Source organism: uncultured Bradyrhizobium sp. (genome assembly GCF_936928535.1).
Taxonomy (GTDB): Bacteria; Pseudomonadota; Alphaproteobacteria; order Rhizobiales; family Xanthobacteraceae; genus Bradyrhizobium.
On record NZ_CAKZHY010000170.1, the window covers coordinates 56453 to 112196 of the forward strand.

Genomic DNA, 55744 nt, shown 5'->3' on the forward strand with positions numbered 1-55744 from the left:
GTCCGGTTGGCCCAGCCCGAGATGACCGGCTGCAGCGTGGTGGCGCAGGCATCCACGGTAAGGCGGTGCATCACCGGGATGAACACGGTTTCCTGCCACAGCATGTCATTGCACTTGATGTAGAGCGCAGCGCGCTTGACCGGGTCGATCTCGGTCTCCGCAGCCTCGATCGCGGCGTCATAGTCCTTGTTGACCCAGCGCACGAAGTTCTGCCCCTGCCATTTGTTGTCTTTGCTGGCGATCTGGCTCGAGGTGTAGCGCTTCATGTGCAGCGCAGGATCCGGCTGCGTCATGGGGATCTGGAACTCCTCGATGTCGGTGTAGAACTTCGAATAGGTGTCGGGATTGGCGACGTCGGAGGAGAAGAACACCGAGGCGACGACCGATTTCAGCTCGACGTCGATGCCGGCCTTTTGGCAGGCCTGCTTGACGATTGCCTGAGTCTTCTGGCGCGGACCGTTGATCGAGGTCTGGTAGACGAACTTCAGCTTCTTGCCGTCCTTCTCGCGGATGCCGTCGGCACCGGCCTTCCATCCGGCCTTCTCGAGCAGCGCGATCGCCTTGTCGACGCTGAACTCCCATTTGGTGTTCTTGGACACGAAGTCGTCGGGACCATTGAGATAGTTCGCGGTGGTGCGACCGGCGCGGCCGTAAATAGCCTTCTTCACGGACTCACGGTCGACCAGCAACGCGAGCGCCTGACGCACCGCGGGATCCGACAGGGTCGGATGCTTGGTCTTCATCGAGGACCGTTCACCGTCAACCTCGGTGTTCGGATCGGTGAAGTTGATCGCAATGAACTCGATGTCGCCGCCCACGGCATAGGTGGTCTTGCCCTTGCCACCCTTCTCGAGACGCAGCAGTACTTCGTCCTCGACCTGCATGTTCCAAGCGAAATCGAATTCGCCGGTCTGGATCACCGCTCGCGCCGCGGAGACGGCATCGCCGCCCCCCCTTCATCTCGATGGTGTCGAAATGCGGTCGGTTGGGCATGTGGTAGTCGGGATTGAGCTCGCCGCGGATCAGGTCGCCCGGCTTGAACTCGACGAATTTGTAGGGGCCGGTGCCGACCGGGGCCAGATTGGCCGGCGCTTCGCGGGACTTCGATCCCTTGTAGTCCGCGAACAGATGCTTCGGCATGACGCATCCATATGCGCCGACGAACGCATTGGCCCAGAACGGTGTCGGATTCTTGAACAGAATACGGATGGTCAAGTCATCCACCTTTTCGACCGTCATGTCGGCATAGGTGCTGATGGAGACGGCCGCCGTGGCGGGGTCGCTGACATAGGCCCAGGTAAAGACGAAATCGTCGGCCGTCAGGGGCTTACCGTCGTGCCATTTGACACCGGGCTTGATCTTCCAGGTCACCGACTTGCCGTCAGCGGCAAGGCCGCCATTCTTGGTCGACGGGATCTCGGCGGCGAGAATTGGATTGAGGTGGCCCTCGACATCCCAGCTGGCGAGCGGCTCATAGAACAGACGCGAGCCGTCCTGATCCTTGGTGCCGGTGGCGAAATGCGGATTGAGCAGGGTCGGTCCCTGCCACCACAACAGCTTGAGCGGGCCGCCACCGCCGCGCTTGGTCGGCGGATACGGCGACGGGCTCTGGGCCATGGCGACGCCGCCGATGGCGAGGATCTGGTTGGCCAGGGGGGCGGTGAGACCGACAGCGGCCATGCGCTTGATGAAGGCGCGGCGATCCATCCGTCCGTCCTTCACCTTACCGATCATCGAACGCAGTTCTTTGTCCAGCATGGTTGTCCCCCGTCTGGTTCCCATATGAATGCGGGCGGCCGCGGAACGGCCGCCGGGTTTTGACTCGCGGTAGATGGCACACCGAATAGACCGCACGTCAACTGCGGCCGTGTGTGTGCAAACGATGTTTTGGCTGTCAGTTGGGCAAAACTTCATTCCGCAGCCCAACGGTTCGGCATTCCCGCGTCAAAATCCGCTGGAAACCAAGTTGCACTGCGAAAAATTTGTTCGCCAGATCAGACGAAGTATCGAGATGGAATTCTACGCCACGGACATATTGAGTGGCGGCGCGACGTGGTCCGGCAGCGGACAGACATAAGGCGTCTTGGTCGTCCGCTTCGTCAGATCGGCCTTCGCAGCCTTGATCAATTCCGGATCGGTCAATGCCTTGATGCCGAGCCCGGCCATGGCCTTGGCCGCCTGGACCATCGCCTTGTGGGCATGCGGGCTCTTGCCCTGCGCCACCACCTGCCAGGTGTGGAAGGGCGTGCCGATTGCAACCGTTGGTGCGTGAACCTGCACGGTCGGAACCACCCAGCTCACATCGCCCACGTCAGTCGAGCCGACCAGCGGGTTGCGCTTGGCATCGAGCGGCACCAGGAAATCGGCCAGCGGCCGATCCGTCGGCTCCATTCCGATCGCGTAGTAGACCGACGCGATGTCCTTGTCGGTCAGTGTCGCGCGGATCTGGCTGGCAAAGCCCTTGTCGCCGTCGTCGAAATGCGGCGGTCCGAGCTCTTCCATGACCCGGTGCAGCGCCTGCTCCAGCGGCGTGTTCGGCAGGATATTGGAGACTGCGGAGATGATCTTCATCTCGACCTTGGTCTCGGTCATCAAGGCCGCACCCTCCGCGATCTTGCTGACGCGCCCGACCAGTTCGTTCATGCCGGGAAGATCCCGGGCGCGAATGGAATAGCGGACGCGGGCGTGAGCCTGCACCACGTTCGGCGCAATGCCGCCGGTGTCCAGCAGTGCATAATGGACGCGCGCATCGCTCGGCATGTGCTCGCGCATGTAGTTCACGCCGACATTCATCAACTCGACCGCGTCTAGCGCGGAGCGGCCGAGATGGGGCGACGCTGCCGCATGCGAAGTGCGGCCGGTGAAGATGAAGTCGGCACGGGTGTTGGCGAGCGACGGCGTCACCGCGACTTCCCAGAAACTGTGCGGATGCCAGGTAATGGCGATATCGGCGTCCTCGAACGCGCCCGAGCGCACCATGAAGGCCTTGGCCGCGCCGCCTTCCTCCGCCGGGCAGCCGTAATAGCGCACGCGGCCGGGTACCTTGTTCTCGGCCAGCCAGTCCTTGACCGCGGTCGCGGCGAGCAGCGCAGCCGAGCCAAGCAGATTGTGACCGCAACCATGACCGTGACCGCCGGTCTCGACCGGACGGTGCTCGGCGACACCCGCCTCCTGGCTGAGGCCCGGTAGCGCATCGTATTCACCCATGAAGGCGATGACCGGCCCGCCCTCGCCCCATTCGCCCACCACCGCCGTCGGAATGCCCGCCACCTTCTCGGTGATGCGGAAACCCTGGTGGCGCAGCTCGGCGAGATGCTCGGCGGAGGAGCGCGCTTCGGTGTAGCAGACTTCGGGCATGCCCCAGACCTTGTCGCTGAGGTCGATGAAACGTCCCTTGATCGTGTCGATGCCACGCCAGATGTCGCTGCGGTTATCCATTGCCTTGGTCCGTGATTTCTTGGTCCAACGAAGCGGCAATGGTTAGCAGCTTCATTGGACCCCGCCTAGCATCTCGCGGGACACCAGCCATGCGACCGGTGCCGGATGGGCCGCCACCGAGCGACTTTGGACGAACAATTTCCGTCATCTTCGGCAATTCACGTCACGACATCTGGAATAGTTGCGGTCAAGTCTTTCAAGATGGCCTCCTCCGGCCTAAATTATGCTTGCTTCGCGCGTTGTTCCGCGGCCACGGCGGAACGATGCTCTCAGCCAGGAGAACTCCATGACCGTTCTGACCGAGTGGAGAGTGCCGCCCTCCAATCAGCCGCGTGCGAGCGACTACGGCTTCAATCTGGACCGTGCGCTCGCTTCCGTCGTCGGCGTCCACGCCATCATCCCGCCGGACGCCTTCAGCGCGGAAACGCTCGGCACCGAGCGCGCCGGCAACGGCGTCGTGATCGATGATGGGCTGGTGCTCACGATCGGCTATCTCATCACCGAGGCGGAATCTGTCTGGCTTCATCGCGGCGACGGACACGTCGTGGAAGGACATGTGCTCGGATTCGATGCCGTCACCGGCTTCGGCCTGGTGCAGGCGCTAGGCCGGCTCGACATCGAGCCGCTGCCGCTCGGCTCGTCCGCGGATGTCAGGATTGGTGACCGCGTCGTGGTCGGCGGCGCCGGAGGTCGGACACGCTCGGTCGCGAGCCAGATCGTCGCCAAGCAGGAATTTGCCGGTTACTGGGAGTATCTGCTCGACGAGGCCTTGTTCACCTATCCCGCTCATCCGAATTGGGGCGGCACGGGACTAATCAACGAGCGCGGCGAATTGATCGGCATCGGCTCGCTCCAGCTCGATCGCGAACGCGACGGCAAGGCCGAGCACGTCAACATGGTCGTGCCGATCGACCTATTGAAGCCGATCCTCGATGACCTCCGCAAATTTGGCCGCGTCAACAAGCCAGCGCGGCCATGGCTCGGGCTCTACTCGACAGAGATCGATAACCGCGTCGTGGTGATCGGGATTTCCGCCAATGGCCCCGCTGCTCGCGCCGAGCTCAAGACCGGCGACGTCATCCTCGCCGTTGACGGCGAGAAGGTCACGAGCCAGACGAGCTTCTACAAGAAGATGTGGTCGCTCGGCGCTGCCGGCGTCGACGTGCCTCTCACCGTGCATCATCAGGGCAGCGCGCATCATGAGGGCGTCACTTTCGACGTCACGGTGACGTCGACCGATCGCTTCAAGCTTCTGAAGGCGCCGAAGCTGCACTAAAAAATTGAACTAACTCCACCCAAAGGAAGCGGCAATGACCGAGGCCGTCGTTGACGACATCGTGGCCGTGCTGCCGCCATTGCTCAATGCACTGGAGGCGCTTGGCTACTTCGCCCGGCACTTGCATCCGCCGGCCTTCGGCTCGGTGATGAACGCGATCGGCACGCCTGACGATGCGTTGCAAAGCGCGCACGCCGCGATTGGGGAATGGCCGCAGCAGTTCGCGGGACTTCGCGAGCGGCTCGATCTTTCCTACAACGAGACGCTCGCCGCGTTTGCCGGCATCCGCGACGTCGAGCGTGGCAATGGCGATCTCGTCGCTGTCTTCCGCGCGCTGCGCCATCTCCCCCGCGCGCTTGAGGCGCTCTATCCCTTGTCGGTGCCATTCCCGCCAGTGAGCAATTTCTTCCTCAACACCTCCAATCGCGAGAATGAGGAGCTGCTATCACGACTTGAGGTCGGGCCGAGTGAGCACACCGGCATCTTCCACGATCACAACGAGCCCGGCAGCCGCGGCGGCTTCTCGATCTACGTGCCCGAATATTACACGCCCGATCGCGCCTGGCCGCTGGTGATGGCGCTGCATGGCGGCAGCGGCAATGGCCGCGGTTTTCTGTGGAGCTGGCTGCGCGATGCACGCAGCCAGGGTGCGATCCTGGTGGCGCCGACCGCGACCGGACAGACCTGGGCGCTGATGGGCGATGACACCGACACGCCCAACCTGATGCGCATCCTCGAAACCGTGCGCGGCCGCTGGACCATCGACGCCTCGCGCATGCTGCTATCAGGCATGAGCGACGGCGGCACCTTCTGCTATGTCAGTGGACTCGATGGCGCCTCGCCCTTCACCCATCTCGCGCCGGTGTCGGCAACCTTCCATCCGCTGATGGCGGAGATGGCCGACGCCACGCGGCTTCAGGGCCTGCCGATCTTCATCACCCATGGCAAGCTCGACTGGATGTTTCCGGTGCAGACCGCGCGGCAAACGCAAGCGGCACTCGGGGCCGCTGGTGCCGATGTCTGCTATCGCGAGATCGACGATCTCAGTCATACCTATCCGCGCGAGATCAACGCGGAGCTGCTGCAATGGCTGAACGGGGCGTGAACGAGGTGTCCTTACCCGCGCCCTACTCACGCGGAACCATTCACTCCGGGCCGACGTTATCCGCCCGACACACCGGAGGGTTCGCCATGCAGACTTTTCTCGGAATGATCCTGGGCGCGCTTCTGCTTGCTTGCGGCGTCTATGTCTATGATTCCATGCAGACGTCGTCCGTCGCCAATGGCGAGGTCGCGACCACCAATCGCACCATCGTGAACTGGGATGTCGCGAAGGCCGATTGGGACCTGCTGCGCGATCGCGCGCACAAGGACTGGGTCCGGATCTCGTCGAAGTAATTCGATCGACTGGACATGAACAAGGCGCCGTCGCGGGTCCGCGGCGGCGCCTTTGTACTGGCCTCGATCGGCGCAGCGATACGTCAGTTCATCTTGGCCTTGCGGGCGTCGGCGATGACCTGCTCGAATTGGTTCATGCTGAGCACGCCGGGGACGCGGTACTTGCCGACGATGAAGGACGGGGTGCCGTTGAAGCCGAAGGCTTCGGCCTGCTCGTTGTTGCGCTTGAGGATGGCGTCGATGTCTTTGCCATGCGCAGTGAGGTCGCCCTTGAGACGATCCATGTCGACGCCGACGGAGGCGAGCAGCTCGTTGATGCGCGATTCGGTCAGGCGCGAGCTGACGCCCATCATGGCGTCATGGGCCTTGTGATATTTGTCCTGGTATTTCGCGGCGAGCGCGATGCGGGCCGCCGTGACCGAGACCGGCCCGAGGATCGGCCAATCCTTCAAGACGAGCCTGACCTTGCCGTCGTCCTGGATGACCTGGCGCAACTCCGGCTCGAGCTTGCGGCAATAGGGGCAATTGTAGTCGGACCATTCAATGATACTGACGTTGCCATCGGGATTGCCGGCAACGGGTACGTCGGGATCGCGCAGCACCTTGGCTTCGGTCAGCACCTCGTCGTCACCAGTAGCCGCGCGTGCCAACGTGAGCCCACCAACCGCGAAGGCGCCCGCGCCCATCAAGGTCAGCGCCGTACGGCGCGTCGGCATGAGTCGCTTGTTTTCAGATCCAGCCATATCTCGTCCCGTTTCGGTCCCATCTCCGCAAATACGCGTCGAGACCTGCACTTGTTACGGCTTATATAGAGTGTCGCGAGGACGATGTCATCGCGCCAGCAGCGTAACCACCAGGGGGACCAGGAACGAGGTCACCAAAGCGTTCAAGCTCATGGCAATGCCGGAGAACACGCCGGCGATCTCGTCGACCTGGAACGCACGGGCCGTCCCGATGCCATGCGCGGCAAGCCCGGCGGCAAAACCGCGGGCGCGGAAGTCAGTCACGCCGGTGTGGTTCATCAGCGGTGTGACGATAATGGCGCCCATGATTCCGGTGAGGATCACAGCAACTGCCGTGAGCGATGGGTCCGCATGCAAGGATTCGGCGATACCCATGGCGACGCCCGCCGTGACCGACTTCGGCGCCAGCGACAGCACCACATCGCGCGGCAGGCCGGCGAGCTGCGCCAGCAGCACGACCGACACCACGGCCGCCACCGAGCCCACCACCAGCGCCACCAGCATGGGCACGATCGATGAAACTACGCGCCTACGGTTCTCGTAGAGCGGCACCGCGAGGGCGACGGTGGCGGGCCCGAGCAGGAAGTGCACGAACTGCGCACCAGCGAAATAGGTGGTGTAGGAGGTGCCTGTCACGAGCAGGAACGCCCCGATGATCCACATCGCATGCAGGACGGGATTGGCGAGTGGATGGCGCCGCGTCGCCAGCGACACGGCATCCGTGGACGCATAGACGAGCAGCGTCACCGTCAGCCAGAGCAGCGGTGATTGCGACAAGTAGACCCATAGCGAGAACGGATTGTCCTTCATTGGACATCCTCTTGTCGCAACAAAACGGCTGACCAGGCGGAAGGTCAGCACGGTCACCAGCAAAGTCATGACAACCGAGGCCGCAAGGATCAGAACGATGGCAACGCCATGAGAGGCGAGCAGATCGAGCTTCTGCACAACGCCGACGCCGGCAGGCACGAACAGCAGCGACAGATGCGCTAGCAGCCCCTTGCTCGCCGTCTCCACGCCGTCATTCCGGAGCGGCCCATGCGCCAGCAGTGCAAACCGGTCGCGGGCGAGCAGCAGGATCAGAAGCAGGAGCAGGCCGAGCACAGGCCCCGGCAGCGGCAGGCCGAGGCCGCGGACCACGGCCTCGCCGATCAATTGGCAGAGCAGGATGAGGCTGAGACTTGCGAGCATGGCGCATCAAGGGATGCGCCGCGGGGCTTGTCAATTGCCGCTAGGCGCGGGACGCGCGCGGTTCGTGCGAAGCGGTCGCGCGGGGCAGCATCGCCATCAGTGTGCCGGTCATGGTCGCGATCTGCGTGGTCTTGCCCTCGCATTCGGCAAAAGCTCTGGCTTCGCAGAAGGTGAGCGTGCGGCCGGGCTTGACCACCTCGGCCTTGAAGACAAAGCGTTCGCCGCGGGCAGGCGCAAGCAGCGTGGTCTTGAACTCGACCGTGAGGATATCGGCCTCGCAAGGCATCAGCGTGAAGGCGGCGACGCCGCAGGCATTGTCTAGCCCCGCGGTGATGATGCCGGCATGGACAAAGCCGTTCTGCTGCGTGAAGGCGGCCGAAATGCAGCATGGCAAGCTCGACCTCGCCCGGCGCGATGCGGACGATCACGATGCCGAGCGTGTGCATTGCCGGCTGCCGCTCGAACATCGCGATGGCCGCCGCACGATAGCCCGGGTTTTTCGGCTCGAACCCAGCCACGGCTCAGGCCTCGACCGGTTCGACAAGATAGCGCAGAGCGGTCTCGCGGATGGTCTCCGCGAACGGGGCGGATTTGCGGAGGCTGCGGTCCATATGCACCGCCGTGATCTCGCAGAACGCGGCGATCTGGTCCGTCTCGGCATTCGTCATGTCGTGCCGGAAACGGATCGACTTGTCGCGCAGCTCGAGCAGGTGACTGCGGACCTGGATGATGTCGCCGGCGAGCAGCTCGCGCTTGTAGGTGATGTTCTGCTGCACCGCGGCCATGCCGCGACCGGAGATGCGCAGATAGCTCGGCGTCAGCCCGAGCCGGGCGAACAGATTCCAATTGGCCTCGTCGAATTTGCCGACATACCACATGATGTTCATGTGGCCGACATGATCGCACTGCCAGGGACAGACCGTGCCGCGATAGGTCGCCTCCTGCTGCATCGTCAGTCCCGCCCTCGCTCATGTTTTCATTTTGATACGGTAGCGTATCAAGCGCGGAACGCGTTAGCAATACGGCACCGTATCAAGAACCGGTGAGGACTTCCTTCATGAACGACGGCAAAGGCGACGTCTGGGTCGAGGCAGGGTTCAAGGAGCTTGCCCGTGCAGGTGTCGAGGGTGTCAGGGTCGAGTTGCTCGCCAAGAATCTGGGCGTCACCAAAGGCGGCTTCTACCGCCGCTTCGCCGACCGCGCCGCGCTGCTCGAGGCCATGCTGGTGCACTGGCGCGAGGGCCGCTCGGCCTCGATCGCACAGCAGACCAGCCTCGACGGCGAAGCGCCCCGCGAACGGCTGAAGGCGGTGATCCAGCTCTATTCCGAGCGGCTTAATCCGGAAGGCATGGCGATCGAGCTCGCGATCAGGCAATGGGCGCGTTCAGACGAGAGCGCTGCGGCGGCGGTCGCAGGTGTCGACGCGGCGCGGCTCAGGCACGTGGCCGAACTCTATCGCGCGACCGGCCTCGCGGCCGAGGAGGCCGAGGCACAGGCCTTCCTGTTCTACTGCTTTATCTTCGGCCAGAGCCTGTTGTTCGTCGAGCGCGGCCCACGCAAGCGGTCGCAGCTCGTAGCGAAATCGGCCGAGAAGCTGCTGGACTAAAGCGATCCGAAAAAGGGTGCAGCGGCTTTCCGAAACGATCATGCTCAAACAATAGAAGAGGCCGGAGCCCTGGCTCCGGCCTCGACGTCATCTTGAAGCCTCAGGCTGCGCCTTTCAGCTTCTTGTTGCATTCGCTGTAATAGCCGCCGCCCTTTTCGATCCACTTCATGCCGCCATTGCCGTTGGTGGTCTTGTTGGCATTGTACTGGTCGACACAGGTGTGGAGGCGGGCCTTGCCGGCGGTCTCCTTGGCATATTTCGGATCAACCGCGTTCGGGAAGATCGCGGGGCCGGCCGGCATGGTCGGGGCCGGAGCAGCAGCGGGGGCAGCCTCCTTCTTGGCTTGCTTCGGCTCGGCAGCGGGCGGAAGCGCAGCCGGGGCGGCCGCAGCAGGCGCAGCGGCGGGTGTTGCGTCGGCGCCGCACTGGGCCTTGCGGAAGTCATTCCACTTCATGGTGCCGAGCGAACCGTCCTTCTTGGCGGCCTGATATTTCGCGCTGCACTCCTGCGAGGTCAGCGCCTGGGCTGGCGCGCTCACCACCAGCGCGGCAACGCCCGACACCGCAATTGCACACAACAATTTGGCTTGAATGGTCATCCTTGGTCTCCCTCAGGGAAGCAAACGAGGATTGCTATCCTAGCGTGCCGGCGACTTCGGACAAGGAAGCGATGCTGCTCGGGGCTAAAATATAGTGATCGCGCCGTTCAGGTTTATTCATGTGGCGTTCAGCAACGCGGGTCGACGTTCGCGGCCTCCGCAACTCTCGCAAGAAGAGCCACATCATGACCCTTGCCTCCCGCCTCGCCGTCGTCGCGATCGCATCCCTGTTCGCCACCGGCACCGCCTTCGCCCAGACCGCGGCGCCGGCCGCCAAGACCGATGCCGCCGCCACCACAGACAAGAAGGCGCCGAAGGAGCACTCGGCCGAGTCGCTGGAATGCTCCAAGCAGGCGGACGCCAAGGGCCTGCATGGCAAGGAGCGCAAGAAATTCCGCTCCGAGTGCATCAAGACCGCAAAGGCCGGCGGCGCCGCCATGCCAGCGCCGGCCGCCGACAAGAAGTAAATCCGTCACAATCCTCTCCTCGCGCTTGGCGAGAGGCGTACGCATTGCGGCATGACGTACCCGCAATTGTGCCCCTCTCGCCGATTTGCGATAAGGCGGCGTGAAGCAAATCACCGCCTCCCTTCCATTCGAATGGCCGAGCCGTGCCAAGGTTTTGAGCACCGCGGAAACGCTCATCATCGGTGCCGCCGGTGGCGTGGTCTTCCTGGTCGCGGCACTTCCGGGCGGCTTGATCTCCGGCTCGATGATCGCGGTCGGGATCGCCGCGATCGCCGGACGCCAGCTTGCGGTGCCGGCGCTCCTGACCCAGACCGTGCTGGTGCTGCTCGGCATTTCGCTGGGCTCGGTGGTCTCGCGCCATCTGATCCAGCAGGTCAGTGCCTATCCGCTGACCATCGGGCTTCTGGCGCTTGCCACCTTCTGCTCGACCTTCGGCTCCAGCTATTACCTCCAGCGCGTTCATGGCTGGGACCGCACCTCGGCCTTCCTCGCCGGCAGCCCCGGCGCGCTCTCGCAAATCACCATCCTGGCGGTTGAGCGCGGCGCCGATTTGCCTGGAATCGCGGTGGTGCAGACCATGCGCGTGATCATCCTGACCGCGGCGCTGCCGATGGTGCTGGCGATCGCAGGCATGGCGCCCTCCGTCTCGCCGTCTCTGACGACCGCGATCGCCTCGCCACTCGGTCTTGTGGGACTGGTTGCCGCTTCGCTGGCGGCGTCGTTCGTGCTGCGGCTCATCAAGTTTCCGGCGAGCTGGATGTTCGGCGCGATGATCGCCTCCAGCGTGCTGCACGGCGCGGGCTGGGTCGACGGCGGCCTGCCGAACTGGGTGCGCGGCGTGTCGCTGGTCGGCATCGGCGCGCTGATCGGCAGCCGTTTTGCGCGGATGCGCATCAAGACGCTGGCTGGCCATATCAATGCCGCGCTCGGCTCATTCGCCGTCGCCATTGCCGTCTCCGCCATCTTCGTCGGCATCGTCGCACTCACCACGCAGGTCAAGTTCTCGGACGTCGTCGTTGCCTTCGCGCCCGGCGCGATGGATGCGATGCTGGCGCTGGCGCTGACGCTGCACATCGATCCGATCTTCGTCGGGGCTCATCATCTGTCGCGCTTCGTGTTCGTCACGATCGCGACGCCTGGTATCGTGCACCTGTTCGGCCGCACCCAGGACGATGTCGACGACTAGCCGCCCTCTGCGGCGGCTTGTCCCTTCAGCGCGGCAAGCTGCGCCTCGAGCTCCGCAATCCGCTGATCCCTGGCGGCTAGCGCCGCCGCCACATCGGGAGCGTCGAACTTTTGCGGAATGTGCTGCGGGCAGTTGGTGTCCCAGGCCTCGATCTTGAAGAGAATCACCTGCTCGGGCCGGGCGCGATAGCCCTTGGGCATCAACTCATCCGTCAGCGCATCGTCATCCTCGACAACGCGCGCCTCACCCCAGATCTTCACCCGGCGGCGATGGGCGTAGTCCATCACGAAGATGTAAGCCTTGGCGTTCTCGGACAGGTTTCCCTGGGTGATGTATTGCCGGTTGCCGGCGTAGTCCGCGAAGGCGAGCGTTTGCTTGTCCAACACCTTCAAGAAGCCCTTCGGGCCGCCGCGATGCTGAATGTAGGGCTGGCCATCGGCCGAAGCCGTCGCGAAGTAGAAGCTGTTGGCGTCACCCAGAAAAGCCGCGAGGTTCTCGTCGACCTCGGTGCGCCATCCCCGTTGCTCGGCATGGGCATAACCTTCGCGAGATCCCTTTCGGGTCTGGATTGATTTCACTGCCGGCGAGAAGGCGACGTCGCTGGCGTAGGTGCGAATTGCAGTCATCGGAATGTCTCCTGAAATCCCGGCGCATCGTTGCGTCTTTCTCCACTCGAAAATGGACCTTTCGACGATCAAAACAATCACCCTGCTTGACACTACATAATTGCGATATATGCAATAATGCCATGGACCGCCTTGAGGCAATGAATGTTTTCGTCACGGTCGCCGACCTGCGCGGCTTTGCGCCGGCGGCGCGCAAGCTGCGGCTGTCGCCCTCGGCGGTAACGCGGCTGATCGCAGCGCTGGAGGACCATCTCGGCGCGCGCCTGCTGCAACGGACCACGCGGCAGGTGAGATTGACCGACGTCGGCACGCGCTATCTGGAACGCGCGCGGCGGATTCTCGCCGACGTCGAGGAGGCCGACGGCTCGGCGCGGGAGGAGCGCAACCGGCCGAGCGGGCGGCTGGTGGTATCGGCCCCGGTCGGTTTCGGCCGGCTCCATGTCGGGCCTGTGATGACCGACTATCTCACGCGCCACCCCGAGGTCGTGGCCGAGCTCAGGCTATCGGACAATCTCGTCAACCTCGTCGAGGACGCCGTCGATGCCGCGGTGCGGATCGGTCATCTCGCCGATTCCTCGCTGGTCGCGCGCCAGGTCGGCGAGATGCGGCGGATCACGGTGGCAACGCCCGGCTATCTCAAGCGCCACGGCGAGCCGAGGACGCCGCAGGCGCTGGCCGAGCACCAGACCATTCTGTTCGGCCCCGCAACGGCGTGGCGCTTCACGCAAGATGGCCGCGACATCGAGGTGACGCCGACCCCGCGATTCACCAGCAACAGTGCCGACGCCGCTCTGCAATATGCGGAGGCGGGCGGCGGTATCACGCGCGTGCTGGCCTATCAGGCCGCCGAAGGTCTGAAGCGGGGACGGCTGAAGATCCTGCTGGCGAAATACGAGCAGCCAGCGCTCCCCATCCACATCGTCTACCCGACCTCGCGCCTGCTGTCGGCCAAGGTGCGCGCGTTCATCGATCTCGTGGTGGAGACGACGGACTGGAAGTTTGGCTAGGCTTTAGCCCTTCTTGGGCACCACCCGGAACGTGCCGCTGGCCCGTGCGATCACGACGCCGTCGGCCTTGATCAGGCTCTGTGCGAAGCAGATCGTCTTGCCGGTCTTGATCACCTCGCTCTCGATCGAACACCATTGGCCGATCTCGGCCGAGCCGACGAAATCGATCGACAGCGAGACCGTCACGAAGGAGGTGGTCCAGTTCGTCGCCTGCGCACAGCTATAGCCCATGGCGTTGTCGGAGAGCGCGGTGATCAGCCCGCCATGGATCAAGCCACGGCCGTTGGTGTGCGGTCTTGCCAGCCTGAGGCCGATAATGACGGCCTTGTCGGTCTTCTTCGCGTAGAGCGGCTCCCAGGGTTCGGTGAGCGGGCTCTTGCGGGAGAGCGGTTCGAAGCCATCGGGGATGTCGATTGAGGTCATTGATGTCTCGCGTCGCTGGTTTGTCGCCATTGAACGCGATGGACGTGACGAACGCATCAATTACAAAGTTTTAAACGGGATTTGCGCGCGTGTTTGAAATGAACGGCGCCGTCATTGCGAGGAGCTCTTGCGACGAAGCAATCCAGACTGCCTCCGCGGAAGGCTTCCTGGATTGCTTCGCTGCGCCCGCAATGACCTGCGGAGAGAGTACGACACCGTCTTGGCCGCCCCTAAAACGGCAAGCCCACATAGTTCTCCGACAGCGAAGTCATCGCCGCCTGCGATTGCGTGACGTAGTCGAGCTCGGCGATTTGGATGCGCGCGCCGATGCTGCCATTGTCGGGGAATTTGTGCAGCATCGAGGTCATCCACCAGGAGAAGCGCACGGCCTTCCAGACGCGTGCAAGCGCCTTGGCCGAATACCCATCGATGCCGGCGCTTGATTTCTCCTCGTAGAACTCGCGGAGCGCGCTCGACAGGTAATGCGCATCGCTGGCGGCGAGGTTCAGCCCCTTGGCCCCGGTCGGCGGTACGATGTGGGCGGCATCGCCGCACAGGAACAGCTTGCCGAAGCGCATCGGCTCGGCGACGAAGCTGCGCAAGGGCGCGATGCTCTTCTCGATCGAGGGGCCGGTGATGAGGCTGTCGGCGGCCTCCTGGTCGAGCCGGCGCTTCAATTCGTCCCAGAAGCGATCGTCCGGCCACTGATCGACATGGTCGTCGAGCGAGCACTGCACGTAATGCCGGCTGCGCTGCATCGAGCGCATGGTGCAGAGCGCAAAACCCCGGGCGTGGTTGGAATAGATCAGTTCGTGGCTGACCGGCGGCGTCTCGGACAAGATGCCGAGCCAGCCGAATGGATAGACCCGCTCGAACTCCTCGATCGCCGAAGCCGGCACGCTGGCGCGGCTAACGCCGTGGAAGCCGTCGCAGCCGGCGATAAAGTCGCAATCGAGCGTGTGGGTGACGCCGTCCTTGACCCAGGTTACACGCGTGTGACTACCGTCAAAATCATGCGGCTGCACATCCTTGGCCTCGTAGACGGTGGTGAGGCCGGCGGCCTTGCGCGCATTCATGAGGTCGAGCGTGACCTCGGTCTGGCCGTAGATCATGACGGTCTTGCCAGTCGCGGCCTTCATGTCGATGCGGTGACGACGACCGGCGAAGGCGAGTTCGATGCCTTCATGCACGAGACCTTCGGCGTGCGCCCGCACACCGGCGCCGACCTGGTCCAGCAGTGCGACAGTTCCTTCCTCCAGGAGGCCCGCGCGGATGCGACCGAGCACGTAATCCGGGCTCTGGCGCTCGAGAATGAAATTATCGATGCCGTATTGGTGCAGAAGTTGCCCAAGCAACAATCCCGCCGGCCCCGCCCCGATGATTGCGACTTTTGTCCGCAATACTTGCTCCTCCCGATCCTGTAGGCTTTTCGTCGCGGCTCGCTTGTCGCGTTGCTCCGCACAGGATAATTATAACATATAACGGTTTGGCAAAAGGGGAGGCTGGTCGCCGGGCAGCGACAAATCCATGCAACATCGCTGACGTAGATGACGCAGCACTTCCGGCTTGAACGCGCCGGACAATTAGATAACATGTTAACTAACGAGACCGGGCCATCGAAGCCCGCCGTCACAAAGAGGGAGAGACACGTGATGAGGAAGGCCTGTCTGGCTTTGCTGCTGGCAGCAAGCGTGACGCCTGCATTCGCGCAGGACAAAACCGTCGATTTGAAGGTCTCGCACTGGGTGCCGGCGTCGCACCCGCTGCAAAAGTCTCTTGAAGACTGGGTGGCCGCAGTCAACAAGGATTCCGGCGGCACCATTACCGGCAAGGTGTTTCCCGCCCAGCAGCTCGGCAAGGCGTTCGACCATTACGACATGGCGCGCGACGGCATTGCCGACGTCACCTATGTCAACCCCGGTTACCAGCCCGGCCGCTTCCCGATCATCGGCGCCGGCGAATTGCCGTTCCTGATCTCGGACGCAAAGGGTGGTTCGGAGGGTCTGGACGCCTGGTACCGCAAATATGCCGAGAAGGAGATGAAGGACGTCAAGTACTGCCTCGCCTTCGTCCACTCGCCTTCGTCCTTCCACTCGCGCACCAAGAAGATCGTGATGCCGGAGGACGTGAAGGGCATGAAGATCCGCCCCGCGCACGCCACCATGGCGAACTTCGTTACCGCGCTTGGCGGCACCAACGTGCAGTCCTCCGCCCCTGAAGTGCGCGACATCATCGAGCGCGGCGTCGCCGACGGCGTCACCTTCCCCTGGGGCTCCCTGGTGCTGTTCGGCATCGACAAAGTGACCAAGTTCCACATGGACGCGCCGCTCTACACCACGACCTTCGTGTTCGTGATGAACAAGGACAAGTACAATGCGATGTCCGACAAGCAGAAGGCCGCGGTCGACAAGAACTGCTCGACCGAGATGGCGGGCGTGGTCGGCGAACACTGGGGCAAGTTCGAAGATGCCGGCATCGACAAGGTGAAGGCGGAAGAAGGTCACGAGGTCTACAAGCTGACCCCTGACCAGACCGCCGCCTGGAAGAAGGCCGCCGAGCCGCTGGTCAAGACCTGGAGTGATGGCGCCAAGAAGGCCGGCATCGATCCCGACGCCGCAATGGCGGAATTGAAGGCGTCGCTGAAGAAGTACAACGCATTGGCGGAGTAATACCGCGACCTCCTCTTCTCCCTCGCCCCGTTCTTACGGGGGCGCGACGAGCTTCGCTCGCGCTGAGAGGGTTGGGGTGAGGGGCTGTCTCCGCAAAGAAAGTGACAGACGGACTCGCGGAGAGTCCCCCTCACCCGGAACCCGCGCTTACGCGCGCATTCCGGCCTCTCCCCGCACGCGGGGAGAGGCGAAGTGCGCGGCGAGATCCGGATCAAGACCATGACAGCACATGACGAGATAATCCCACCTAGACGCTCCTGGATGGACCGCGTCATCGACACGATCGAATGGATCGCCGCCGCCTTCGTCGGCATCGTCGCGCTCGACATCTTTCTGTCCGTGCTGCTGCGCAACACGCTGAACTATTCGATCCCTGATTCCTTCGACATCGGTCGCATGCTGCTCGGCATCCTGATCTTCTGGGGCATCGCGGCAACCTCTTATCGCGGCACGCACATCACGGTCGATCTGGTCTGGGGCAATGTCGGACCGCGCTACCAGCGCTGGATCGACGTGTTCGCGACGCTGGTGCTGCTGTTCGTGGTCACGGTGCAGACCTGGACGCTGTTCGACAAGGTGCGCGGCACCTACAACGACAACGTCCAGACGTTCGACATGCACATGCCAACCTGGCCATTCTTCGCAATCGCCTGGATCGGCGACGTCTCGGCCGTTCTGCTGATCGCGATCCGCACCTACCGATTGATCTTTCATCCCGAAGACATGCACGATCCCAAGCTGAAGGCGACGGAATAATCATGAGCACCGATGCCGTCGCCGTTATCGGCTTCATTTCCCTGTTTGCCCTGATGCTGCTGCGCGTGCCCGTCGGCATGGCGATGGGCCTCGTCGGCGTCTCCGGCTTCTCCTATCTGGTCGGCGCGACGCCTGCGTTGAAGCTGGTCGGCCAGACTTCGATGCGCACGGTCACCGACTACACGTTCGGCGTCATCCCGATGTTCCTGCTGATGGGCTCCTTTGTCAGCAATTCCGGCATGAGCCGGGAGCTGTTCCGCGCCGCCAACGGTTTTGTCGGACATTTGCGCGGCGGGCTTGGCATCGCGACCGTCGGCGCCTGCGGCGGCTTTGCCGCGATCTGCGGCTCTTCCGTCGCGACCGCTGCGACCTTCTCCGCCGTCGCCTATCCCGAGATGCGCCGCTTCGGCTATCCGCAGTCGTTTGCCACAGGCGTGATCGCGGCCGGCGGCACCCTCGGCGCGATGCTGCCGCCCTCCACCGTGCTCGCCGTCTACGGCATCATCACCGAGCAGGACATCGGCAAGCTCTTCATCGCCGGCATCATCCCGGGCCTACTGGCGATGTCCATGTACATGATCACGATCTTCCTGATCGGCTATTTCCGCCCCAACTTCCTGCCCAAGGGCAAGGTGCTGCCCTGGCGGGAGCGTTTCGCCGGGCTGAAAGACATCTGGGCGCCGGTCCTGCTGTTCGTGTTCGTGATCGGCGGCCTCTACGGCCTGCCGTTCCTGCCGCGTTTCACCCCGACCGAGGCCGGCGGCGTCGGCGCCACCGGGGCTTTCATCATCGGCGTCGTCACGGGGCGGCTCGATCGGGAGAAGATCCTGGCCTCGCTGCTCCAGGCGACACGAACCGCGGCCGCCGTGTTCACCGTGCTGATCGGCGCGCTGATCTTCGGCTACTTCCTCACGGTGACGCAGACGCCGCAGAAGGTGACCGAATTTCTCACTGGCCTTGGCCTCGGCCCCTACGGTGTGCTGGCGCTGATCATGGTGATGTATCTCGTGCTCGGCTGCCTGATGGACGCCATGGCGATGATCATCCTGACCGTGCCGATCATCTTCCCTGTCATCACGCATCTCGGCTTCGACCCGATCTGGTTCGGCGTCATCATCGTGATGACGGTCGAACTCGGCCTGATCCATCCGCCCGTCGGCATGAACGTCTTTGTCATCAAGAGCGTGGTGAAGGACGTCTCGTTCTCCACCATCTTCAAGGGCGTGATCCCGTTCGTTGCGACAGATCTCGTGCGCCTGGTGATCCTGATCGCCTTCCCGCTGCTGGCGACATGGCTGCCGACGCGAATGATGGCGCACTAGGGAGGCGGAGCGATGACGACACCGACGCTTGAAACGAAGTACAGCTTCACCATCACCGCCCGCATCGGCGATGTCGTCACCGCCGGCGAGACCGGCATCGGCGTCCGCCGCATCATCCCGATCATCGGCGGCGAGGTAACGGGCGCGATATCAGGCAAGGTGCTGCCCTTCGGCGCGGACTTCCAAACCATCCGCCCCAACGAGCTGATCGACCTCGAGGCCAAATACGCCTTCGAGACCGACGACGGCGCCGTCGTCTATGTCGAGAACAAGGGCATGCGCTTCGGGCCGGTCGAGCTCTTGCAAAAGCTCAAGCGCGGCGAGCCCGTCGATCCCAAGCTGATCTATTTCCGCACCGTGCCGAGATTCGAGACGGGTCACGAGAAGTATCGCTGGCTGATGGAGCACATTTTTGTCGGCTCAGCCGCGCGGCATGCGGATCGCGTGGTGATCGACGTGCATCAGGTTGGCTAGCCTCATCCATTGACCGGCAACCAAATGTGTATAAATACACACGATGGATTGCCGGGATATCATCTCGGCCCTTCAAAAGGACGGCTGGGTCCAGGTGGCTCAGAAGGGCAGCCATTTGCAGTTCAAGCCCCCCTCGAAGACGGGTTGCGTCACGGTCCCTCATCCCAAACGGGACATTCCCCTCGGCACGTTGAAGAGCATTGAGAAACAGTCCGGCCTGAAGTTGAGGTAAGATGCGTCACTATATCGGTCTGATCCATAAGGACGTTGACAGCGATTTTGGCGTGTCGTTTCCCGACCTCCCGGGAGTCGTGACGGCGGGAGCAACTCTGGACGAAGCGCGTGACATGGCCGAGGAAGCCCTGGCGCTGCATCTCGAGGGCATGTCCGAAGACGGAGAAGCGATCCCCGAGCCTTCATCACTCGAGGACATCATGTCGAATCCCGAAAATCGCTCGGGCGTTGCCATTCTGGTGTCGGTCAAGGAGGCCCAGCCAAAGATCGTGCGCGTCAATGTCACCCTGCCCGGCGACGTCCTGGAGCAGATCGACAAATATGCAGAAGCGCATGGCTACACGCGCTCAGGCCTGCTTGCGCAGGCCGCGAAGAAATTGATGACCGACGCCCGCTGAGGCGCTTCCGCATATGACGCGGTAGCAGTCCGATTGCCCTGCCACGCCACGGAGTCCTCTTCGGCCGCCAAGGCTGACCATATTGACTCCCGCCAAATTCGTTATACAACATAACTATTCTGATAAGGACGCAAATGACACAGGGAAACGCCGAGACCGCTGCCGCGGGCGCCTCCGGGTTGCTGCAAATCGAGAGGGTGGACCGGGTTCTGACCGTGGGTCTGAACCGGCCGGCCAAGCGCAATGCGCTCAATGACGGCATCATCCTCGAAATCGGCGAATGTTTTGCGTCCCTGCCCGAGGATATCGGCGCAGTGGTCATTCACGGCATCGGCGACCATTTTTCCAGCGGCCTCGACCTCTCCGAACTCCAGGACCACGACGCCACCGGCGGCCTCTTGCATTCGCAGATGTGGCACCGGGTATTCGATCGCATTCAATATAGCCGCGTCCCCGTCATCGCCGCGCTGAAGGGCGCCGTGATCGGCGGCGGGCTGGAGCTTGCCTGCGCGGCGCATATCCGCGTCGCCGAGCCCTCGACCTATTTTGCCCTGCCTGAAGGGCAGCGCGGCATCTTCGTCGGCGGGGGTGGCTCGGTGCGGCTGCCGCGCCTGATCGGCGTCGCCAGGATGATGGACATGATGCTGACCGGTCGCGTCTATAGCGCGACCGAGGGCGCGTCCTACGGCTTTGCGCAATATGTCACCGAGGCCGGCAACGGGCTTCCCAAGGCGCTGGAGCTTGCGACCAAGATCGCGTCCAACGCGCCGCTGACGAATTTCGCCGTGCTCCAGGCGCTGCCGATGATCGCGGAAGCCAATCCGCAGACGGGTCTTCTGATGGAATCGCTGATGGCCACCGTTGCGCAGAGCGACAAGGAAGCAAAACGCAGGATCCGCGAGTTCCTCGAGCACAAGACCGCCAAGGTAAAGCCGAAGTCATGAGCGCACAGCCGTCCTCGCCCAGCGCAGAGCGCAGCGTGAGCAATTCTCCGCTGCGGCCGATCTCGTTCGGCGATCCCGTCGTCGACGTCGAACGGCGCGCCGATGGCACGATCTATCTGCGGCCGAAGCAACCGCTCGGAAATTATCCCGTCCGCATCACCGATCGTCTGCATCACTGGGCGACGACGACGCCGGACCGCATCTTCATGGCCGAGCGCGAAGGCGGCCGCGGCTGGCGCAAGATCACCTATGCCGAGCTACTCACCGCGAGCCGGCATATCGCCTCAGGCCTGATCCAGCGCGGCCTGTCGGCGGAGCGGCCGGTCGTCATTCTCTCCGGCAATTCGATCGACCACGCATTGCTCGCCTTCGGAGCCTTCTATGCTGGCATTCCGTTCTGCCCGGTGTCGCCGGCCTATTCCCTGGTGTCGAAGGATTACGGCAAGCTCGCATACTTGATGAAGCTGCTGACGCCAGGCCTCGTTTTCGCAGAGGATGCCGACAAGTTTGCGGACGCGCTCGCTGCCAATGTCTCGCTCGGCACCGAGATCGCGGCGTCCTACGGCCAAGTGCCGGGCCGCGACGTCACCCTGCTCGCCGACCTGATGGCAACGCCTGTTCGCGGCGACCTCGACGAGCTGCATGAGAAGATCGGGCCCGACACGATCGCAAAATTCCTGCTGACGTCGGGCTCAACGGGCAATCCCAAGGCTGTCATCAACACCCAGCGCATGATCTGCGCCAACCAGGTCATGCTGCGCGAGACGCTTGCCTTCCTCAAGGATGAGCCGCCTGTCATCATCGACTGGTTGCCCTGGAATCATACTTTTGGGGGCAACCACAATATCGGGCTGACGCTGTACAACGGCGGCTCGATGTATCTCGACGCCGGCAAGCCGATCCCCGGCGGCATCGAGGAAACCGTGCGAAATCTCCAGGAGATTTCGCCGACGGTCTATTTCAACGTGCCCAAGGGCTACGAATCGCTGCTGCCTTATCTGCGCGACGATCAGGGCCTGCGTGCAAAATTCTTCGACCGGCTGCATGCGATGTTCTTCTCCGGCGCGGCGCTGTCGCCGTTCGTCTGGGACAGTCTCGATGAGCTCGCGGTGAAGGAAAAAGGCTACCGCGTGCCGATGCTCACGGGCCTTGGCGCGACCGAGACTGCGCCGTTCTTCATGTCGGTCAATCCGCGCACCAGCCGCTCCGGCCATGTCGGCCTCCCCGTCTCTGGCAACGAGGCGAAGCTGGTGCCGAACAACGGCAAGCTCGAGGTCCGTGCCAAGGGGCCGAACGTGATGCCCGGCTACTGGCGCCAAGCCGACATCAGCGCAAAGTCCTTCGATGAAGAAGGCTTCTACAAGATGGGCGATGCGCTCAAGCCCGCCGACCCCGACGATCTCAACGCCGGCTTCGATTTCGACGGCCGCGTCAGCGAGGACTTCAAGCTCGCGAGCGGCACCTGGGTCAGCGTCGGCCCGCTGCGTGCGCGCCTCACCGCCGCCTGCGCGCCGCTGGTGCGCGACGTTGTCATCGCCGGCATCAACCGCGACGAGGTCTCCGCACTCGTCGTCCTCGATCTCGACGGCTGCCGCCTGGTCAATCCGACGCTACCGGCCGACAATCTCACCGTTACCGCACGCGACCGCCTGGTGCGGGAGGCTTTTCGCGAGCGCCTGACGCGCTTCCTCAGCCAGGCCACCGGCTCCTCGACGCGCGTCACGCGCGCGATCCTGATGGACACACCGCTCTCGATCGACAAGGGCGAGGTTACCGACAAGGGCTCGATCAACCAGCGCGCGGTGCTGGAGCATCGCGGCGCCCTGATCGAGGAGCTCTATGCTGCCAATCCATCGGACCGTGTGATATCGGTCGCTTAAGAAACCATCGCACCAGGAGAACGCCATGTTGTTGAAGGATCAGGCAGCCATCGTCACCGGCGGCGCATCGGGGCTTGGCGCGGCGACCGCGCGGAAACTGGCGGCGCAGGGTGCCAAGGTCGCGGTGTGCGATCTCAACGCCAAGCTCGCAGAAACCGTTGCCGCCGAGATCAAGGGCGTCGCCGTGACCTGCGACGTCTCCGACGCCGCGTCCGCCGAAGCTGCGATCGCACAGGCGACCAAGGCCCATGGGCCGGCCCGCGTGCTGGTCAATTGCGCCGGCATCGGCGTTGCGAAGCGCGTCGTCGGCCGCGACGGCCCGATGGCGCTCGCCGATTTCGACAAGGTGATCAAGGTCAACCTGATCGGCACTTTCAACATGCTGCGCCTGGCAGCGACCGAAATGTCCAAGCTCGAGCCGCAGGCATCAGGCGAGCGCGGCGTCATCATCAATACGGCGTCCGTGGCTGCCTATGACGGCCAGATCGGGCAATCGGCCTACTCGGCCTCCAAGGGCGGCATCGTCGGCATGACCTTGCCGATCGCACGCGAGCTGGCGCAGTTCGGCGTCCGCGTGCTGACCATCGCGCCCGGCCTGTTCCTGACGCCTCTACTGGCCAATCTGCCGCAGGAAGCGCAGGACTCGCTCGCCGCCGCGATTCCGTTCCCGCGCCGGCTCGGCAACGCCGACGAGTTCGCCGCGCTCGCGCTGCACATGGTCGAGAACTCCTACCTGAACGGCGAAGTGGTGCGCCTCGACGGCTCGCTGCGCATGGCGCCGAAATAGGGCGCGCAACGCATGTTCGTGAACCGGCGCGACGTCCAGATCCAGTGGGGCGACTGCGACCCCGCCAATATCGTCTACTATCCGCGTTATTTCGCGATGTTCGACGATTCGACGTCGACCCTGTTCGAGGTCGCCGGTTTCTCCAAGCAGGACCTGGTCCGCAAATACGGCTTGGTGGGCATCCCCATGGTCGACACGCGGTCCAAGTTCTACATCCCCTCGACCTATGGCGACTGGATCACCATCGAAACGAAGATCGAGAGCATCAAGCGCTCGAGCTTCGAGGTGAAGCACAACGTCTACAAGGGCGAGGCGCTCGCCATCGAAGGTTTTGAGACCCGCGTTCTGGTCGGCCGCGACCCCGTTAACCCCGACAAACTGAAATCGGCACCGTTTCCGCCGGAAATGGTAGCAAAATTCACTGGGAGTTAGAGTCTGGAGCTAAATCGCCGCATCGCCAAAAGACGGGGCTGAATTCATCCCCGATTTCTGCTTTCAAACAAAAACGCCAAGGGAGGAATTGATGAAACGCTTTTACCTGACCGCCGCCATCGCGGCGGCGACGCTGGCACTGCCGGCCTTGCCTGCACTCGCCCAGACCGCCGAAATCACCATCGGCATCACCACCACCACGACCGGCCCCGGCGCCGCGCTCGGAATCCCCGAGCGCAACGCACTGGAATTCGTGCCGAAGGAAATCGGCGGCGTGCCGCTGAAAGTGATCGTGCTCGACGACGGCGGCGATCCCACCACCGCGACCACCAACGCACGTCGTTTTGTGACGGAATCCAAGGCCGACATCATCATGGGCTCGGCGCTGACGCCGCCGACGATCGCAGTCTCCAACGTCGCCAATGAAGCGGGCATTCCGCATTTCGGCCTCGCGCCGTTCCCGATCACGCCGGAGCGCATGAAGTGGTCCGTGGCGATGCCGCAGCCGATTCCGATCATGGGCAAGGTGCTCTATGAGCACATGAAGGCGCATAACGTGAAGACGGTCGGCTATATCGGCTACTCCGACTCCTACGGCGACCTCTGGTTCAACGACTTCAAGGCCCAGGGCGTGCCGATGGGTCTCGCTCTTGCGGACGAAGAGCGGTTTGCACGTCCCGATACTTCGGTGACCGGACAGGTGCTGAAGCTCGTCGCCGCCAATCCCGACGCGATCCTGGTCGGCGCCTCCGGCACTGCCGCAGCACTGCCGCAGACCGAACTGCGCGAACGCGGCTATCAAGGCCTGATCTACCAGACCCACGGCGCGGCCAGCATGGACTTCATCCGTATCGCCGGTAAGGCGGCCGAAGGCGTGCTGATGGCATCAGGACCGGTGATGGATCCCGAAGATCAGCCGGACACCGCCCTGACAAAGAAGCCCGGCACGGCGCTGAACGCCGCCTATGAAGGCAAATACGGCCCGCACAGCCGCAGCCAGTTCGCCGGGCATTCCTACGATGCGTTCGAGATCCTCAAGCGCGTCATCCCTGTTGCGCTGAAGACGGCAAAGCCCGGCACGCCGGAATTCCGCGAGGCCATCCGCCAGGCACTGCTGTCGGAGCGGGAGATGGCGGCCAGCCAGGGCGTCTACAACTTCACCGAAAAGGATCGCTACGGCCTTGACGACCGCTCGCGCATCCTGCTGACGGTCAAGGACGGCAAATACACGCTCGCGAAGTAAGCGGCGACGGTCTACGAAACGACGAGAGCCGGCCCATCAGGCCGGCTCTTTTCTTTTGCACGTCGCGCGATTGCGTCAGGCTGCCTGGCGCAGCGGCGTCCAGGCGAACTCCGGATAATAGATGTCCATCATCCGGTCGACATAGGCGGTGAGGTTCGGAAATCCCTCCGCGCGGTCGCGCAGGCTTGACTCGAAGAACGGCGTCAAAATGCCGGCGAGCGCGCCGAACGCGGTCGCATCGACACCGCTGGGCTTGTCGCCCATCAGATAGGATTTGTCGCCAAGCTGCACCGACAATGCGAACAGCGAACGCACGGCGAGATCGACATCATCGTCCGGTCCATGGCGACCAAGACCGGAGAGCAGATAGTTCTCGGCGACGCGGAACTGCGCATCCTCGCGCAGCTTCTCTCTGGCGTGCTCCGGCGCGCCGTCGAAGAAATGCGCAGGCCCCTTGGCAAAATTGAGCGGATCGACCCAGCGTGCGCCGACCAGCGCCCAGTAGACGTGATGCTCGATCATGCGCTCGAATGCCCAGGCCTGTGCGCGCTCGGCCAAGGAGAGGCCGGCATCGAAGTCGAAGCCGTAGCGGCGCTCGATATGAGCGCGAATGAAGGTCGAATCGGCCACCGCCTCACCGTCATCGTCGATAAAAGGCAGCTGCCCCTTGGGGGAAGCCGGCGGCATGGCGCGCTCCTTCCGGTACGGCAGTCCCGCCATCTTGAGCTGCACCTCGGTCTTGGTGACGAAGGGGCTGATTTCCGGCAGGCCGAAGCCGGTGCCGAAGCCGTAAAGCGTGATCATGCGAGCTCTCCTGAACCTGCCGAAAGAGTGGACGGAACCTAGTGCCGGGCTGCTGCCACCATGGTGGCAGCAGCCGTGATATCTTCTGCGAAACGGGCCCCCCGCCAGGCGCGACCCATCACATGGCGGGCCAGCGCGTCCGCAGCCTGGATCAGCGAACGTGCCACCACGGTTGCGAGCGCGAGGCGGAGGTCGGCGGCAGGGAGTTCGAGAAACATGAAGCGGCCGAAGACTCTGGCATGCAACGAGGCCTGCGCTCGCCACAGCGGACCAGCCAGGCCAAGATGGATTGGAGTGATCATGGACAAACCCTCTTCAGTCGATGTGTTGTCCCGGTATAGAACTCCCCTGCTGCCAACATCCTGTCAGCATGCACGCGCCGTTTTCTGATTCGTCCCCGAGAAGAGAATTGTCATGAGACGCGCCGACCGGCTGTTTCAGATTATCCAGGTGCTGAGGCGGACCCGTAAGCCGCTGACTGCGGACGCGATTGCGGCTGAGCTCGAGACCTCGAAGCGCACGATCTATCGCGACATCGCAACGTTGATGGGCCAGCGCGTGCCGATCCGCGGCGAAGCCGGCATGGGCTACATCCTGGAAAAGGGATTTGACCTGCCGCCCTTGATGCTGACACCAGACGAGATCGAGGCGGCGGTGCTGGGCGCGCAATGGGTCGCGGGCCATGCCGATTCCGCGCTGGCGCGCGCGGCCGAAGACTTGATGGCCAAGATCGCCGACACCGTGCCTGAGCGGCTGCGCCCCTTCGTGCTGGAGCCGGCGAGCCGCGCGCGGCCAAGCTGGAACAGGGAGCCGGACCGTCTGGACATGGCGCGTACGCGCACGCAAATCCACGAAGGCAAGAAGATCATGCTGCGCTACCGCGACGAACAGGGTCGCCCCAGCGAACGCATGATCTGGCCGATCTCGGTCGGCTATCTCGAAGCCGTCCGCCTGCTCGCCGCCTGGTGCGAGCTACGCAGCGACTTCCGCAGCTTCCGCACCGACCGCGTCGTGGATGCCACCTATCTCGACGAACGATACCCTGAAAGACGCGACGTGCTGCGCGCGAAATGGCGGCAGAGCCTGGTCTGGGGTCCGCCGAAAGACACATGACGCCAATGGAAGAGATCGATCAGTCGAGCTACTGCCAGAGCTGCGGCGCCTGCTGTGGCTATTCGCAGAACTGGCCGCGCTTCTCGATCGAGAGCGACGAGGAGCTTGCGTTGATCCCGGCGGCATTCGTCAACGCGCGCCAGTCCGGCATGCGCTGCGAGGGGGATCGCTGTTCGGCGCTGCAGGGAGAAATCGGCAAGGCCACCAGGTGCAGCATCTATGCGGTGCGGCCGGAGGTGTGCCGCACCTGCATGCCAGGCGACGCCGAATGCGCGATGGCGCGGCGGAAGTTCGGGCTGCCTGTTATAGCTAGCGCATGATCCGGAAAAGTGTGCAGCGGTTTTCCGCCAAGATCATGCGCCAACAACGAGCCGCTTAGGCGGGAACGGCTTCGCTGATCTCGTCATCGATTTCGTCGTCCAGCGGTGCGAGCACCGAGAGCGGCTTGGTCGACAACGTGATCGGCTTCCGGCCCCCTGACAGCGACGGCGACGATTTGGCCGAGCCTTCGCGCGACAGCGCGTAGAGCGTCGAGCCGACACGGCCACCGCTTTCGATCAGGTCGCGCTCGCTGCAGCTGCTCGCGATCGCGACAGCCAGCGAGTGCAGATGGCTACGGCGATAGCAAAACAACGCCAGCCTGGCGCGGACGTCAGGGGAAACACTCTCAACCAGCCTCGGCAGGCCGCTTTCATTGGCGCGGTACATCTCGCCAAGAAGCTCGTCACGAACCGGGCAGAAATCGCTTTCAAAAGCGTCGCGGCTTGAAAACATTGTAGTTCTCCCTCGTGTCGGGAAGATGCAGCGCAATTCTCTAATGAAAGGTTAACCACCCTGGGCGGTAGTCACCCGGGGTCCTTGCGCGTGGGGCGCGAATCAGTCGGCGCGATGGCGCCTGCTGCCTGCCGTCATTCCGCGGCGATCCGGCGGCCCGAACCCGGTGTTTCCAGGTTGCGGGTCTCGCTTCGCCGCTCGGAACGACCGTGCCAGCCTCAGTTCGCCGCCATGAAAATGGAAAGGCCGAAGCCGGTCAGGTGGTGCAGCGCCTGGTCGACGCCAATCAGGGTCCAGAACCAGGGGTGCTCCTGGTTGACGCCAAAATTTGCCGAGACGAATCCCTTGGCGCGGTCGATCGTAATGTGGATGACGAAGTCGATCAGCGCCACGAACCAGAATTTTGGCGCCACGATCAGGATCAATGGCAACGCAACCGCAAAGTGAACCAGGCAATGCACCAGGAGCGGCAAAGCCCAGCCGTGCTTCTGGTCCTTGCCGTGCGCCATCCAGGCCGTTTGCAGGACGAAATCGGCGATGATGTGCTTGAAGGTAAGCAGCAACATCCAGCCAATGAGCGCTTCAACCGGAACCGCCGATGACAGGGGTGGAAACGACAAAGCTGACGCCCTCGTTGTCTCGATGAGAAAAAATGGAGCGTTCAGCGCAACTTCTTCTTGGACCCGTCAAGACCGTCGGGACCGACGATTTATGACATTTCCCGCGCCGGAATGCAGCCGGGGGGAACCGGAAAATCGCCAAGTGTGGCTAAACGGTGATAGGATGATCAAGCACACGGGTTCGCCCAAGTAAGGTTACCTCCGGCGCGGAATTTGCTTTCCGGGACTGGAGCGCTATCATCCAAAGGTAGAGGATTATCGTTCTTTTTTAAACGCTTACGAAATTTTAGCGCGGGCCGCCGGCGATAACCGTAGCGCCTGCCATTCAGGGAATAAGGCCAGGTGCTGCCATGAGTGCTGAAGGCCCGACCTCGTCGACCGAACCCTCGCCGCCACGGCGTCCCAAAGTGATCAAGACCAACCAGCAGCAGGTGCTGCTGTATGTCGTGCTGACCCTGCTGCTGTCGCTGGCGACCGTTTGGGCGGGCCGCGCCTGGGTGCACAATTCGGAGACGCTGACCTTTGCTGTTGGCAGCCCCAATGGCGACGAGGCCCTGTTCGCGAACAAGCTCGCCACGCTTCTGAAGGACAACGGCTCGCGCTTCCGGATCAAGGTCGTGAACAATCCGGATAGTGCCAAGGCGATCGCGCAATTCGACCGCAAGCAGGCCGATCTTGCCATCCTGCGCACCGACGGCAAGGTGCCGTTCCGCGCGCGCGCGCTGGCGCTGCTTGAGCACGATTTCGTGCTTCTGCTCGGTCCCGGCAACAAGAAGATCAAGTCGCTGGCCGAGCTGAAGAAGAAGAAGGTCGCGGTTCTCGCCGACAGCGATTCCTCGCTCGCCTTCGTCCGCAACCTCCTCGATATCGCCCCCGACAGTCCTGACGCCGCCAAGATCCAGATGGCGCCGCAGGGTACGACCCTGGACAGGCTGTTCGCGCCGGCGAGCGGCTTCAGTGCGGTGATCGCTATCGTCCACGCCTCCAAGGCCGTGCGCGACAGGGCCTATGAGCAGGTCGCCAAGCGCGGCGGCTTCACGCTGAATGCGATTGATGAAGCCAAGGCGCTGGCGCGCAAATTCCCGGGCATTTCCGACGAGACTTTGACGGCCGGCACGCTGTCTGCGTCACCCGAGATTCCCGACGACGACCTCGACACGATCGGGCTCGAATGGCTTCTGGTCGCGCAATCCAAGATGTCCGGGACCACCGCCGGCGACATTGCGCGCATTGTTTACGAGAACAAATCCGCGCTTGGGCTCGACAACGGCTTTGCGACTCATATTGAGCCGGCTTCCGTCGAGAAGGACGCCTACGTGATGGCGCATCAGGGAGCGGCCGATTACATCAACGACGACACCAAGTCGTTCATGGATAAATACAGCGACATGATGTATCTGGGCGCCGCCGCGCTCAGCGTCATCGGCTCGATCTTCGCCGCGATCTACGCCAAGGTCACCCGCATCGCGCCGGAAAAGGCGAGCGAGCTCTCCACCGCCATCCTCTGCATCGGCGAGCGCATCGAGCATGCTCATTCACTGGATCAGATCGAATGCCTCCAGGACGAGCTTGAGAGCATCCTGCGCGGCGCGGTGATCGGCTTGCGCGACGGCACGATCAGCACCGACGGGCTCGATACCTTCAAGCTCGGTTACGAATTTGTCCGCGACGAGATCGGCATGCGCCGCGATTACTTGAAGCGCCACGCCAGCGAGATCGAGAAGGCCAGCCGACAGGCCCTCCCTCCCCCGCATGACGACACCAATGTCGTGGCGGTGAAGACGGCTCAGAGTGCCTGACCTATCGAACCGTGCCCCGGGAACCCCCGGGGGCGGGTGTTTCTGGCAAATCGCGGCGGATCTCCTGCGGAACCGTGTCCCAAAGCAACCGTTGGTTAGGGGCACAACCGGAGAACGCACCATGCGTATACTCCTCGTCGTCCTCTTGCTGGGAATGCTGGCTGCGGTTGGTTACTTCGCCTACTCGGCCATGTCAGTCGGAGGCGACCCGATCCCCACGGAAGGTTATGTGGCCCTGGCGCTCGGAGCGGGGTTCTCCGTGGTTGTCGGCATCGGCTTGATGATGCTGCTGTTCTTCAGCAGCCGCCGCGGCTATGACGAGCCACCCCATTTCAAGTGACCGCTTGACCTGCCCAGATTAGCCACCCGCATCGAAGGCGGGCGCCTGTCGTTGACGGCCTCCGCGCGGACGGGCACTTTGGCGCCGAAGTCCCAACCGGGGACAGCAAGAGAACCAAGACCGAGCCGCCATCCCGCATGCCGAAGCCGATGTTTCCCGCCCTGGCCCAGTTCGTGGCCGCGACCGCCGGCCGCAACATGACCAAGGCGGCTTATGTGGCGGTGACCGTCGGCGTGCTCAGCATGGTGCTGCTGACGCTCGAACCGGCCTATGAGACGGCGCACCGCTGGGTCGATTTCCTGCTGTGGGCCAGCCTCGTCTATTTCGTGTTCGAATGGCTGGTCCGGCTGCGCCATATGACGCGGCAAGGCCGGCTGGGGATCTACATGTCCTCGTCCGCCGGGTTGGTCGACACCGTCGGGGCGCTCGCCGTGCCGGTCGCGCTGGTCCTCGGCGCCGAGCCCAAGACGGCCTGGCTGCTGAGCGTGCTGTGGGTGCTGAAGGTCGTGCCGGGCATTCCCGGCCTGCGCCAGCTCCGTCGCGTGCTCGTGCTGGAATCGGGGCCTCTGCTCAGCGTGCTCGTGATTTTCCTGATGGTGGTCTTTCTTGCCTCCGTCGCCGAGTATTTCCTGGAGCGCGACGTGCAGCCCCAAACGTTCGGCAGCGTCCCCGCCGCACTGTGGTGGGCGGTCGTCACGCTGACCACGACAGGCTATGGCGACGTCGTGCCGGTCACGCCGCTCGGCCGAATGGTGGCTGCGCTGGTGATGATCTCCGGCCTCGGCGTGTTCGGCCTCTGGACCGGTATCCTGGCGACCGGGTTCGCGGCGGAGACCCGCCGTGACAATTTCCTCAAGACCTGGGAATCCGTCAGCAAGGTGCCGTTCTTCGCGGCGCTAGGCCCAGCGGCCATCGCCGACGTCACCCACATGCTGCGCACCATGGAGCTGCCAGCGCGCACCATGATCATCCGCAAAGGTGCGCAGGGTGACTGCATGTATTTCATCGCCGCCGGCGAGGTCGAGGTGGACCTGCCCGGCAAGAAAGTCCAGCTCGGGGAAGGCGCCTTCTTCGGCGAGATGGCGCTGCTCGGCAACAACATGCGCGGCGCCAACGTCTCGACCACGAAAGTGTCGCGGCTGCTCGTGCTCGACCTCGTCGACTTCCGCGTGCTGATGGCACGGCACCCCGATCTCGCCGAGACCATCGATGCCGAAGCCAAGCGGCGCACGCTTGAAAACAGGTAGTGGAGACAGGAATGTCGGAGACAACCGACGCGGCCTCTGGCCCGGTGCTCGAAATCCGCGGCGCCCGCGCGACCATCCGCCTCAACCGGCCCAAGCATCTCAACCGGCTTCAAGCCGAAGATCTTGGCGAGCTCGTCCGGCTGTTCGACCGGATCGAGGCCGATCCTGATATCCGTGTCCTGGTGCTGACCGGCACGGGACGCGCGTTCTCCGCCGGCTATGATCTCAACTCGGTCGCCGAGCGCGCGGTCAGCGCCAACGAGCAACAGAGCGCGGGCTCGGCCTTCGAGGTCGTCGTCAACCGGCTCGAGGATCTCGGCGTGCCGACGATCTGCCGGCTCAATGGCGGCGTCTATGGCGGGTCGACGGACCTCGCGCTCGCCTGTGATTTCCGTATCGGCGTCGACACCGCCGAGATGTTCATGCCGGCCGCCCGGCTGGGGCTGCATTATTACAGGAGCGGCATCAAACGCTACGCGACACGGCTCGGTGTCGACAACGCGAAAAGGCTATTCCTCACGGCCCAGAAGATCAGCGCGCCGGAAATGCTGCGGATCGGCTACCTCACCGCCATGGTCGCGGTAGAGTTTCTGGACGAGGAAGTCGACAAACTCGCCGATATCCTCGCCGGCAACGCACCGAGCGCGATGCGCGGCATGAAACGTGCCATCAATGAATTCGCTCGCGGCGAACTGGACGAGGCGGCCGCAGACCAGCGCCACCGCGACAGCATGCGCGGCGACGAGATCAAGGAAGGTATCAAGGCGTTCTCGGAGAAGCGGGCACCGCGGTTTTGAGGATCATCCGCGCTTCGACCGCATTGCGCGTGTTTGACTGAGCTTTGAATCGTGCGACAGCGCTTGATAGCGTTCGCTGTCGACAGCATAGATCGCGATACGGCCCTCCTTGTCGGCATGCACACCCCAGCCATAGCGCTTGCCGAGGCCTGAGGCCCGCATGCAGGCCTGTCCGCGCGAGAAGAACGCAGCGCGTGCCGCGTTCCTTTCCGGCCTGGTCGCCTTGGCTCCAAGCTCGCGCCCTTGCGCTGAGGTCGCGAAGATCACGTCGTCGGACGTGTACTTATAAGGCGCGTTCGCGATCATCGCATATTGCAGTCCGGCCACCGTCGGCCGTCCGGCCCGCGGCGGCGGCTCCTCACCGGCGCGCGCCGGACAGTCCTCGGCCACCCGGATGAACGTGTCGACACAATTGGTCGTATGGATCGGCTTGGTCATATGAGTTCAGACCCTTCATCCTCCCGCGGCTGCAGCATGCTGCGCAGCCATCTCATCGTCCGCCGCACTAATGCGCTGATACGCCTGTCGCGAGGTGATGCGCTCGCTGTAGCGAACAAATACATCCTTCTTCGGAACGATACCGAACATCATGGTCCAGTTGAACGCGACGCCCCACAAGATATCGGCAGCGGTCATGCGCTCGCCAAGCAGATACGGCCCTTTCGACAATTGAGCCTCGAGCGCGCCCAGCATGGTGTCGTAGTCTGCGTAGGGCGACTGCGTGATCGGCATCGGCTCGCGCTTCATAAACTTGTCGATCAAAGCGGGTTCGAAAGAGGAACCGTAATATGCGATCCAGCGCAAATAGGGGCCACGCAGCGGGTCGCCTGGTGCGGGTGTAAGGCCGGCCTGCGGAAAGAGATCGGAGAGATAGATACAAATGGCGACCTGCTCGGTCACGAGCGCGCCGCCATGCTGGATCGCCGGCACCTTGCCGAGCGGGTTGATGGCGAGATAGGCCGGCTGCCGTTGCTCGCCTGCCTTCATGTTGAGGATATGGATATCATAGGGCGCGCCGAGCTCCTCCAGCAGCACCCGCGTGCCCATGGCCCGGCTCTGCGGCGAATAATACAGCGTGATGCGATTCGCGTCGTTCATGGCGGGTCTCCCTCGGGCCGGCTTGCGATGACGCCCCTTGTAGCAAACCATACCTGACATCCTGTGTCAGGTATGGTTTAAGCAATCATGCGCGCGAGCCGAATGATGTCGATCCTCACCACCCTCCAGGCCAAGGGACAGGTCACTGCGCCCGAGCTCGCGGAGGCCTGCGAAGTCTCGGTGCGCACGATCTATCGCGATATCGACGCGCTCGCAGCATCCGGCGTTCCTGTTTATGCGGACCGCGGCGCGGAAGGGGGCTACCGTCTGCTCGACGGCTATCGCGTGCGGTTGAACGGTTTGTCGCAGAGCGAGGCGGGCGCGCTGTTTCTCGCAGGGCTCCCGGGCCCTGCGGCGGCGCTGGGGTTCGACTCAGCGATGATCGCTGCGCAGAATAAGCTGATGGCGGCGCTGCCCGCGAACCTTCGCGAAGATGCCGGACGGATGCAGGAGCGCTTTCACCTGGACGCGCCGGGCTGGTTCGGCGAGGCGGAAGAGCCCAAGCATTTGCGCGCGATTGCCGGTGCGGCTCTGCGCGGGACGCTGATAAAAATCCGCTATCAGAGCTGGCGCGCCGAGAAGCAGCGTCGCGTCGCCCCGCTCGGCCTCGTGCTCAAGGGCGGCAGCTGGTATCTCGCAGGGCAAGTCGACGGCAGCATACGTACCTATCGCATCACGCGCGTGCTTGATTGCAGCGCGCTCGACGACCGCTTCGATCGCCCCGCCGATTTCGATCTCGCCACTTATTGGCAGAATGCGACGCTGCGGTTGGAAGCAGAAATGCATCCGAACGTCGCGACCGTGCAGCTGTCGCCGCTCGGCGTGAAACTGCTCGACGCACTGAGCCAGCCTTACGTCAGGGGGCGCACGCAGATTGAAGAGGCCAGCGATGCTGACGGCTGGCGTATCGCCAGAGTCCCGACGGGCAAGACGTCATGGCATGCGGCCGCCGAATTGCTGCGGCTCGGGTCCGAAGCCGAAGTGCTGGAGCCCGCCGATCTCCGCGAGAAAATGGCCGAGATGACCCAGGCGATGGCCGCGCGTTATCGTACGGCGCGGAAAGCATGATGGCGGCGCCTCTCGCCGCGATCAACGAAACAATTCTGAAACACGATTCTCACATCCCTGCGTGAACGTAATCGCGCTTCGCCTCGACCGAGAAGCAGGGACACAACAACGGCCTCGCGCCACACTGGAGAATGAGAATGTTTCGTAAGCTCGCACTTGGACTGATCGCCGCCGGCTCGCTTGGCGCTGCCGCTCTCGCACCCACCGCCGCGTCGGCCCACGGCTTCCACCACTACTGGGGTCCCGGTTGGGGATTCGGCGGCATCTACGTCAACACCGGCATGAACAATTGCTATCAGGAGCGCGTCATCCAGACCCGCCACGGCGCACGTGTCCGCGTCGTGAATGTCTGCGGGTATACCGTCTACTGAGCACGGCTGCTTCGATTGGCGTACCCCGACCGCTCCGCGGCCGGGGTTCGTCGTTTCAGCTAGCAAGCGCCGTTGGGGACGCGGCCAGCTCGTCAGCACTGGAATTGCGCTGCAATATCCACCGCTCCGCGCGCGAACGCCGCAGCGATGGTGCAAAGAAGAAGCCCTGGGCAACGTCGCAACCGATGCGGCGTATGATCTCGAGGGCCTCGGGGCTTTCGACTCCTTCAGCCACGACCTTCATGTTGAACGCCTTCGCCAGTGCCACCGACGCGTCGACGATCTTCATCATGTCCTCGTCGGATTCACAGCCCTTGATGAACGACTGGTCGATCTTGAGCTCGCTGAACGGCAGCCGCGCCAGCGCGGCAAGCGACGAATATCCGGTGCCGAAATCATCGATGGCCGTGCCGATCTTCTTGATCCGTAGCCGTACCAGAATATCGTTGGCGCGATCGACGTCGGCCATGGCGATCGTCTCGGTGATCTCCACCGTCAGCGCAGACGGGGGGATGTTTTCGCGGCGCAGGGTCTCCTCGATCCGCTCGGGCAGCGTCAGATCCGACATCAGCGAGCCGGAGATATTCACGGCGATGGTGAAGCCCGGATTGCGCTCGATCAGCTTGCGGCCCTGCGACATCGCAGACGATAACACGCAGTCGGTCAACTCGCGCATGAGGCCGGCTTGCTCGGCAATTGGAATGAAAACCAGCGGCGACACCATGCCGAACTCAGCGCTGCGCCAGCGCGCCAACGCCTCGGCGCCGATGACCCTGCCGGTCTGCAGCGCGATTTTCGGCTGGAATTCGACGAAAAACTCGCCGGCGGCGAGACCATCCGCGATATGGTCCGGCGTGATCGGCGGCAACGGCGAAGCGGATGTTGCAGCCAACGACGAGCGCTGCGGCAGTTCGAGCGCGCCGCGCAGACGAGTGAGATCGAGCGGCTTGGTCAGGCAGCCGCCAACCAGCAGCTTCAGGCCGTTTGCAACCCGGCGCGTCGCCTTCATGATGCGATCATCGCAACCGCTGATGATCACGATGGACATCGATTTGAGATTTCGCTCGGCAACGAAGCGCAGCAGCTCCACCCCGTCCCGCTCTCCAAGCGACAGGTCGAGCGCCATGGTCTGGAAGGTTTCTCGGGCCAGAAGTTCGGTTGCAGCCTCGAAGGACGAAGCAACGACGGTGTCGTAGCCGAGCTTCGCACCGATCTTGCTGATCAGGACCCGTTGCACCAGATCGTCATCAACCACCAGAAGACGGCTTCTCGTCGCGTTCATTGCCCATCGCTCCAGACATCGGATGCTTTGATGCGAGAGACATTAGGAGAGCGGGCTCACCTTGCCGTGAATACAAGGCTGCTAAAACTTTCTCGATCCGGAAGAACTAGTTAGGCATATTTCAGCGGCAGCCAAGCGATTGATTTCAATTGGCGTTTTCGTTTCGCTCGACGTGGTGTGGCTGCACGGTACTGGGATGATCCGTGCCATCGGCACATGCGATGAACAGGCCGTAAAGCCCTCTATCGAAAGCCGGCAAATGCGGGACAGGCCTCGAAGGAAACCTCTACTGGAGCACCCTTCGCGAGTCGCCCTTCAGCTGCTGCCGGCGAAACCAGGCCCATGTCTCACGTGTCGTCCTGATGTAGCCGCGGCCGCGATAGACGATCTCGCCATCGACGATCTCGTTCAGCTTCGGCAACGCGTGAAACGGGATCGAGGGGTAGGCATGGTGCTCGACATGATAGGGCATATTCCACGTCATCCATCTGACGATCGCCAAAGTATAGGTGGTGCGCGTGTTCTGGAAGGCGCTGCGCGTGCGCTCACAGCCGGTGTGCTCGGCCAGGAGATAAGGCCGGAGGAAAAATTGCCCGATGATCAGCGGGGCGATCCAGACCTCGAGCAGCAGCGCGGTGGAGAACCACAGTGAGAGCGTGAGCAGCAGGATATAGAGCGCGGCATAGACGCGCGCTTCGGTCACGATAATGGCGCGTCTGTTCTCGGGGATCCAGGGCACCGTGACCTTGCCGGTGATGGCGTGACCGAGCATCAGTCGGAGGCGGCCCGCAACCTGGAGCAGACCGCTATAGGCGAGCGCGATCTGGGTGTCGGATTTCGGCTTCACGCCCACGATCAGCTCCGGGTCCTTCTCGGGATCCTGGGTGTAGCGATGATGGTCCCAATGGAACAGGCAGTAATATTCGTAAGGTTGCCCGATGATGAAGGCCGAGAGATAGCCGACCGCGAGATTGAGACCGCGACTCCTGAAGGCGGTCTTGTGCGCGGTCTCGTGCACCGCCATGAACAGGAAGGCGACAAAATAGCCCTGCACCACCATCAGCGGCAACGCCCAAAGGACGCCATGGCTCGAGCTCACCTTCCAGATCAACAACCCGACCAGCACGACCAGGCCATAGTGACACAGGCTGCGCGCCGCGCCCTTGAGATCGGAGCGTACCGACAATTCGCGCAGCATCGCTGGTGCCAAAAGCTTGAGGCGCTGGCCGGGTTCTGCAACGGAAACGGTCGCATCAGTCATGATCAGGACCTGCATTACTTGTTGAGAAGCTCTGCAATCTCGGCCTTGAGAAAGGCGTGATCGCGCGAATTGTTGACCGGATTGCCGGCACGGTGGCCATGGACCGACAGGATCGGATGCAGCACGGCCGATTTTGCGTTGACGAGGCGGCCGAGCTCGTCCTCGTTATCGCGCACGTCGAAGTAACGATCGGTCGCGCCCGGCATCAGCAGCATGTGCGCCTTGATCGCCCCGAGCGCGCGATCGAAATCGCCGCCGAAGGCCGCACATCGGCTGACATCGCCAGCCTGCCAGATACCGATCTGCACCAGCAGATCGTTGGCGTCGCGCCGGGCGAAGGTCGTGTCCCAGGCGCGGACGAGATAGTCTTCAAGCGAGGTGAAGCCGGCCTCGCGCCAGATCTCGTCGCGATAGAAGCCGTGAGACATCGCCCAGCCGGCATAGACGCGCCCCATGGCGCGATAGCCGGCAACGGGCCTTTCGACAAAGCGGCCGTCGCGGAAGGCGGGATCGCCTGATAGCGCAGCCTTCACGGCTTCCAGAAACACGTAATTGTAGGGCGCGCATCGCGCGCTGCCGCAGACGACCGCTGCTCGCTCGACCATATCAGGGTGGAGTGCGGCCCAGTGATACGCCTGCATGCCGCCCATCGACCAACCGTAAACCAGCGCGAGCTTTGCGATTCCGAAGCCCTCGGTCAGCAACCGGTACTGGGCAGCGATAGCGTCATGATATGTGAACTCCGGAAACGGCGCGTCGGCGGAATTCGACGGCGACGATGACAGGCCGTTGCCGAACAGGTTCGGGATAATGATGAAATAGCGCTCGGGGTCGAGCACGCCGCCGGGCTGGATCAGCCACGCGGTGTCGTAATGCTGCGCGCTGAACGAGGTCGGATAGAGAATGACGTTGTCCCTGGCAGGGCTCAGCGCGCCGAAGGTCTTGTAGGCGAGCTTCAGCGCAGGGACCATGGCGCCGGACTGAAGCATGGTGTCGCCGGCTTCGAATATCTCGTAATCGCGCCCCGTCATCCGGCCGGCTCCCGCTCACGCGGTCGCAAAACGCGCCGCCGGTTCGACGATGCATCGATCGTGCCGAACCCGCAAACGCTTCATTGCGCCGCGATAATAATGTACTAATAGTACAGTTATTAGATGAAGGCAAGAGAAAGAAAACCGGCTCAGGCGATGGCGGCGATATATCGCTCCACTGACACCTTGAAGGCGGCCTTCGCGCCTGCGGCAATGTTTCGCCCCCACCACGCGCCGTAGATGCGATCGAAGGCAAGGGGCTCGACCGCAGCCGCAATCCGCCGTACCGCGGCGGCGTTGAGCGGCATGTAGTTCGGATAGGAATACATGAAGCTGACGAAGCGGCGATCCATCGTGACCTGCGCGATATCGCCGGTCAGCAGCGCGCCCTTGCCGTCGGCACCGCGCGCATCGTGCAACATGGTGGCGCCAGCGAAATGGCCGCCGGTTCGCAACAGCAGCACATTGTCCGAGATGCGGTGCTGATCGCCGGTCCAGTGCACGATGGACTGGTGTGGACGCGTCACCCATTGGCGGTCGTCGGCGTGCAGATAGACCGGCACACCACCAAATGCTTCGCTCCAGTCCGCGAGCGCACCATAATAATGCGGATGCGAGATCGCGATCGCCGTCAGGCCGCCAAGCGATTTGACATGGGCGATCGCCTCCGGCGTTGCCAGCGGAATGCAGTCCCACATCACGTAGCCCTCGCCATCGGGGACCAGCAGCGCGCGCTGGCCGATGGCAAAGCTCGGCTCGAGCGCAATGCCGGCAAGGCCGAGATCGTCGCGCCAGACGAGGTGGTGACGCTCTGCCAGCACCTCCCGCGTGAAGAAGGCCTGGCCTTTCCAGTTCACATATTGCCGCTCATCTTCGCAAATCGGACAGGATGCCGGCGGCCTTCCGGCGTCCGGAAATTGCGCGCCGCAGGTTTCACAGGTCCAGGAGGGCATAGGATGATCCCAAACAAGAGCGGACACTCATGAGGTGACATCGCACCCCTCCGATTGCAAGTCCGAAAGGAACCAACGCGGTTAGCGCATGTTACTTTTCGGACCGCTCCGGCACGGCCGGCGATTTCCACCTGCGCGAGACCTCATGCGTTCGGCAGCATCACGTTCAGCGTTTCGATGACATCGCGCCCCTCCCGCATCTGGCCCCTGTTCGCCGTCAATTTCTTCATGGCCGACATGCAGTCCGGCATCGGGCCATTCGTCGGCGTTTTCCTGCAGGAGCGCGGCTGGGCGACCGGGCTGATCGGTACGGCACTGACGATCGGCAACGTCGCAGGCATGCTGGTCACAACTCCGATCGGTGGCTTGATCGATTCCAGTCGCAACAAGCGGCTGTGGGTGGTCATTCCCGGAATCTGCGTGGTCCTGGCCTCCGCCATCATCTTGATCTCGCAAAATTTCTGGGCGGTGACGTTTTCCCAAGTCGCGCAATCGCTGGCGAGCGCCGCGATCGTGCCGGCGGTGACCGGCATCACGCTCGGCATCGCGAAGCAAAAGGGCTTCAATGCGCTGAACGGGCGCAACCAGGCCTTCAACCATGCCGGCAATATGGTCGGTGCGGCGCTGTCGGGCTATCTCGGTTACAAATTCGGCTATGTCGCGGTGTTCGTGCTCGCGGCCGTGTTCGGTGCCATCGCGATCGCCTGCGTGCTGATGATTCCGGCGAAGGCGATCGACGACCGTCAAGCCCGCGGCAGCAAGGAGGACGAGAGCAAGAACCCGCCGGATGCCATGTCCGTCCTGCTCAAGCACAAGCCACTCCTGGTGCTGGCGCTTGCGCTTGCCATCTTCCATCTCGGCAATGCAGCGATCGTCCCGCTTTATGGTCTCGCGGCGGTGGCGCAAGGACAGGCCAACGGCCCGAGCTTCGTTGCGACCACCGTGGTCATTGCGCAAGGCGTCATGGTCGTGACGTCGCTGATCGCCATGAAAGCCGCGGGAAAGCGCAACTACTGGCCGGTGATCCTGGTCTCCTTCATGTTCCTGCCGATCCGCGGCGTGCTTGCGTTCTTCTGGACGGGATGGTCCGGCGTGGTCCCGATGCAGGTATTGGACGGGATCGGCACCGGATTACAGACAGTCGCCGTCCCTGGCATGGTCGCGCGCTCGCTGGACGGCACCGGTCGCATCAATCTCGGTCAAGGTGCCGTCATCACCGTGCAAGGCGTCGGCGCGAGCTTGAGCCCTGCGCTCGGCGGCTGGATCGCACAATGGATCGGCTACGGCCCGACGTTCTTGCTGCTCGGGAGCTTTGGCCTTGCCTCGATGGCGCTATGGCTGGCCTTCGGCACGCACGTGAAGAAGTATTGAGCCAAGCAGGTCTCAAGGAAACTCCACGACGATCTTGCCGAAGTGACCACCCTGCTGCATCAACCGTAGCGCGTCCGGTACCGCGTCGAGGCGGAATGTACGGTCGATGACCGGCTTCATCGCGTTGCGCGCGATAGCCGCGGTCATGCCCTCGAACATCCGGCGGCTACCGACCGAGAGGCCGATGACGTGCAAATTCTTGGAGAACAGGCTTGGGATCGCGATCTGTTGCGAGAAGCCGGAGAGTACGCCGATCACGAGGATGGTGCCGCCGACGCGCGCCGCTTCGAGCGATTGCCCGAACGTATCCTTGCCGCCGACTTCGACGACGTGATCGACGCCGCCGCCGGTCCATTCCGCCGCCGCCTTGCCCCATTCGGGGACCGAACGATAATTGATGGTGTGATCGGCTCCGAGCGCCCTCGCCCGTTCGAGCTTCTCGTCACTCGACGACGTCACGATCACGCCTGCGCCGGCGAGCTTTGCGAATTGCAGCGCGAAGATCGAGACCCCTCCCGTGCCCTGCACCAGCACTGTATCGCCGGGCTGCACCCTGGCTTCCTCGAACAGCGCGCGCCAGGCGGTGAGCGCAGCGCAAGGAAGCGTTGCCGCTTCCTGGAACGAAAGATGGGAGGGGACGCGGCTAACGCCTTCGGCGTCGAGCAGCATCACCTCCTGTAGCACGCCCGGCCGCGTGCCGCCGAGCGCATAGCGGCGGGCGGCCGCCGATACTTTTCCATCGATCCAGGACTGGAAGAACATCGGACAAACACGATCGCCAGCGGCCACACGGGTGACGTTATCGCCGACAGCAACCACCTCACCTGCTCCGTCCGAGAACGGGATCAAGGGAAGCCTGGAGACGCCGCCCTTGCCTTGGACGGTAAGCAGGTCACGGTAGTTCAGCGACGCCGCCCGCACGCGCACGGTGACTTCGCCTGGTCCGGGCACAGGCTCCGGCAGATCGGCGAGCTCCATCCCCTCGATCGACCATTCTCGTGCGACCTGCCAGGCTTTCATCGCGGTTGCTCCAACTCAGGCGCCAAAGCTCTTCTGGACCGCCTTGTCGATTGTGTCCGCCCCGACAAAGCGCTGGCGCAGCTCGCGCTTGAGCAACTTGCCGCTCGGGTTCTTCGGCAGGCTATCAACGAAGATCACCCGCTTCGGCACCTTGAAATGCGCCATCTGGCCGGCACAGTGCTTGATGACGGCGTCCTCATCCAGCGTCTCGCCGGTCTTGACCACAACGATGGCCGTGACCGCCTCGATCCAACGCGGATCGGGCAGGCCGACGACGGCAACCTCGGAGACCCCCGGGATACGATAGACCATCTCCTCGACCTCACGGCTCGCGACGTTCTCGCCGCCGGTCTTGATCATGTCCTTGACGCGATCGACCACGGTGATGTGGCCCTCTTCATCGACAGTGGCGAGATCGCCGGAGTGAAACCAGCCGCCGGAGAAAGCCGCCGCGGTCTTCGCGGGATCGTTGTAATAGCCCGACAGCAGATGCGGCGAGCGATGAACGATCTCGCCAACCTCGCCAACCCTGACGTCCTCCATCGACGTGTTGACCACGCGCGTCTCGACATTGAGCACGGGTCTGCCGGCCGAGCCGGCCTTGCGCAACTGGTCCTCCGGCCGCAGCACGGTCGCGAGTGGCGCGATCTCGGTCTGGCCGTAGAAATTCCAGAATTTTACGTTGGGCAGGCGGCGCTGAAGTTCGAGCAGGACTTCCACCGGCATGATCGAAGCGCCGTAATAGCCCTTCTGCAACGTCGACAGATCGGTCTTGTCGAAGTCAGGCGAGCGCAGCATCGCGATCCAGATCGTCGGCGGCGCGAAGAACGATGTGATCTTGTGTGCCTGGATCAGCGCCAGGATGTTGTCGGCGGTCGGCTTGCCCGTAATGACGCCGGAGGCACCGAGATAGATCTGCGGCCCAAGGAACACATCGAGCTGGGCGCAGTGATAGAGCGGCAGCGCGTGCAAGAACTTGTCGTCGACGCTCATGCCGCCGTCGATGATACAGCTGACATATTGCCACATCACGGCTTCATGGGTCAGCATGGCGCCCTTGGGCAGGGATTCCGTGCCGCTGGTGTAGACGATCTGCGCCAGATCGCGGCTATCGACGGAGGCCTCGAGGTACGAGCCGTCGGCGTGAAGCAGACCGTCGAAGGTGGTGAGGTCCGAAGGCGCCGTAGCCGCGTCCTCGCCCGGCAGCCAGATCATTTTTTCGACGGCGCAATCCTTGGCTGAAGCGGCGCGGGCCGGCTCGACGAAGTCAGGGCCGGTCGCAAGCAGCTTTGCACCGGAGCTCTTCAGGATGAAATTGATCTCGTCCGGATTGAGCATGAAGTTGATCGGCACCAGCACGGCGCCGATCCGCGCCACGGCGAAGCGCAGCGCGGCAAAGGCATGCGAATTGCGGGACAGCACGGCAAGGCGATCGCCCTTCTTGACGCCAAGCCCGAGCAGGCCACGGCCGAGCCTGTTACAGATCGCGTCCATCTCGGCAAAGGTCCAGCTCACGCTACCGCAACTCACCGCGAGCTTGTTCGGCTCGCGCCCTGCCGAGCGACGCAGGAGATCGCCGATGGAATGCTCGCGCGCTTTCGAGATGGTGGCTGCGACGTCGCCGGTCATGTGTCCCTCCGTGTGATGGCCCTGTTTGTTCGATTTCCTGGGTGAAATCTTGCGTCTTGTAGGTTTGCGACCGAGCAAGGCAGATCCCATGGGACCATTACAAGCTACCAGCCGACCAGACCCTCGGTCAGCTGAAAGGACGGCAGGCGTCCGTCGGTGAAATCGCTAGCGGCGCCGCAAATCCGACGGGCTGTGCCCGAACTTCCGACGAAACGCCGTGCTGAAATAGGACGAGCTGCTGAAGCCCAGCTGGTAGGCAACCGCGGTGATCGACAGGGAGCGTAGCTCGGGGCGCGTCAAGACGTCGTAACAACGCTGCAGCCGGCGATCCAAAATCCATTCGGACACCGAGACGTCGGTGAGCCGGAAGAGATAGTGCAGGTGCCTGAGCGAGACGCCATTGCTCTTCGCGATCCTCTCCAGCGAAAGATCCGTGTCGGTAAGGTGAGCTTCGATCCAAGCCTTGACCGAGCGCAAGCGGGCCTGCTGGGCGCTGGCATCCTCGGAGAATTCGTCCCGGTCGCCCATGTCGAGCGTAAGCGCCAGCACGTCCATCAGTTCGCCGCCTAGGCGAGTCCTGGCGGCTTCGTCCAGCGACGCACCTTCCGCGGCGAGCGTCGCGCAGAATTCGGCGGCGATCCGCCCAAGACCGCGGCTCGTCGCCATCGTGGTCACGACAGGCAGGCGCCCCTCGCTGAAGCGGGCGGAAAATTCCTTGCGTGGGATCTCGAGATAGAGCGACCGGACCCTGCCGACGCATTCGAGATCATAGGCTTCAGACGCCGAAAAAATTGCGCCGATACCAGGATTCGACAGCATGGTCTGGCCGGCCTGCAGCACGTTGACTCTGCCCTGCTGGACGAATTCGACGTAGTAGCAATCCTTGTCGAGTTTTGCGATGTGCCGCTCGCGCCGCGAGATGCGCTGCTCCGACAGCAGCACATCCGTCATCGTGACCGCACCGAAATGCGCCTCGCGGATGAAGCCGTGATAGTCGGACCGCTCCTCGGCATTCACGTCGACATGAACGTAGACATCGCAGATGGCGCCCTGCCACGCGGCATACCGTTTGGACGGCTCCAGATCGTCTGTCGAGAATACCAGGTTCATCGTCCGCCCACCCGTCACACAGCCATGATGAACGCCGTTTGTGCATCGCACAAGCTGGCCCGTCGGCCGGATTCTAGATGGCCGCCGCCTACACGCAAGACTGGGTTTGCGCGGACAAGCAAAAGCTTTGCGCTCCGGAGCAAGCAGGGCCCGGGCATGTGGCCTATGAAGAGCAAAACCCGGTCAACGAGCCAGGCAGGAAACGTGCGCTTGCGTCAGGACAGATCAGCTGCTGCGCAATCCGCCGTGCCGCCTGAATGGCGGCGCCCGTGAGCACGACCAGGCCCTCGCCGATCACGACGCGGTTCACGCAGCCGATCCACACCATCGCCGACATCGAGGCGCTGGAACGGCGGCCTTACGAATCCCTGATCCCTGCCAGCAATCAGTACGATCTGTTCGAGGCCACCGCGCGACTCCATCCGGATCGGCCCGCGCTGACGGTCCTGAACAAGGGCTCGCGCGAACCCGGCGACGTCACGCTGACGCATCGGCAATTGCGCGCGAACGTCGCGTGCGCGGCAAACCTCTTCCGGTCGTTCGGCATCAACGTCGACGGCGGTACGGTCGCATTTCTCTGTCCAATCCTGCCGCAGCTCTTCCCGGCTCTGCTCGGCGCCCAGATCGCGGGCGTCGCCAGCTCGATCAACTATCTGCTGAACGAAGATGCGATTGCCGATCTGCTCGAAGCACAGAACGCAACCGTTCTCGTGGTTGCTTCCGAAGTGGCCGACCGCGCGATCTGGACCAAGGCGGTCGCTGTCGCGAGCCGTGTCGCCTCGCTCAAGACGATTCTCGTGATCGGCGCGGGCGGCCGCTCGACCGGCGGCGCCGTGAACTTCGACGAGGCCGTCGCGGCGACGCGTGACACTCTGGACTTCGCGCCACCGCAGGATCGCAACACGGTCTGTGCCCTGTTCCACACCGGCGGGACCACCGGGCGGCCCAAACTCGTCCGCCTGACGCATGGCAACCAGATCCATGCGGCCTGGAGCTTCGCGCAGGTGCACGGACTGGACGAGTTGGATGCCGCCATCAACGGCTTCCCGCTCTTTCACGTCGGCGGCACCATCACCGTCGGCCTGTCGATCCTGGCGGCCGGCGGCCACGTGATCATTCCCTCGCCCTACAGCCTCAGAAGTCCGGATGCGATCCGCGACTATTGGCATACGGTCGAACGGTTTGCTGCGACCATCGTCAGCGGCGTGCCGACCTCGATCGCGGCGCTTGCCGAGGTGCCGATCGGGTCAACCGATGTCAGCTCCGTTCGCATGGCCCTCACCGGCGGGGCGGTGGCGCCGAAAGCCATCAGCGAGAGGTTTCAGGCCCGGACAGGCATCAAGCTGTTCGAGACCTACGGCATGACGGAGACCGCGGCGGCGATCGCGTTCAATCCCGGGCGCGGCACTCCCGTGCAGGGTAGCGTCGGCTTCCGGGCGCCCTTTGCGCGGACGAAAATCGTCGCGCTGACCGATGCGACCCTCAGCACGGAATGCCCGCCACTCACCAGTGGCCTCGTCCTCGTCAGGGGACCGCAGGTATTTCCAGGCTATCTCGATCCCCAGCACAACAAGGGCGTGCTCACCGACGACCATTGGATCGTCACAGGCGACATTGGCTATCTCACGGCCGATCAACGGCTTGTGCTGACGGGGCGCGAGAAGGATCTGATCGTCCGCAGCGGCCACAACATCGATCCCGCTGCGATCGAAGACGTCGCAAATGCTTTCCCCGGTGTCCAGATGAGCTCGGCCGTCGGCATGCCGGACGCCTACGCCGGCGAGGTACCGATTCTCTTCGTTGTCCCGTCTCCCGGAAAAAGCATCGACCTGCCGCAGCTGCGCGAGCATCTCGAACGCAACGTCAATGAGCCCCCCGCCAGGCCAAAGCGCGTCGTGCTGCTCGAGGCCCTTCCCGTCACGGCGGTCGGCAAGATCTTCAAGCCCGCACTTCGGGACCTTGCCGTTCGGGAGAAGGTCAGAACCGAGATCGATCGCATCTTCGGTCCGGATACCAGGGCAGACATTCTCGTCGACAAAGACGCCAGGTTGAATACGCTGGTCACCATTTCGATCGGCTGCAACGACCGGGACCGGGTGAAGGCGCTCACGGAGAGCCTGACGGCGCTTCCACAGACCTATCGCCTCGAGACCCGATCGTCATAACGGACCCGCAGAGGCCTACGTCGAAGAAAGGCAATTAAGGGGATGAAGCGCTTTCGGTTCAATCAACAAGAGATCGTCTTTGCCGTCTTCGCCTTGCTGTTCCTGGTGTTCTCGATCTTCCTGAACGGCTTCCTGACGGCCGAGAACATGCTGACGCTGCTCCAGAACGTGGCAGTGCTCGGCATCCTCGGCCTGGCCATGGCAATCGTCGTTATCGGCCGCGGCATCGACATCTCGCTGATCGCAGCGCTCGCGGTGCCCCCCGGGCTCGTGCTGCAGATGGTGCAGAACGGCCATTCGCTTCCCTTGTCGCTGCTGACCGCCGTCCTGATCACGATCGCCTTCGGCCTCGTCAATGGCTGGCTGATCGCCTATGCCGAAGTCCCCTCGCTCTTTGCAACGCTGGCGACCGGCTTGCTGCTCGCCGGGCTCGGGCAAGCCGCCTTGTTCCAGCTCGACGTCGTGCAATGGAGTTCGGGCATGAACGGCTTCGAGCGGCTTGGACAAGGCACCATTCTCGGCATTCCCACATCGATCGTGATGTTCGCGATCGCCTGCATCGTGGTTGCCGTCCTGCTGCGCCAGACGCGCTGGGGCGCCTACATCTACGCGATCGGCGACAACCCTTACGCCGCGCGCGTTACCGGCATTCCCTCTCGCCCGATCATCGTGCTGCAATACGTGGTCGCGGCCCTGATCGGCTGCTTCGCAGGTCTCGTGATGGCCGCATCGGTCAACTCGATGCCGACCCGCGTTTTCAACTCGACACTGATCTACGACGTGATCCTGGTGGTCGTGTTGGGCGGCATCGGTCTCTCCGGCGGCCGCGGCGGCGTGTTGAACGTCATCATCGGTACGCTGCTGATCGGCACCATGCTCAACGGCATGACCATCATGGACATCTCCTACGCCGGGCAAAATCTCATCAAGGGCGTAGTCTTGCTGCTCGCCGTCATCACGGATTCCTTCCTGAATCCGCGCAACGAAGAAACGGCACAGCAGGGCGACATCTGAACGACCGACAAGAACGACAACCATAACTACAACCAAGGAGGACGCAATGAACCACCCGACAAAGGCAGCCGTCGCCGCATTGGCTCTCGCCGCATTGACCGGACCCGCACTCGCTCAGCAGGGCCTCGATGAGCCGTTCCAGAAGCCGTTCAAGGAGGCGCTCGCCGGAAAGACCGTGGCCTATGTGCCGGTCGCGATGAACTTCGACCTCACCGAGGGCTGGTATGCCGGCTTGAAGAAGGAGCTCGAGCCCTACGGCGTCAAGTTCGTGATCCGCGACGCCAACTGGAACACCAATGCCGGCGCACAGGCCGTGACCTCGCTGATCACGGAGAAGCCGGCGGTGATGGTGGTGCATAATCCTGACGTGCAGACCTATGCCAAGCTGCTCCAGCGTGCAGAGAACGAAGGCATCTACGTCATCCAGATCAACATGGGCTCAGCCTATCGCAGCTCCGCCTTCGTCGGCGCCAACTGGGTCGAGATCGGCGAACGCCAGACCGAAGGCGTGGTCAAGGCCTGCGAAGGCAAGTCGAACAAGATCGCGATCATCCAGGGCGCGCTGTCAGCCGCCGCGAGCGCCTACACGCTCAAGGGGGTCGAGAACGTGCTCGCCAAGCATCCCGAGATCAAGGTGGTGTCGAGCCAGGCCGCCGATTGGGATGCAGCCAAGGCCAAAGCGATCACCCAGACCGTGCTGAAGCAGAATCCCGATCTTTGCGGCATCGTCGGCTTCTGGGACGGCATGGATATCGGCACGGCTGCCGCGGTGAAGGAAGCCGGCCTCACTGGCAAGGTGTTCCTCGCCACGTCGGGCGGCGGCGAACGCAAGGGCGCCTGCGAGCTGGTGAAGTCAGGCGCGTTCGACCTCGACATGAGCTACGACGTGCCGACCCAGGCTGCGCAGATGGCCGGTACGATCAAGTGGCTGCTGTCTTCGGGTGCCAAGCCCGGCTCGATCAAGGGATCAGAATACACCACGCTGATTCCGATCACCAAGGAAAACGCCGACAGCCAAACGTCCTGCTGGAATCTCAGCGACCTCAAAAAGTAGTCCAACGCTGACGCTCAAGGTCCTCGGGTCGTCAAAGCCCGGGGACCCACTCCCGATAGTTTCCAAGCCCTGCTGGAATGCCGATGCGCGACACAATCACAAGCCTGCGTTACCGCTACTGGCCTGATCATCTTCTCGGTGAGATCCTGTCCAAGCGATGGACCGAGACCGCCATCCCGGTCATCCTTCTCCTGATCGTCGGCTTCGCGTTCAGCCGGTCCATCGACAACTTCCTGTCGCCGGCGAGCCTCGCGGACACCGCACGCCAGGCCGGCGAGATCGGCTTCATCGCACTCGGGCTCGCGCTGGTCGTCATCGTCGGCGGCATCGATCTGTCGGTAGGGTCGATCTTCGCACTGACCGATTTCTGCGCGCTCTATCTGCTCGACGTCGCGGGCTGGCCGGTTCCGGCCGTCGTGATCGCGACGCTGCTCTGCGGCGCGCTGCTCGGCGCCGTCAACGGCGTGCTGGTCGGATATCTGCGACTGCGCGCCTTCATTACCACGCTGATCACGCTGATCATCTACCGCTCGGCCTACGATCTCCTGATCCAGCGCTACTCCAACGCGATCGCTTCCGCCTTCCCCGACATCCCGTCCTGGGACTTCATCGGCGCCGGCTCTGTCCTGGGCATTCCCACCGTAGCACTGGCCTATATCGTCATCGCGATCTTCGGCCACATCTTCATGACACGGCTGCGGCCGGGCTGGCACATCACCGCGATCGGCGGCTCGCGCCGCTCGGCCTACAATTCGGGCATCCCCGTCCGCCGTACCATCGCGCTCTGCTACGTCGCGAGCGGCGTGCTGACCAGCATCGGCGCGCTGTTCTTCGCCTCCCGGCTCGGCACCGTCGGCGGTGATATCGGCGTCGGCCTCGAGGTGATCGTGCTGACTGCGACCGTGCTCGGCGGCATCACGCTCGGCGGCGGCAAGGGCTCGGTCGCCAAATCGGCCGTGGGCGTACTGATCGTGCTGCTGATCACCAATGGTCTGACGACGATGAACGCACGCGGCGGCGTCAACCGCATGGCGCTCGCGGGCATCCTGCTGGTGGCTGCGATGGTGGACATCCGCTGGCAGAAGAACCGGACCCGCATCATCAGCAAGGTCTATGTCGCCCCGACCTATCACGAATTGCCGCCACCGCCGCCAACCGAGATCGGACAAGGCGGACCATTTGAGCAGAACGACAAGTTACGCGACGTCGAGGCGATCGGCCTTGGCCGCATCGAGGCGCCGGAAGACGTCATCCTCGATCGTCACGACAATCTCTATGCCGGCTCGCGCCACGGCGACATCATGCGATTCCTCGCGCCCGACTATCAAAAGATGGAGGTGTTCGCCCATATCGGGGGCCAGCCGCTCGGCATGGCCTTCGATCGCGAAGACAATCTCTACGTCTGCATCGGCGGCATGGGGCTTTATCGGATCAAGCCTGATGGCACCGTGGAAAAGGCGACCGACGAGACCAACCGCAGCCTGCGCTCGGTCAACGACGACAGCCGCCTGCGGCTCGCCGACGACCTGGACATCACCGACGATGGCCTGATCTTCTTTTCCGAAGCGACGGTCCGTTACGAGATGGACGAATGGCCGATCGATGGCCTGGAGGCGCGCGGCAACGGCCGCATCATTTCCTACGATACCAAGACCGGCACGACCCGCACCGAGCTGCGCGGACTCAAATTCCCCAACGGCATCTGCGTCGCCAGCGATGGTCAGTCGATTCTGTTCGCCGAAACCTTCGGCTGCTCGATCAAGCGCTATTGGTTCGCAGGACCGAAAAAAGGCGCGGTCGAGGTCGTCATGGACAACCTGCCGGGTTACCCTGATAATATCAATCTCGCCTCCGACGGCAATTACTGGCTGGCGCTGGTCGGCATGCGCAGCCCCTCGCTCGACCTTGCCTGGAAGATGCCGGGCTTCCGCCGTCGCATGGCCAAGCGCGTGCCGGTCGACGAATGGCTGTTCCCCAACATCAACACCGGATGCGTGGTCAAATTCAACGAGCAGGGCAAGATCGTCGAATCGTTCTGGGACCTGCACGGCGAAAACCATCCGATGATCACCTCGATGCGCGAGCATCGCGGCTATCTCTATCTCGGCGGCATCCTCAACAACCGGATCGGCCGCTACAAGCTCGACAACGCCGATCCGAACTTCGTCCAGTATGACAAGCGGTGGGGGAAGCAGTCGTGATCGCTGCCGTCAGAGACTTCGCCAACCGTTTTCTCGGGCGCGGCGACGCTACCATCACCGTGCCGTCCTTCGACGGCGCACTGAAACCAAACCAGAAGCTTGAGGCCGCCGAGACTCTGCTGACATGCGAGTCCCCAGCGGATCTTGCGACTGACGGCAGCAAGCTCTTTATTGCAGACGGGCGGAGATTGTTGTCGCTGAATGGCGGTTCGGCCGTCGAAGTGCGCGGCTTCGAGCAGCCGATATCTGCATTATGTGCCCTGCCCGGCGGCGGCCTTGCTGTCGCACTCGGTGGGCGCGAGGTGCGTGTTTACGAAAGCCCCTTGGCCGAGCAGCCCAGCGTCATCTTTGCCGATGCGGCGTTCAATGCGATCAATGCGCTCGCGCTGGCGGAGGACAACTCGCTGATTGCGACAGATGGATCCGCCACGTGCAGCGTCGACGATTGGGCGCGTGACCTGCTGGAGCTCAACCGGAGCGGCCGCGTGTACCGGCTCGATCCCGGCAGCAAGACCGTGACGCTGATGGCCCAAGGCCTCGGCTATGCCTTCGGTGCCTGCGCGCATGGCAACGCCATGCTGGTCAGCGAGAGCTGGCGCCATCGTCTCGTTCTGGTCTCGCCCGGTGCATCGCCGAAGATCGTGCTCGCTCACCTGCCCGTCTATCCATCACGGCTGTCGAAGGCTTCGGGCGGAGGCTACTGGCTCACCGCATTCACCGCGCGGACCCAGCTGGTCGAATTCGTGCTGCGCGAGCCCGGCTACCGGCGCCGCATGATGGCCGAGATCGCGCCCGAACACTGGGTTGCACCGCGGCTGCGCTCAGGGCGCTCGTTCAAGGAGCCGATGCAGGGCGCTCATATCAAGACCATGGGCGTCATCAAGCCCTGGGCGCCACCGCGCTCCTACGGCCTTGTCATCCGTCTCGATGCAGCCGGCCAGCCGCTCTATTCGCTGCACAGCCGCGTCGACGGCATCAATCACGGCGTCGTCGCGGCTGTCGAGATGGAAGGCGATCTCGTCCTGATCGCCAAGGGACCCGGCCGCATTCTGAAGCTGCCCCTTGCCAGCCTTGCCGAGGAGTTTCGGACATGAGCGACATCGCACTTTCGTTGCGCAAGGCGACGAAGCTCTACGCCGGCGTTCCCGCCATCGACGGTGTCGACTTCGATCTGCGCCGCGGCGAGATCCACGCGCTGGTCGGCGAAAACGGTGCCGGCAAATCGACCCTCACCAAGGTGATGGCCGGCGTGGTGACGCTGACCTCGGGCACCATGACGGTCGACGGCACTGAAGTCGCGCCGAAGACGCCGCTGGAGGCGCGCAATCTCGGCATCGCCATGGTGTTCCAGGAGAACAGCCTGGTGCCGACCATGACGGTCGCGCAGAACCTGTTTCTCGGACAGGAGAAGTTCTACAACCGCCTGCGCGGCATCTACATCGCTGCGCAGCAGTTTCTGCAATCGCTCAATTTCGACGTCACACCGACCGCGACTGTCAGCGGCCTCGGCGCGGCCAAGAAGCAGATGGTCGAGATTGCGCGCGCGGTCCTGCACCATGCCAAGGTCATCATCTTCGACGAGCCGACCGCATCGCTGACCCCGGAGGAGAAGAAGTATTTCTTCGACCTTGTCCGCGACCTCAAGAAGCGCGGCGTCTCGATCGTCTTCATCTCGCATGCGCTAGAAGAGGCGCTGCTGCTCGCCGACCGCATCACGGTGCTGCGCGACGGCAAGCATGTCGTCACCGACGATGTCGCCAAATTCGACCGCGCCGCGATCGTGCAGGCCATGGTCGGGCGGGACCTCTCCAACACGCTCTATGGCGCACGCAAAAGCAGCGTTAGGCAGGCCGGTGGGCGGGTGCTAACGGTGCAAAACCTGAAGATGGCGCCGATGGTGAAGAACAATTCGCTATCGGTCTTTTCAGGCCAGATCACCGGCGTGTTCGGCCTGGTCGGCGCGGGCCGCACCGAGACGTTCAAGATCGTCGCCGGCGTGCTCAAGCGCGACTTCTTCCACGGCGGCGAGATCCTGCTGCATGACCAGCCGGTCCGGTACCGGGTGCCGGCACCGGCAGTGAAGGCCGGCATCGCCTATGTCACCGAGGATCGCAAGGTCGAGGGTTTCTTCGAGACGTCTTCGATCGCGCGCAACATCTATCTCGGCCTGCTCTCGAAGTTTCCGAGGGGACGCATGATGCTGTCGCGGCGGGAGACTGAGGCGGTCGGCAAGACCTGGATCGAGCGGCTGAAGGTTCGCGCCATCAGCGACGACGGCAAGGTGGTCGAGCTGTCAGGCGGCAATCAGCAGAAGGTCGTGATCGCGAAGTCGCTGGTGCAGGAGCCGGACCTGATCATCTTCGACGAGCCGACCCGCGGCGTCGACGTCGGCGCCATCGTCGAGATCCACGAGTTGATCAATCGCCTCGCCGACGAGGGCAAGGCAGTCGTGGTGATCTCGTCCTATCTGCCCGAGATCATGGCGCTGTCCGACCGCATCCTGGTCTCGCGCCAGGGCAAGGTGGTGGAGGAGTTCTCCGCGCTGGAAGCGACGGAGGAGAAGATCATGTATGCGGCGATCCACTGAGGGCGCTTACAGCTTGTGCCCCTTCTGGCGCAGCGCCTCGATCAGGCGCTGCTTCAATTGGTCGGCGGCCTTCTGGCTGACATCCTGGGCGATCTGGCTGCTGGCCTGCGCCAGCGCATCGGATTGCGCCAAGAACTTCTGTCCGGCCGGCTGGGCGTAGAACGCCTCGATCTGGCGCAGTTCCTCCAAGGTGAAGCTCGCGGCATAGACGGCGGCTATTTGATCGAGCATCGATGCGGAGAACGGAGGGTAGATCTCGGCACCCGGTGCCGTCATCGCATCATAGTCGCGCTCGATCTCCGGCCTTTCCTGCGTCACGACTGGCCGCAGCTTGAGCAGCAGCTGCGGCAGCTGCGCGCGATATTGATCGGCGATCTTCAGCGTGACCACGAGCTTGCGCGCCGCATTCATCGCTTCCGGCGACGGCGCCTGCGCGGATGCGGCGCCAACGAGGAGCAGGAGGATGCTGGTGGTTGCGAGCAAACGTCTGAACATGGACCCTCTCCCCCTCAGCGGCGCGCCGGCGCGGCGGCAGGCACGATCTCGACGTCGGCGGTTTGAGGCTCTTCGACGTCCGACACTTTCACGAAGAGGTTCGGCACCCGCTCGGCTCGATCGAGCAGCCAGGCGACGCCGATCATGATGATGATACCGAGGAAGGAGACCGCGAGCTGCTCCCACACGCCCTTGGTGTATTGCGTCAGGATCCAGTGCGCGGAGAACGACAGGAACACGCCGAGACAGAAGATCGGCAGCGAGTGCTGGCCGCACAGGATGACTGGACGCAGCCAGGCGGTATGCAGCGCCTTCCAATGGCGCGGCAGGAAATGCGTCACCCAGATCGCCAGCGCGAAGAAATGCGTGAAGCGGAGCATGTCGAGGTCGGTCTTGTCGATCGGGTAGATCGCCTTGATCATCCATTTCGGAATCATGGCATCGAGCGTGGGGATGTGCCATGTCATCACGATGATGAAGGCGAAGGCGAGCCAGGCCCCGGCCAGCGCCATCGCGGCCCTCGACCACACGAATTGGCTGATCTTCTCGATCTGGCCGATGCCGCACCAGGCGGCGAAGACGAACATCAGCTGCCAGCAGAACGGGTTGAAATACCAGGTCGTGCCCGGCGGGTAGGAGGCGACATTCCAGTCGAACCAGCGCGACAGCACGTAGAGCACGACGGACCCCGCCAGCGTCAGGTTCGGCCGGCGCACCAGGCACCAGACGATGAAGGGCGAGACGAATATCAGCGTGATGTAGAGCGGCAGCACGTCGAGATTGACCGGTTTGTATTTCAGCAGGATCGCCTGCCCGATCAGCTCGTCCGGATGCGCGAGGAAATTGAAGACGTTGAACTCGTGCTCGTACATCGGATTGTCGAAGCGGCGCGCGGTGCGGGCGATCTGCGCGGTGAACAGGAGGAACAGCATGATGTGGGCGACGTACATTTCCGCCGTCCGCCGCCACAGCCGCTTCAGCGCGGCGAGGAACCAGCCGCCGGCGACGATCGGCCCGTAGATCCAGCCGACCAGATAGCCGGAGATGAAGACGAAGAACTCGGCGGCGTCGCTGAAGCCGTAATTGCGCAGCGTCAGCCAGGCCACGACGTCGTGCGGGATGTGATCGAGGAAGATCATCCACAGGCCGATGCCGCGGAAGAGGTCCAGCCGCAAGTCGCGCTCGACCGGCGCCAAGAGTGCTGCCTGGTCTCGTATGATCATGGCCCCCGCCTCATCTGGTGGGCGCCGCGCCATCGCGGCGCCGGCGAAATCGGATGCTAAAAAGGATCAAACAAAAGGTCATCTAACCCTGCGGCTAGAATGCCAACGGTAGCCGACCTTGGCGTCCGCGCAAGGGACTTTGTCGTCACAGCATGCCGGCGGCTCGCATGAAGTCAAAACAACCCCATGCGCAGTAGCTAACCCCTTGCATGACCAGCA

Annotated in this window: 56 protein-coding genes and 3 pseudogenes (1 of these 59 only partly in view); 33 read left to right on the forward strand and 26 right to left on the reverse strand. The window is 63.2% G+C overall.

What is annotated here, in order from left to right; all coding sequences use genetic code 11:
• A pseudogene (locus tag Q0687_RS33260) lies at positions 1-1758 on the reverse strand (peptide ABC transporter substrate-binding protein); it reaches 34 nt to the left of the window's first position.
• Positions 1759-2019: 261 nt separating this feature from the next.
• A complete protein-coding gene (locus tag Q0687_RS33265) occupies positions 2020-3438 on the reverse strand; it encodes a M20 family metallopeptidase (RefSeq protein WP_298886379.1) in 1419 nt (472 codons plus the stop codon).
• Between the two features lie 286 nt (positions 3439-3724).
• On the opposite strand from Q0687_RS33265, the gene Q0687_RS33270 reads away from it, so the two are divergent.
• From Q0687_RS33270 to Q0687_RS33280, 3 genes are all read left to right on the forward strand, one after another.
• Complete coding sequence (locus Q0687_RS33270) at positions 3725-4714, forward strand: S1C family serine protease (RefSeq protein WP_298886382.1); 990 nt, start codon at positions 3725-3727, stop codon at positions 4712-4714.
• Between the two features lie 34 nt (positions 4715-4748).
• The gene (locus Q0687_RS33275; RefSeq protein ID WP_298886385.1) at positions 4749-5819 is read left to right on the forward strand and encodes a phospholipase; all 1071 of its coding nucleotides are present in this window, start codon (positions 4749-4751) and stop codon (positions 5817-5819) included.
• Between the two features lie 86 nt (positions 5820-5905).
• Positions 5906-6112 (forward strand): hypothetical protein, encoded by a 207-nt coding sequence (locus Q0687_RS33280; protein ID WP_298886388.1) that lies wholly within the window; start codon positions 5906-5908, stop codon positions 6110-6112.
• A gap of 83 nt (positions 6113-6195) precedes the next feature.
• On the opposite strand, the gene Q0687_RS33285 is transcribed toward Q0687_RS33280, so the two are convergent.
• The 5 genes and pseudogenes from Q0687_RS33285 to Q0687_RS33305 form a co-directional block, all read right to left on the reverse strand.
• Positions 6196-6855 carry a DsbA family protein gene (locus Q0687_RS33285; RefSeq protein ID WP_298886391.1) on the reverse strand — a complete coding sequence of 220 codons (660 nt, stop codon included), beginning with the start codon at positions 6853-6855 and terminating at the stop codon, positions 6196-6198.
• An 87-nt stretch (positions 6856-6942) separates the two neighbouring features.
• Complete coding sequence (locus tag Q0687_RS33290; protein ID WP_298886586.1) at positions 6943-7665, reverse strand: LrgB family protein; 723 nt, start codon at positions 7663-7665, stop codon at positions 6943-6945.
• A 24-nt stretch (positions 7666-7689) separates the two neighbouring features.
• Positions 7690-8046, reverse strand: a pseudogene (locus Q0687_RS33295) (CidA/LrgA family protein); the annotation flags it as partial.
• Positions 8047-8086: 40 nt separating this feature from the next.
• Positions 8087-8564 (reverse strand): annotated as a pseudogene (locus tag Q0687_RS33300) (PaaI family thioesterase).
• 3 nt (positions 8565-8567) lie between these two features.
• The gene (locus tag Q0687_RS33305; RefSeq protein WP_298886394.1) at positions 8568-8996 is read right to left on the reverse strand and encodes an acyl-CoA thioesterase; all 429 of its coding nucleotides are present in this window, start codon (positions 8994-8996) and stop codon (positions 8568-8570) included.
• Positions 8997-9103: 107 nt separating this feature from the next.
• On the opposite strand from Q0687_RS33305, the gene Q0687_RS33310 reads away from it, so the two are divergent.
• Positions 9104-9652, forward strand: coding sequence for a TetR/AcrR family transcriptional regulator (locus Q0687_RS33310; RefSeq protein WP_298886397.1), 549 nt, complete (start codon positions 9104-9106; stop codon positions 9650-9652).
• 100 nt (positions 9653-9752) lie between these two features.
• On the opposite strand, the gene Q0687_RS33315 is transcribed toward Q0687_RS33310, so the two are convergent.
• Positions 9753-10250, reverse strand: a complete 498-nt coding sequence (locus Q0687_RS33315; RefSeq protein ID WP_298886399.1) for a hypothetical protein — start codon at positions 10248-10250, stop codon at positions 9753-9755.
• 185 nt (positions 10251-10435) lie between these two features.
• Between Q0687_RS33315 and Q0687_RS33320 the strand changes: the two genes are divergently transcribed.
• Together Q0687_RS33320 and Q0687_RS33325 are read left to right on the forward strand one after the other, a co-directional pair.
• Positions 10436-10717 (forward strand): PsiF family protein, encoded by a 282-nt coding sequence (locus Q0687_RS33320; protein WP_298886401.1) that lies wholly within the window; start codon positions 10436-10438, stop codon positions 10715-10717.
• A 100-nt stretch (positions 10718-10817) separates the two neighbouring features.
• Positions 10818-11903: an AbrB family transcriptional regulator gene (locus Q0687_RS33325; protein ID WP_298886404.1), complete on the forward strand. Its 1086-nt coding sequence runs from the start codon at positions 10818-10820 to the stop codon at positions 11901-11903.
• Here the strand turns inward: Q0687_RS33325 and Q0687_RS33330 are convergent.
• Positions 11900-12529: a pyridoxamine 5'-phosphate oxidase family protein gene (locus tag Q0687_RS33330; protein ID WP_298886407.1), complete on the reverse strand. Its 630-nt coding sequence runs from the start codon at positions 12527-12529 to the stop codon at positions 11900-11902. The two genes, Q0687_RS33325 and Q0687_RS33330, sit on opposite strands and share 4 nt — an antisense overlap.
• A gap of 122 nt (positions 12530-12651) precedes the next feature.
• Here Q0687_RS33330 and Q0687_RS33335 point away from each other — a divergent pair, with 122 nt between their 5' ends.
• The gene (locus tag Q0687_RS33335; protein ID WP_298886410.1) at positions 12652-13536 is read left to right on the forward strand and encodes a LysR family transcriptional regulator; all 885 of its coding nucleotides are present in this window, start codon (positions 12652-12654) and stop codon (positions 13534-13536) included.
• Between the two features lie 3 nt (positions 13537-13539).
• Here Q0687_RS33335 and Q0687_RS33340 read toward each other — a convergent pair whose 3' ends face one another.
• Both Q0687_RS33340 and pobA read right to left on the reverse strand, forming a co-directional pair.
• Complete coding sequence (locus Q0687_RS33340) at positions 13540-13959, reverse strand: PaaI family thioesterase (protein ID WP_298886414.1); 420 nt, start codon at positions 13957-13959, stop codon at positions 13540-13542.
• A 230-nt stretch (positions 13960-14189) separates the two neighbouring features.
• Entirely contained in the window at positions 14190-15359 is a 1170-nt protein-coding gene (pobA, locus tag Q0687_RS33345) for a 4-hydroxybenzoate 3-monooxygenase (RefSeq protein ID WP_298886417.1), read from the reverse strand.
• 252 nt (positions 15360-15611) lie between these two features.
• Here pobA and Q0687_RS33350 point away from each other — a divergent pair, with 252 nt between their 5' ends.
• From Q0687_RS33350 to Q0687_RS33400, 11 genes are all read left to right on the forward strand, one after another.
• Positions 15612-16628: a TRAP transporter substrate-binding protein gene (locus Q0687_RS33350; protein WP_298886420.1), complete on the forward strand. Its 1017-nt coding sequence runs from the start codon at positions 15612-15614 to the stop codon at positions 16626-16628.
• 219 nt (positions 16629-16847) lie between these two features.
• Positions 16848-17384 (forward strand): TRAP transporter small permease, encoded by a 537-nt coding sequence (locus tag Q0687_RS33355; protein ID WP_298886422.1) that lies wholly within the window; start codon positions 16848-16850, stop codon positions 17382-17384.
• A 2-nt stretch (positions 17385-17386) separates the two neighbouring features.
• A complete protein-coding gene (locus tag Q0687_RS33360; RefSeq protein ID WP_298886425.1) occupies positions 17387-18706 on the forward strand; it encodes a TRAP transporter permease in 1320 nt (439 codons plus the stop codon).
• Positions 18707-18718: 12 nt separating this feature from the next.
• Entirely contained in the window at positions 18719-19180 is a 462-nt protein-coding gene (locus Q0687_RS33365; protein ID WP_298886428.1) for a DUF3237 domain-containing protein, read from the forward strand.
• A gap of 43 nt (positions 19181-19223) precedes the next feature.
• On the forward strand, positions 19224-19412 hold the full coding sequence (locus Q0687_RS33370; RefSeq protein ID WP_298886430.1) for a type II toxin-antitoxin system HicA family toxin: 189 nt from the start codon (positions 19224-19226) through the stop codon (positions 19410-19412).
• Position 19413: 1 nt separating this feature from the next.
• Positions 19414-19812 carry a type II toxin-antitoxin system HicB family antitoxin gene (locus Q0687_RS33375; RefSeq protein WP_298886432.1) on the forward strand — a complete coding sequence of 133 codons (399 nt, stop codon included), beginning with the start codon at positions 19414-19416 and terminating at the stop codon, positions 19810-19812.
• A 134-nt stretch (positions 19813-19946) separates the two neighbouring features.
• On the forward strand, positions 19947-20756 hold the full coding sequence (locus Q0687_RS33380; RefSeq protein ID WP_298886435.1) for a crotonase/enoyl-CoA hydratase family protein: 810 nt from the start codon (positions 19947-19949) through the stop codon (positions 20754-20756).
• On the forward strand, positions 20753-22636 hold the full coding sequence (locus Q0687_RS33385; protein ID WP_298886438.1) for a feruloyl-CoA synthase: 1884 nt from the start codon (positions 20753-20755) through the stop codon (positions 22634-22636). Before Q0687_RS33380 ends, Q0687_RS33385 begins: the two co-directional genes overlap by 4 nt.
• A gap of 25 nt (positions 22637-22661) precedes the next feature.
• On the forward strand, positions 22662-23423 hold the full coding sequence (locus Q0687_RS33390; protein WP_212426096.1) for an SDR family NAD(P)-dependent oxidoreductase: 762 nt from the start codon (positions 22662-22664) through the stop codon (positions 23421-23423).
• A 12-nt stretch (positions 23424-23435) separates the two neighbouring features.
• Entirely contained in the window at positions 23436-23855 is a 420-nt protein-coding gene (locus Q0687_RS33395; RefSeq protein WP_200471569.1) for a thioesterase family protein, read from the forward strand.
• A gap of 91 nt (positions 23856-23946) precedes the next feature.
• Entirely contained in the window at positions 23947-25098 is a 1152-nt protein-coding gene (locus Q0687_RS33400) for an ABC transporter substrate-binding protein (RefSeq protein WP_298886450.1), read from the forward strand.
• A gap of 75 nt (positions 25099-25173) precedes the next feature.
• On the opposite strand, the gene Q0687_RS33405 is transcribed toward Q0687_RS33400, so the two are convergent.
• Both Q0687_RS33405 and Q0687_RS33410 read right to left on the reverse strand, forming a co-directional pair.
• Positions 25174-25902: a glutathione S-transferase family protein gene (locus Q0687_RS33405; RefSeq protein WP_298886453.1), complete on the reverse strand. Its 729-nt coding sequence runs from the start codon at positions 25900-25902 to the stop codon at positions 25174-25176.
• Positions 25903-25940: 38 nt separating this feature from the next.
• A complete protein-coding gene (locus Q0687_RS33410) occupies positions 25941-26204 on the reverse strand; it encodes a hypothetical protein (RefSeq protein WP_298886456.1) in 264 nt (87 codons plus the stop codon).
• Positions 26205-26316: 112 nt separating this feature from the next.
• Here Q0687_RS33410 and Q0687_RS33415 point away from each other — a divergent pair, with 112 nt between their 5' ends.
• Both Q0687_RS33415 and Q0687_RS33420 read left to right on the forward strand, forming a co-directional pair.
• On the forward strand, positions 26317-27015 hold the full coding sequence (locus Q0687_RS33415; RefSeq protein ID WP_298886458.1) for a YafY family protein: 699 nt from the start codon (positions 26317-26319) through the stop codon (positions 27013-27015).
• A gap of 5 nt (positions 27016-27020) precedes the next feature.
• The gene (locus Q0687_RS33420) at positions 27021-27335 is read left to right on the forward strand and encodes a YkgJ family cysteine cluster protein (protein ID WP_298886589.1); all 315 of its coding nucleotides are present in this window, start codon (positions 27021-27023) and stop codon (positions 27333-27335) included.
• A gap of 55 nt (positions 27336-27390) precedes the next feature.
• On the opposite strand, the gene Q0687_RS33425 is transcribed toward Q0687_RS33420, so the two are convergent.
• Both Q0687_RS33425 and Q0687_RS33430 read right to left on the reverse strand, forming a co-directional pair.
• Positions 27391-27789: a hypothetical protein gene (locus Q0687_RS33425; RefSeq protein ID WP_298886461.1), complete on the reverse strand. Its 399-nt coding sequence runs from the start codon at positions 27787-27789 to the stop codon at positions 27391-27393.
• A gap of 218 nt (positions 27790-28007) precedes the next feature.
• Positions 28008-28355, reverse strand: a complete 348-nt coding sequence (locus Q0687_RS33430) for a DUF3307 domain-containing protein (protein ID WP_298886464.1) — start codon at positions 28353-28355, stop codon at positions 28008-28010.
• Between the two features lie 404 nt (positions 28356-28759).
• Here Q0687_RS33430 and Q0687_RS33435 point away from each other — a divergent pair, with 404 nt between their 5' ends.
• The 4 genes from Q0687_RS33435 (at position 28760) to Q0687_RS33450 (ending at position 32592) form a co-directional block, all read left to right on the forward strand.
• On the forward strand, positions 28760-30208 hold the full coding sequence (locus Q0687_RS33435; protein ID WP_298886467.1) for a TAXI family TRAP transporter solute-binding subunit: 1449 nt from the start codon (positions 28760-28762) through the stop codon (positions 30206-30208).
• A gap of 121 nt (positions 30209-30329) precedes the next feature.
• Positions 30330-30548, forward strand: a complete 219-nt coding sequence (locus Q0687_RS33440; protein ID WP_298886470.1) for a hypothetical protein — start codon at positions 30330-30332, stop codon at positions 30546-30548.
• Positions 30549-30685: 137 nt separating this feature from the next.
• Positions 30686-31795, forward strand: coding sequence for a cyclic nucleotide-gated ion channel (locus tag Q0687_RS33445; protein WP_298886473.1), 1110 nt, complete (start codon positions 30686-30688; stop codon positions 31793-31795).
• Between the two features lie 11 nt (positions 31796-31806).
• A complete protein-coding gene (locus Q0687_RS33450) occupies positions 31807-32592 on the forward strand; it encodes an enoyl-CoA hydratase/isomerase family protein (protein WP_298886476.1) in 786 nt (261 codons plus the stop codon).
• Positions 32593-32595: 3 nt separating this feature from the next.
• Here the strand turns inward: Q0687_RS33450 and Q0687_RS33455 are convergent, their stop codons facing one another.
• Both Q0687_RS33455 and Q0687_RS33460 read right to left on the reverse strand, forming a co-directional pair.
• Positions 32596-33030, reverse strand: a complete 435-nt coding sequence (locus Q0687_RS33455) for a DUF6157 family protein (RefSeq protein WP_298886478.1) — start codon at positions 33028-33030, stop codon at positions 32596-32598.
• 15 nt (positions 33031-33045) lie between these two features.
• Positions 33046-33690, reverse strand: coding sequence for a glutathione S-transferase family protein (locus Q0687_RS33460; RefSeq protein ID WP_298886480.1), 645 nt, complete (start codon positions 33688-33690; stop codon positions 33046-33048).
• Positions 33691-33777: 87 nt separating this feature from the next.
• Between Q0687_RS33460 and Q0687_RS33465 the strand changes: the two genes are divergently transcribed.
• Positions 33778-34758: a YafY family protein gene (locus Q0687_RS33465; protein ID WP_298886482.1), complete on the forward strand. Its 981-nt coding sequence runs from the start codon at positions 33778-33780 to the stop codon at positions 34756-34758.
• 137 nt (positions 34759-34895) lie between these two features.
• Positions 34896-35129, forward strand: a complete 234-nt coding sequence (locus Q0687_RS33470) for a hypothetical protein (protein ID WP_298886484.1) — start codon at positions 34896-34898, stop codon at positions 35127-35129.
• Between the two features lie 55 nt (positions 35130-35184).
• Here the strand turns inward: Q0687_RS33470 and Q0687_RS33475 are convergent, their stop codons facing one another.
• The 4 genes from Q0687_RS33475 to Q0687_RS33490 all read right to left on the reverse strand — a co-directional run bounded on the left by Q0687_RS33475 (position 35185) and on the right by Q0687_RS33490 (position 39656).
• Positions 35185-36411: an EAL domain-containing response regulator gene (locus tag Q0687_RS33475; RefSeq protein WP_298886485.1), complete on the reverse strand. Its 1227-nt coding sequence runs from the start codon at positions 36409-36411 to the stop codon at positions 35185-35187.
• Positions 36412-36697: 286 nt separating this feature from the next.
• Positions 36698-37672: a fatty acid desaturase gene (locus Q0687_RS33480; protein WP_298886487.1), complete on the reverse strand. Its 975-nt coding sequence runs from the start codon at positions 37670-37672 to the stop codon at positions 36698-36700.
• Positions 37673-37686: 14 nt separating this feature from the next.
• Positions 37687-38703, reverse strand: a complete 1017-nt coding sequence (locus Q0687_RS33485) for an alpha/beta fold hydrolase (protein WP_298886489.1) — start codon at positions 38701-38703, stop codon at positions 37687-37689.
• Between the two features lie 149 nt (positions 38704-38852).
• A complete protein-coding gene (locus Q0687_RS33490) occupies positions 38853-39656 on the reverse strand; it encodes an MBL fold metallo-hydrolase (protein WP_298886491.1) in 804 nt (267 codons plus the stop codon).
• Between the two features lie 177 nt (positions 39657-39833).
• On the opposite strand from Q0687_RS33490, the gene Q0687_RS33495 reads away from it, so the two are divergent.
• Positions 39834-41027: an MFS transporter gene (locus tag Q0687_RS33495; RefSeq protein ID WP_298886493.1), complete on the forward strand. Its 1194-nt coding sequence runs from the start codon at positions 39834-39836 to the stop codon at positions 41025-41027.
• A 12-nt stretch (positions 41028-41039) separates the two neighbouring features.
• Here the strand turns inward: Q0687_RS33495 and Q0687_RS33500 are convergent, their stop codons facing one another.
• From Q0687_RS33500 to Q0687_RS33510, 3 genes are all read right to left on the reverse strand, one after another.
• Positions 41040-42047: an NAD(P)-dependent alcohol dehydrogenase gene (locus Q0687_RS33500; protein WP_298886495.1), complete on the reverse strand. Its 1008-nt coding sequence runs from the start codon at positions 42045-42047 to the stop codon at positions 41040-41042.
• 15 nt (positions 42048-42062) lie between these two features.
• Entirely contained in the window at positions 42063-43676 is a 1614-nt protein-coding gene (locus tag Q0687_RS33505; RefSeq protein WP_298886497.1) for an acyl-CoA synthetase, read from the reverse strand.
• A 165-nt stretch (positions 43677-43841) separates the two neighbouring features.
• Entirely contained in the window at positions 43842-44786 is a 945-nt protein-coding gene (locus tag Q0687_RS33510) for a helix-turn-helix domain-containing protein (protein ID WP_298886499.1), read from the reverse strand.
• Positions 44787-45055: 269 nt separating this feature from the next.
• On the opposite strand from Q0687_RS33510, the gene Q0687_RS33515 reads away from it, so the two are divergent.
• From Q0687_RS33515 to Q0687_RS33540, 6 genes are all read left to right on the forward strand, one after another.
• Positions 45056-46951, forward strand: coding sequence for an AMP-binding protein (locus Q0687_RS33515; protein ID WP_298886500.1), 1896 nt, complete (start codon positions 45056-45058; stop codon positions 46949-46951).
• 42 nt (positions 46952-46993) lie between these two features.
• Complete coding sequence (locus Q0687_RS33520; RefSeq protein WP_298886502.1) at positions 46994-47965, forward strand: ABC transporter permease; 972 nt, start codon at positions 46994-46996, stop codon at positions 47963-47965.
• A gap of 46 nt (positions 47966-48011) precedes the next feature.
• Positions 48012-49019 carry a sugar ABC transporter substrate-binding protein gene (locus tag Q0687_RS33525; protein ID WP_298886504.1) on the forward strand — a complete coding sequence of 336 codons (1008 nt, stop codon included), beginning with the start codon at positions 48012-48014 and terminating at the stop codon, positions 49017-49019.
• 77 nt (positions 49020-49096) lie between these two features.
• Positions 49097-51220: an SMP-30/gluconolactonase/LRE family protein gene (locus Q0687_RS33530; RefSeq protein WP_298886506.1), complete on the forward strand. Its 2124-nt coding sequence runs from the start codon at positions 49097-49099 to the stop codon at positions 51218-51220.
• Positions 51217-52314, forward strand: coding sequence for a hypothetical protein (locus Q0687_RS33535; RefSeq protein ID WP_298886509.1), 1098 nt, complete (start codon positions 51217-51219; stop codon positions 52312-52314). The genes Q0687_RS33530 and Q0687_RS33535 overlap by 4 nt, the downstream gene beginning before the upstream one ends.
• On the forward strand, positions 52311-53807 hold the full coding sequence (locus Q0687_RS33540) for a sugar ABC transporter ATP-binding protein (protein WP_298886512.1): 1497 nt from the start codon (positions 52311-52313) through the stop codon (positions 53805-53807). The genes Q0687_RS33535 and Q0687_RS33540 overlap by 4 nt, the downstream gene beginning before the upstream one ends.
• Before the next feature lie 6 nt (positions 53808-53813).
• Here the strand turns inward: Q0687_RS33540 and Q0687_RS33545 are convergent, their stop codons facing one another.
• Both Q0687_RS33545 and Q0687_RS33550 read right to left on the reverse strand, forming a co-directional pair.
• Positions 53814-54302, reverse strand: a complete 489-nt coding sequence (locus Q0687_RS33545) for a DUF2059 domain-containing protein (protein WP_298886515.1) — start codon at positions 54300-54302, stop codon at positions 53814-53816.
• A gap of 14 nt (positions 54303-54316) precedes the next feature.
• On the reverse strand, positions 54317-55525 hold the full coding sequence (locus Q0687_RS33550) for an OpgC domain-containing protein (RefSeq protein ID WP_298886518.1): 1209 nt from the start codon (positions 55523-55525) through the stop codon (positions 54317-54319).
• Between the last annotated feature and the right edge of the window lie 219 nt (positions 55526-55744).

Coding starts and splice junctions, on each gene's coding strand:
- Q0687_RS33315 (WP_298886399.1), bottom strand. CDS start 10,250: ATGACCATTCAAGCCAAATTGTTGTGTGCAATTGCGGTGTCGGGCGTT.
- Q0687_RS33430 (WP_298886464.1), bottom strand. CDS start 28,355: ATGTTGCTGCTTACCTTCAAGCACATCATCGCCGATTTCGTCCTGCAA.
- Q0687_RS33270 (WP_298886382.1), top strand. CDS start 3,725: ATGACCGTTCTGACCGAGTGGAGAGTGCCGCCCTCCAATCAGCCGCGT.
- Q0687_RS33445 (WP_298886473.1), top strand. CDS start 30,686: ATGCCGAAGCCGATGTTTCCCGCCCTGGCCCAGTTCGTGGCCGCGACC.
- Q0687_RS33540 (WP_298886512.1), top strand. CDS start 52,311: ATGAGCGACATCGCACTTTCGTTGCGCAAGGCGACGAAGCTCTACGCC.
- Q0687_RS33310 (WP_298886397.1), top strand. CDS start 9,104: ATGAACGACGGCAAAGGCGACGTCTGGGTCGAGGCAGGGTTCAAGGAG.
- Q0687_RS33470 (WP_298886484.1), top strand. CDS start 34,896: ATGTTTCGTAAGCTCGCACTTGGACTGATCGCCGCCGGCTCGCTTGGC.
- Q0687_RS33525 (WP_298886504.1), top strand. CDS start 48,012: ATGAACCACCCGACAAAGGCAGCCGTCGCCGCATTGGCTCTCGCCGCA.
- Q0687_RS33480 (WP_298886487.1), bottom strand. CDS start 37,672: ATGACTGATGCGACCGTTTCCGTTGCAGAACCCGGCCAGCGCCTCAAG.
- Q0687_RS33355 (WP_298886422.1), top strand. CDS start 16,848: ATGACAGCACATGACGAGATAATCCCACCTAGACGCTCCTGGATGGAC.
- Q0687_RS33460 (WP_298886480.1), bottom strand. CDS start 33,690: ATGAACGACGCGAATCGCATCACGCTGTATTATTCGCCGCAGAGCCGG.
- Q0687_RS33330 (WP_298886407.1), bottom strand. CDS start 12,529: ATGACTGCAATTCGCACCTACGCCAGCGACGTCGCCTTCTCGCCGGCA.
- Q0687_RS33305 (WP_298886394.1), bottom strand. CDS start 8,996: ATGCAGCAGGAGGCGACCTATCGCGGCACGGTCTGTCCCTGGCAGTGC.
- Q0687_RS33495 (WP_298886493.1), top strand. CDS start 39,834: ATGACATCGCGCCCCTCCCGCATCTGGCCCCTGTTCGCCGTCAATTTC.
- Q0687_RS33290 (WP_298886586.1), bottom strand. CDS start 7,665: ATGAAGGACAATCCGTTCTCGCTATGGGTCTACTTGTCGCAATCACCG.
- Q0687_RS33395 (WP_200471569.1), top strand. CDS start 23,436: ATGTTCGTGAACCGGCGCGACGTCCAGATCCAGTGGGGCGACTGCGAC.
- Q0687_RS33490 (WP_298886491.1), bottom strand. CDS start 39,656: ATGCCCTCCTGGACCTGTGAAACCTGCGGCGCGCAATTTCCGGACGCC.
- Q0687_RS33400 (WP_298886450.1), top strand. CDS start 23,947: ATGAAACGCTTTTACCTGACCGCCGCCATCGCGGCGGCGACGCTGGCA.
- Q0687_RS33370 (WP_298886430.1), top strand. CDS start 19,224: ATGGATTGCCGGGATATCATCTCGGCCCTTCAAAAGGACGGCTGGGTC.
- Q0687_RS33380 (WP_298886435.1), top strand. CDS start 19,947: ATGACACAGGGAAACGCCGAGACCGCTGCCGCGGGCGCCTCCGGGTTG.
- Q0687_RS33510 (WP_298886499.1), bottom strand. CDS start 44,786: ATGAACCTGGTATTCTCGACAGACGATCTGGAGCCGTCCAAACGGTAT.
- Q0687_RS33320 (WP_298886401.1), top strand. CDS start 10,436: ATGACCCTTGCCTCCCGCCTCGCCGTCGTCGCGATCGCATCCCTGTTC.
- Q0687_RS33500 (WP_298886495.1), bottom strand. CDS start 42,047: ATGAAAGCCTGGCAGGTCGCACGAGAATGGTCGATCGAGGGGATGGAG.
- Q0687_RS33485 (WP_298886489.1), bottom strand. CDS start 38,703: ATGACGGGGCGCGATTACGAGATATTCGAAGCCGGCGACACCATGCTT.
- Q0687_RS33550 (WP_298886518.1), bottom strand. CDS start 55,525: ATGATCATACGAGACCAGGCAGCACTCTTGGCGCCGGTCGAGCGCGAC.
- Q0687_RS33465 (WP_298886482.1), top strand. CDS start 33,778: ATGCGCGCGAGCCGAATGATGTCGATCCTCACCACCCTCCAGGCCAAG.
- Q0687_RS33440 (WP_298886470.1), top strand. CDS start 30,330: ATGCGTATACTCCTCGTCGTCCTCTTGCTGGGAATGCTGGCTGCGGTT.
- Q0687_RS33280 (WP_298886388.1), top strand. CDS start 5,906: ATGCAGACTTTTCTCGGAATGATCCTGGGCGCGCTTCTGCTTGCTTGC.
- Q0687_RS33360 (WP_298886425.1), top strand. CDS start 17,387: ATGAGCACCGATGCCGTCGCCGTTATCGGCTTCATTTCCCTGTTTGCC.
- Q0687_RS33505 (WP_298886497.1), bottom strand. CDS start 43,676: ATGACCGGCGACGTCGCAGCCACCATCTCGAAAGCGCGCGAGCATTCC.
- Q0687_RS33420 (WP_298886589.1), top strand. CDS start 27,021: ATGGAAGAGATCGATCAGTCGAGCTACTGCCAGAGCTGCGGCGCCTGC.
- Q0687_RS33545 (WP_298886515.1), bottom strand. CDS start 54,302: ATGTTCAGACGTTTGCTCGCAACCACCAGCATCCTCCTGCTCCTCGTT.
- Q0687_RS33455 (WP_298886478.1), bottom strand. CDS start 33,030: ATGACCAAGCCGATCCATACGACCAATTGTGTCGACACGTTCATCCGG.
- Q0687_RS33340 (WP_298886414.1), bottom strand. CDS start 13,959: ATGACCTCAATCGACATCCCCGATGGCTTCGAACCGCTCTCCCGCAAG.
- Q0687_RS33275 (WP_298886385.1), top strand. CDS start 4,749: ATGACCGAGGCCGTCGTTGACGACATCGTGGCCGTGCTGCCGCCATTG.
- Q0687_RS33410 (WP_298886456.1), bottom strand. CDS start 26,204: ATGATCACTCCAATCCATCTTGGCCTGGCTGGTCCGCTGTGGCGAGCG.
- Q0687_RS33335 (WP_298886410.1), top strand. CDS start 12,652: ATGGACCGCCTTGAGGCAATGAATGTTTTCGTCACGGTCGCCGACCTG.
- Q0687_RS33385 (WP_298886438.1), top strand. CDS start 20,753: ATGAGCGCACAGCCGTCCTCGCCCAGCGCAGAGCGCAGCGTGAGCAAT.
- Q0687_RS33405 (WP_298886453.1), bottom strand. CDS start 25,902: ATGATCACGCTTTACGGCTTCGGCACCGGCTTCGGCCTGCCGGAAATC.
- Q0687_RS33475 (WP_298886485.1), bottom strand. CDS start 36,411: ATGAACGCGACGAGAAGCCGTCTTCTGGTGGTTGATGACGATCTGGTG.
- Q0687_RS33265 (WP_298886379.1), bottom strand. CDS start 3,438: ATGGATAACCGCAGCGACATCTGGCGTGGCATCGACACGATCAAGGGA.
- Q0687_RS33350 (WP_298886420.1), top strand. CDS start 15,612: ATGAGGAAGGCCTGTCTGGCTTTGCTGCTGGCAGCAAGCGTGACGCCT.
- Q0687_RS33520 (WP_298886502.1), top strand. CDS start 46,994: ATGAAGCGCTTTCGGTTCAATCAACAAGAGATCGTCTTTGCCGTCTTC.
- Q0687_RS33425 (WP_298886461.1), bottom strand. CDS start 27,789: ATGTTTTCAAGCCGCGACGCTTTTGAAAGCGATTTCTGCCCGGTTCGT.
- Q0687_RS33530 (WP_298886506.1), top strand. CDS start 49,097: ATGCCGATGCGCGACACAATCACAAGCCTGCGTTACCGCTACTGGCCT.
- Q0687_RS33285 (WP_298886391.1), bottom strand. CDS start 6,855: ATGGCTGGATCTGAAAACAAGCGACTCATGCCGACGCGCCGTACGGCG.
- Q0687_RS33450 (WP_298886476.1), top strand. CDS start 31,807: ATGTCGGAGACAACCGACGCGGCCTCTGGCCCGGTGCTCGAAATCCGC.
- Q0687_RS33365 (WP_298886428.1), top strand. CDS start 18,719: ATGACGACACCGACGCTTGAAACGAAGTACAGCTTCACCATCACCGCC.
- Q0687_RS33435 (WP_298886467.1), top strand. CDS start 28,760: ATGAGTGCTGAAGGCCCGACCTCGTCGACCGAACCCTCGCCGCCACGG.
- Q0687_RS33375 (WP_298886432.1), top strand. CDS start 19,414: ATGCGTCACTATATCGGTCTGATCCATAAGGACGTTGACAGCGATTTT.
- Q0687_RS33390 (WP_212426096.1), top strand. CDS start 22,662: ATGTTGTTGAAGGATCAGGCAGCCATCGTCACCGGCGGCGCATCGGGG.
- Q0687_RS33415 (WP_298886458.1), top strand. CDS start 26,317: ATGAGACGCGCCGACCGGCTGTTTCAGATTATCCAGGTGCTGAGGCGG.